This window comes from Hydrocarboniphaga daqingensis, assembly GCF_900129825.1.
Taxonomy (GTDB): domain Bacteria; phylum Pseudomonadota; class Gammaproteobacteria; order Nevskiales; family Nevskiaceae; genus Hydrocarboniphaga; species Hydrocarboniphaga daqingensis.
In genome coordinates, this window is sequence record NZ_FQWZ01000006.1 from 83,674 (window position 1) to 141,177 (window position 57,504).

The following is a 57,504-nucleotide window of genomic DNA, read 5'->3' on the forward strand; positions in this document are numbered from 1 at the left end:
TCGCCGAAATCGAGCACACCCGAACCCGAAAGGCACTCACCCCCGAGCAATTTGAACCGCGCACACCGCGTCGTCACAGCGCACCCATCACATCACCGCGAAAGCCGATGACGATGCGATCGCCAGCCAGCGCGACCAACTGCACCTCGCGACTCTGACCGGGTTCGAAGCGGATTGCGGTGCCGGCGGGGATATCCAGGCGAAAGCCGCGCGCGGCGGCGCGGTCGAACGCAAGGCCCGGATTGACCTCGGCGAAGTGGTAATGGCTGCCGACCTGCACCGGGCGATCGCCGGTGTTGGCGACCGTGAGGCGCAGTGTGGGGCGATCGGCGTTGAGCACGATGTCGCCATCCTGCGTGATGACCTGGCCTGGAATCATGTCGTGGCGCCTCTGCCGTCAGCGGATCGGTTCATGCACGGTCACCAGCTTGGTGCCGTCGGGAAACGTGGCTTCGACCTGGATCTCGTGAATCATCTCGGCGATGCCGTCCATCACTTGTGCGCGTGTCAGCACCAGCGCACCGGCCTGCATCAGATCGGCGACGCTGCGACCGTCACGCGCGCCTTCGACGACAGCGTCGGTGATCAGCGCGATCGCTTCTGGATAGTTCAGCTTGACGCCGCGCTCCAGCCGACGTCGCGCGACGTTGGCCGCCATCGCGACCAGCAGCTTGTCTTTCTCTCGTGGTGTCAGGTTCAAGAATCGCCACTCCGTTGACAGTCAATCCATTCACCGGGCTGCGTCAGCAGTCCCAGACCTTGGGCAAGCGCACCGGCAAGCCGCCCGCCATCGCGCGCAATGCGCCAGCCGCGATGCGCACTGCCGCGCGCATCGCCGGCGCATCGTCGGCCAGCACGCGCACGATCAGCACGCGCTCGATGCAGGTCGCCGCAACGCCACCACCCAATACGGCCAAGCGTTCGCGCAGCGGCGCCAGCAACGCCGACGCATCGGCGCCCACGTACACCAGCGTTGCGCAGGCATGCGCCGTGCCGAAGCCGAACGGCTGCGCCCGCGCCGCAGCGACATCACCGCCGAGCCGCAGCGTGTCCGCCCACATCAGGCGTCCGTCGCAACGGATGCGCCAAGCGTCGTGCAGCGTGCCGCTGTCATAACGCTCGCCCATTGCCGTGCGTCCGAACACCAGACTTTCGACCGCCAGCAAGCGGCCGCTGCCGGCGACGTCGGCGCTCAAGCTGCGCCGCAATTGCGAGCGATCGAACAGGATCGTCTCCTGCGCCAGCCATTCGGCCCAGGCGCCGTCGCCGACGCGCAGGCCGATGTCGATCCGCGTCGGCGCATCACCCGGCAGCGCACGATAGAGCTTCTCGGCCGCTTGCGTGGTCGCGGTCAGCGTGCAGCCGGCACCGGCTTCGATCTGCAGCGACAGACGATCGCCGCCGGTCAAACCGCCGCTGGTGGTCAGCATCACCGCTTGCGGCGGCTGGCCGGCGTCGACATCGGGAAACAGCACACGGCACGGCGCGCGCTGATACAGGTCGGCCAAGCGCGTGCGCCCGTCCGCGTCGCCGCGATAGACCAGGCGTGCTGCGCCGTCGACGCGCTGGTGCGGCACCGCGCGCAGCGGTGATGACGACAGCTCCGGCGGCAGCATCGGCAAGCTCATGGTGAGGATCATCGCATCCTCGTGGCGCGACCCCTCTACGTCAAACGCCCCATACCGACGCCGCAACCACGTCCGTAGCCTGCGGATCAGCCAGATACCGCGCCTTGAACAGCGACGGCACGGCAGAAACCGCGATCGGTCGCCCAGCGCGCCGAGCTCTGCGGCAGGGGCATCAACGGGGCACAACAACAGGGACTCATCATGAAGGAACGATCCATGCGTCTGCGGTCCGGCATTCAACTCGGCGGCATCGCCACCACTTTGCTGCTGTCAGCTGCGCCGGCACTGGCCGTCGACCTGAAGCTGCCCGATACGACGCTCGGCGGCGGCATTCGCAGCAGCTTCGTCAACACCAGCGTCGATGGCGCCGACCAGGACAGCAACGACTACGGCATCAACACCGCGCGCTTGTACATCGGCGGTTCGGTCACCGAGCAGGTCAAGTTCACGTTCAATACCGAATACGACCGTACGCCAACGTCCGGCGGCGTGCGTGAGTTCGAAGTGATGGACGCGATCGCACGCTTCGAGTTTTCACCGCAGTTCAACATCTGGGCCGGCCGCTTCCTGCCGCCGAGCGACCGCGCCAACTTGAACGGTCCGTACTATTCCAACGAATGGGGCTTCGCCACCGACGGCATCCAGGACGGCTTTCCGTTCATCGTCGCCGGCCGCAACGACGGCGTTGCGTACTGGGGTGACTTCGGCCGTCTGGCCGTGTCGGCTGGCGTGTTCGACGTGCCTGCCGTCACCGGCGGCGCCAATGCCGAAGACGTGATCACGGCCGCACGCCTGCAGTACAGCTTCTGGGACATCGAGTCGGGCTACTACCGCAACGGCACCTACTACGGTGCCAAGGACGTGCTGACGTTCGGCGTGGCCGTGCAGAGCGTGCCCGACGGTGAAGCAATCACGGTCGACGGCATCATGGAAAAGAAGCTCGGCAACGGTGGCGTGTTCACGATCAGCGGCGAATACGCCAGCTACGACGGCTTCGGTGGCTACGGTGTGCCCGCCGCATTCGACGAAAGCAGCGGTGGTTTCGGCCTGGTGTCGTACTTGTTCCCCGAGCCGGTCGGCATCGGCAAGATCCAGCTGCTCGGCAAGTACGCAACGGCGACCTACAACACCGTCGGCGGCGACACCGACCGCAATACGTCCGAGTTCAACCTGAACTACGTGATCAAGGACTTCAACGCCAAGCTGTCGCTGTTCTACATCGACACCACGTTCGACGGTCCGGCCGGCACCGACTTCACGCAGATCGGCCTCGGCGTCCAGCTGCAGATCTGAGCGGCGCCATCGCACCGTTTCGTCACTCCCCATACGCAACAGGATAAAACATGAAACAGATCGGTTTGCTCAAGCATTTGAGCCTGACGGCGACCGCCGTCGCGATGATGGCCTTCGGTGCCGCCGCGCAAGCGGCCGACACGATCAAGGTCGGTGTGCTGCATTCGCTGTCGGGCACGATGGCGATCTCGGAGACCACGCTGAAGGACACCGTCCTGATGATGATCGACGAGCAGAACAAGAAGGGCGGCCTGCTCGGCAAGAAGCTCGAACCCGTCGTCGTCGACCCGGCCTCGAACTGGCCGCTGTTCGCCGAAAAGGCGCGCGAGCTGCTGGCCAAGGACAAGGTCGACGTGACCTTCGGCTGCTGGACCAGCGTGTCGCGCAAGAGCGTGCTGCCGGTGTTTGAAGAACTCAACGGCCTGCTGTTCTACCCGGTGCAGTACGAAGGCGAAGAATCGTCGAAGAACGTGTTCTACACCGGCGCGGCGCCGAACCAGCAAGCCATCCCCGCCGTCGATTACCTGATGAACGACGTCAAGGTGAAGCGCTGGGTACTGGCCGGCACCGACTACGTCTATCCGCGTACGACCAACAAGATCCTCGAGGCGTATCTGAAGTCCAAGGGCGTCAAGGCCGAAGACATCATGATCAACTACACGCCGTTTGGTCATAGCGACTGGCAGTCGATCGTCAGCGACATCAAGAAGTTCGGCAGCGCCGGCAAGAAGACGGCCGTTGTCTCGACGATCAACGGCGACGCCAACGTGCCGTTCTACAAAGAGCTGGGCAACCAGAAGATTTCGGCTGAAGACATTCCGGTGGTGGCGTTCTCGGTCGGCGAAGAAGAACTGGCCGGCCTGGACACCAAGCCGCTGGTGGGCCATCTGGCTGCTTGGAACTACTTCATGAGCATCGACAAGCCGGTCAACAAGTCCGCGATCGGCAGCTGGCATCAGTTCATCAAGAACAACAAGCGCACGTTCAATGACCCGATGGAAGCGACGGTGATCGGCTTCAACCTGTGGGTGAAGGCGGTCGAGAAGGCCAAGACCACCGACGTCGCCAAGGTGTCCGACGCGATCATCGGTCTGGAAACGCCGAATCTGACCGGTGGCACCGCCAAGATGCTGCCGAACCACCATCTGACCAAGCCGGTGTTCATCGGCGAGATCCGTGAAGACGGTCAGCTCGACGTGGTATGGCAGACCAAGGGCGAAGTGGCCGGCGATGCCTGGTCGGACTTCCTGCCGGGTTCCAAGGACATCGAAGCCGACTGGGTCACGCTCAAGTGCGGCAACTACAACACCAAGACCAAGAAGTGCTCCGGACAAAATTTCTAATCGCTGCCGTGTTGAACACGAGCATCGGTCTGATCCGTCTCCCATGGTGATGTGAGCCAATGCCCCGGGCCGTCAAACGCCCGGGGCGATTTTTGGTCTTGCCCTTGCAAGCGATAACCTCGTGAACCTTCTCTCCAAGCGTCACCCCCTGATCATCGCGATGCTGCTGACGCTATCCGCCAGCGGCATCGCCTATCCCAGCTTCGCGCAGGACGCCGGCACAGAAGCCGTCAGCGTCGCCGATGCGCCCGCTGACGCCGCGTTGAGCTTCGACGCTGCGCTCAGTGCGCTGCCCGAAGCCAGCTACAGCGACAAGGAATCGCTGCTGCAGCAGATCGCCGTCAGCGGCCATCCGCAAGCGGGCGCCGTGATCCGCGCGCTGCTCGACGGCCGGCTGTTGGCGACGGCCGACGGTGCCATCGTGATCGCCGCCGTCGATACCGACGCGGCCACCGCTGACACCGCTGCCGCGCCAACGCTGAGCGTCGCGGCAACCGGCGCTGCGGCACCTGCCGCACCCGCCGACAGCCTGAAGAAAATCGGCACCAACAACCGGCTGCGCAAGACGCTGAAAGGCTTGGTGGCTCAACTAAGCCTCGCCGATCCCGATGCGGCCGTGCGCCTCGCCGCCGTCAAGGAGATGGTGCGCACGCTCGACGACACCACGGTCGCGGCACTGCGCGCACACCGCGATACGGAAGCCGATGCCAAGGTGCAAGCAGCCATCGATACCGGGCTGGCACTGGCCGACTTGAGCAGCAGCGACGCCGATACGCGGCTGGCCGCGGTGCAGCACGTCGCCGACGACATCGGCGCCGAGGTCTACAACGGCTTGCTGCCACTGACGCAGCAGAACGACGACGGCAGCTTTGCCGAGCCCGATGCGCGCGTGCGCAGCGCAGCAGCGATCGCGCTGCGTCACATCGAAAGCCGGCGCAAGCTCTACGGCGGCGTCGAAACGCTGTTCTTCGGCTTGTCGCTGGGATCGGTGCTGGTGCTGGCGGCGATCGGGCTGGCGATCACGTTCGGCGTGATGGGCGTGATCAACATGGCCCACGGCGAGCTGATCATGCTCGGCGCCTACACCGCGTATGTGATGCAGCAACTGATGCCGCAGCAGATCGCGATGGCGACGATGCTGTCGATACCGGCCGCATTCGTCGTCAGTGGGCTGATGGGCGTCGCCATTGAACGCGGCATCGTGCGCTTCCTGTACGGACGTCCGCTGGAAACCTTGCTGGCGACGTTCGGCTTGTCGCTGGTGCTGCAGCAGCTGGTGCGCAGCATCTTCTCGCCGCTGAACCGCTCGGTGCAGACCCCGGCGTTCATGAGCGGCTCGCTGACGATCAACGATGCGCTGTCGCTGACCTACAACCGGCTGTACATCGTCGTGTTCATGTTCATCGTATTCGCCGCGCTGCTGGCGCTGCTGAAGCGCACGTCGCTGGGTCTCAAGGTCCGCGCCGTGTCGCAGAACCGCGCGATGGCCCGCGCAATGGGCGTGCGCACCGAATGGGTCGATGCCGCCACCTTCGGCCTGGGCTCCGGCATTGCCGGCGTCGCGGGCGTCGCGCTGTCGCAGCTGACCAATGTCGGCCCAAACCTCGGCCAGGCCTACATCATCGATTCGTTCATGGTCGTCGTCTTCGGCGGCGTCGGCAGCCTGTGGGGCACGCTGATCAGCGGCATGTCGCTGGGCGTGGTCAACAAGCTGCTGGAACCGTACGCCGGCGCCGTGATGGCCAAGATTCTCGTCCTGGTGTTCCTGATCATGTTCATCCAGAAGCGCCCGCGCGGCTTGTTCCCGCAGAAGGGCCGAGCGGCCGAGGGTTGAGCATGAGCCCCAATATCAACCCGTTGTTCCCTTCTCCCTCCGGGAGAAGGTGTCCCGTAGGGACGGATGAGGGCGTTGGAGATCGCGCGTACTCAGAGTCCCTCACCTCTTCCTCTCAGCAACAGGGAGAGGGATTTGCAGCGCGCGTTCTTGTGAAGTTCTCGGCTGAACCATCGCGTCTGTTCCCTTCTCCCTCCGGGAGAAGGTGTCCCGCAGGGACGGATGAGGGCGTTGCAGATCGCGCGCACCCGGACGCCCTCACCCCTGCCGGCTTCGCCCCCCTCGCTTCGCTCTCCCCGGAGGGAGAGGGGTTAGCGGCGCGCGTTCTGGTGAAGCGCTCAGCTGAACCATCGCGTCTGATGCCTTCTCCCTCCGGGAGAAGGTGTCCCGCAGGGACGGATGAGGGCGTTGGAGCTGGCGCGTACCCGGACGCCCTCACCCCTGCCGGCTTCGCCCCCCTCGCTTCGCTCTCCCCGGAGGGAGAGGGGTTAGCAGCGCGCGTTCTGGTGAAGCGCTCAGTTGAACCATCGCACTTGTTCCCTTCTCCCTCCGGGAGAAGGTGTCCCGTAGGGACGGATGAGGGCGTCGCCGATCGCGCGTACTCAACGGCCCTCACCGCTACCCCGTTCCCATACGGAGAGCCGATGCGAGTCGGAGCCCGATCATGATCGTCCGCAAACTGTTGCTCAGCGATCGAGGATCGCAGCTGTTCTTTGCCGTGCTGCTGGCGACGACGGTGCTGGTGCCGCTGCTGAATGCCGTGGTGCCCGACGGCTCGATGCTGCATCTGCCGAACTACTCGGTGGCACTGATCGGCAAGTACATGACCTATGCGCTGATGGCGATCTCGGTCGACTTGATCTGGGGCTACTGCGGCATCCTGAGCCTCGGTCACACCGCGTTCTTCGCGCTCGGCGGCTATGCGATGGGCATGTATCTGATGCGTCAGATCGGCACGCGCGGTGTCTACGGCGACCCGGTGCTGCCCGACTTCATGGTGTTCTTGAACTGGAAAGAACTGCCGTGGTTCTGGCAGGGCATGGATCACTTCGGCTTTGCGATGTTGATGGTCGTCGTCGCGCCCGGCTTGCTGGCCTGGCTGTTCGGCTGGTTTGCATTCCGCTCGCGCGTCACCGGCGTCTATCTGTCGATCATCACGCAGGCCTTGACCTACGCGCTGCTGCTGGCGTTCTTCCGCAACGAAATGGGTTTTGGCGGCAACAACGGCCTGACCGATTTCAAAGACCTGCTCGGCTTCGACCTGCAGGCCCAGCACACGCGCATCGGTCTGTTCCTAGCCACCGCCATCGCACTGGCGCTGTCGTATGCCGCGTGCCGCTACATCATCGGTTCACGTCTCGGCCGCGTCGTCGAAGCGGTGCGGGACGCCGAAAGCCGCACGCGGTTCATTGGCTACAAGGTCGAGAACGTCAAGCTGTGGCTGTGGACGTTCTCGGCGGTGATCGCCGGCATTGCCGGCGCGCTGTACGTGCCGCAGGTCGGCATCATCAATCCAGGCGAGTTCGCGCCGATCAATTCGATCGAAGTCGTCGTTTGGGTTGCCGTCGGCGGACGCGGCACGCTGTACGGCGCGGCACTCGGCGCGCTGCTGGTCAACTACGCCAAGACGTACTTCACTGCGGCGCTACCCGAGGTCTGGCTGTACGCGCTCGGGGCGCTGTTTGTCGGCGTCACGCTGTTTCTACCGCAGGGCATCGTCGGCTTGATCACCAAGCTGGCGCGCAACAGGACGACGTCATGATCGGCGGCCGCTTTCTCGGACAGAACCGGCGCTCGGCCGCGCCGCGTCTCGATCTGTCGCACAACATCATTCTGTATCTGGAAGGCATCAGCGTCAGCTTCGACGGCTTCAAGGCGCTGAACGATCTGAACCTGTACATCGAAGCCGGCGAACTGCGCTGCATCATCGGCCCCAACGGCGCCGGCAAGACGACGATGATGGACGTGATCACCGGCAAGACGCGGCCCGATACCGGCAGTGCCTGGTTCGGCCAGACGGTCGATCTGCTGTCGCTCAGCGAACCCGAGATCGCGACGGCCGGCATCGGTCGCAAGTTCCAGAAGCCGACGATTTTCCCGAACCACACGACGTTCGAGAATCTGGAGCTGGCGATGGCCGGCGACAAGGCAGTGTGGAAGGTGTTGTTTGCGCGCATCAGCAGCGAGCAGGCCGATCGCATCGACAGCGTGCTGCGCACGATCGGTCTCAGCGACAAGCGCAATGTATTGGCCGGCAGCCTCAGTCACGGCCAGAAGCAGTGGCTGGAGATCGGCATGTTGCTGATGCAGTCGCCCGAGCTGTTGCTGGTCGACGAGCCGGTCGCGGGCATGACGCCGCAGGAAACCGAACGCACGGCGGAACTGCTGGTATCGCTGTCGGGCACGCATTCGGTGGTCGTCGTCGAACACGACATGGCCTTCGTCCGATCGATCGCGCGCACCGTCACCGTGCTGCATCAAGGGTCGGTGCTGGCCGAAGGCTCGATGGACCAAGTGCAGAACGATCCGAAAGTGATCGAAGTTTATCTAGGCGATTAGGCGGCGATACGACGATGCTTTCGATCAAGGGCTTGAATCAGTTCTATGGCGGCAGTCACACGCTGTGGGACATCGACATGGACATCCCCACCGGCAGCCGCACCTGCCTGATGGGCCGCAACGGCATGGGCAAGACCACGCTGCTGCGCTGCGTGATGGGCTTGGTATCGGCCAGCTCCGGATCGATCCAGTTCGGCAGCGACGACGACGCCGCGCGGCTGGACCTGCGCAAGCTCAGCGCCGACGCCCGCGCCAGCCACGGCATCGGCTACGTGCCGCAGGGGCGTGAAATCTTCAGCCAGCTCAGCGTCGAAGAAAACCTGCGCATGGGGCTGATCGCCAAACGCGAGCGGCCCGCCGATGCGCTGGAACGCGTCTACACTCAGTTCCCGGTACTCAAGCAGATGCTGCGACGTCGTGGCGGCGATCTGTCTGGCGGCCAGCAACAGCAGCTGGCGATCGGCCGCGCGCTGCTGCTGCAACCTCGGCTGCTGATACTCGACGAGCCTTGCGAGGGCATTCAGCCGAACATCGTCCACGAGATCGGCGACCTGCTGATTCGGCTCAATGCCGAAACCGGGCTGACCGTGCTGATCGTCGAGCAGAAGCTGCCGTTCGCGCGCCGCGTCGCCAGCGACTTCCGGATTCTCGACAAGGGTCGTGCGGTCGCCGCTGGGCCGATTGCCGACCTCAGCGACGAGATGGTCCGGCATCACTTGACGGTCTGACGACTCGGCGGCGTTTGCAACCGCCGCCCCTGCTCGCAGCAGTCGGCGCTAGGCCGACAGCAAGTCGACCAGCATCGCCGTGACGGTGGCGGTGGCGCGACGCAAGTCGTCGAGCTGCAGGCATTCGTCGGCCGCATGGCCGTGTGCTTCGGCCAGCGTGCGCGGGCCAGCGCCGTACAACACGGTCGGGATGCCGGCCGCTGCATAGTGGCGCGCGTCGGTGTATAGCGGCACCCCGTGTTCGCCGATCGCCCCGCCGAAGTACTGCTCGCCATGACGCTGCAAGGCCTCGGTGAGGCGCTCGGCGCCGGGCAGCTTGACCAGCGGCATCGCAAACAGCAGCCGGCGGATATCAACCGTGATCCCCGGCTCGCAGGCGGCACCCGCGGCCAGAATCAGCGAACGCAGCGCGATCTCGACCGCTTGCGGATCTTCTTCGGGGATCATCCGCCGGTCGAGCCGAAAGCGGACGCGATCGGGCACGACATTGGTGTTGATCCCACCCTCGATCAGGCCGATGTTCAAGGTCGGATGACCGATGCCGCTGACCGAGGAGCGCGTCTGCTGCATCGCGGCGCGCGATGCATACAGCGCCTGCATCACCTGCGTTGCCGCGGCCAGCGCGTCGACGCCGCTTTCCGGCATCGCGGCATGCCCCTGGCGACCGCGCACCGTGACTTCCAGATGCAGGCAGCCGTTGTGCGCCGTCGTCACCGCGTACGAGAAGCCGGCGCTGACCGCATAGTCGGGCTTGCTCAAGCCCTGCTCCAGCAGCCAGCGGGGGCCGATATCGCCACCGACTTCTTCGTCGTAAGTGAAATGCAGCTCCACGTTGCCGTCGAGCGTCACGGCACCGTCGGCGACCAACTGCTGCAGGCAGCGCAGCGCGAACGTGTACGTCGCAAAGTCGGATTTGCTGACGGCGACACCACGGCCGTACATCGCGCCGTCGACGATAGCGGCGCCGTAAGGGTCCTGAGTCCAGCCCAAGCCGGGCGGCACCACGTCGCCATGCGCGTTGAGCGCGATCGTCGGGCCGCGTCCGCTACCGAAGCGCTGGCGGACGATCAGGTTCGTTGCCGAGATCATGCCCGCCGCGCGCACCGTGGCGATCGGCACCGTATGCGCTTCGACTTTGTGCCCGAGCGCGGTCAGCAGTTCGAGCGTGCGCTGCGCATGCGGCGCGCAGTCACCGGGCGGATTGTCGGTCGGCACGCGCACCAGGTTCGCCAAAAACGCGCAACTGGCGTCGAAGCCAGCATCGACCTGTTGGGCAATCGCGGAATACAGCTCGGCAGTGACTCGGCTCATCGTGGACAGATCTCAACTCGTAATCGCCGGCATGGCACCGTCGCCATCCGGCAAATGCAATAGAAAATCGGCAAACACACACGCCGCGATATCGGCATCGTCGGCGCTCAGCGTTTCGGCCGGATGATGACTGATGCCACCGTTACCGCAGCGAACGAACAGCATGCCGACCTCGGTGACGCGCGCCATCATCATCGCATCGTGCCCGGCGCCGCTGGGCAGATGCCGGCTCGGCGCGGGGCTCGCGGTGACGCGCTGGATACTGGCATCAAGCGCCGCCTGCAAGGCCGGCGCGCACGGCGTGGCATCGGCGCGCAGCACGCGCTCGATCTGCACGTCGACGCGGCGGCGCCGCGCGATCTCGTCGAGCCGTGCGCGAACATCGGCGACGGCCGCATCGCGCAGTTGATCGTCAGGGGCACGGATATCCAGCGACAGCTCGCAGCGACCCGGAATCACGTTGATCGCGCCATTGGGCACCGCAAGCTGGCCGACGGTGCCGACCAAGCCCGGCGCCTGAGAGCAGCGCTGCTCGACGTACAGCACCAGCTCGGCTGCAGCGGCCGCGGCATCGCGGCGCAAGTGCATCGGCACCGTGCCGCTATGCCCGGCCAGGCCGGTGATCGTGATCCGGTAGCGCTCGCTGCCGTTGATGGCGGTGACCACGCCGAGCGCGCGCTGTTCTTCCAGCAACACCGGACCTTGTTCGATATGCACCTCGACATAGCCGAGCAAGCCAGCCGTGTCGCGCGTCAGCGTGCCGATCGCCGACGGATCATGCCCCGCATTGATCAACGCCTGTCGCAGGCTGATGCCGTCGGCATCAGCGCGATCGAGCAGCTCGACGTTGAACGTGCCGGCCAAGGCGCTGCTACCGAGGAACGTGCTCTTGAAGCGCACGCCTTCTTCATCGCCGAAGCCGATCACCTCAAGGTCGTACGGCAGGCTCATGCCGCGCCGCTGCAATCGGTCAGCGACCACGATCGGCAACAGGATGCCGAGCCGGCCATCGTAGCGACCGCCGTCGATCACGGTGTCGTAGTGCGAACCGGTCAACAGCGTGCGCGCACCGGGCCGCTGGCAGCGCCAGCGGCCGACGACGTTGCCGATCGCATCGATCTGTGCATCAAGCCCGGCCATCAGCATCCAGTCGCGCAGCTGCGCAGCGACGGCGCGATGGGCCGGCGTCATAAACGTGCAGGTCAGCGCACCCGCCTGCTCGGTATGCGTTGCCAGCTGGTCGGCCATCGCCAGCAGCAGCGAGCCGGCCGGCTCGTCGACGCGCTCGGCCAGCCGGAAGGCAGCGATCCGGTCGATCTCCCGCAACGCGGTCTGCAACTCGGTGTCGGCATCGTTACCCAGGCGTCGCTCGAACTCGCGCAGGATCGACTCACGGTCGTGGCCTTTGACCGACAGTACGAATGGAAAGCCGAAGCGCGCGTTGTAGGCGTCGTTCATCGACTGCAGTTGCTCGTACTGCTGCGGCGTGCAGTGCGACAGACCGGCGCCGGCCTGTTCGTGCGTCGACTCGGCAGTCAGATCACCACGGATCGCCGCACGCCCGGCCAGCTCTGGATGCGCGCGTACCAAGGCCAGCTGCTGTGCAGCCGGCGCACGGCGCACGACCGCGCACATCGCGGCATGCAGATGCAGACGGCTCGCGAACGGCCGCTGATCGCAGACCTGCTCGGCCACCCAGGGCGAGTGCTCGAAGATCGTCGACAGCGCGGCAATGAATTCCGCAGACGCTGCGGCATTCAATGAGGCCAGATCGATACGGCTCATGCGCGATCCTCTTGCGGTGGCGGCTGCGTCGCCTGCCAGTGCCGTGCGATGTCGATGCGCCGGCACACCCAGACCTGATCGTGCGCGGCGACGTGATCCAGAAAGCGCATCAAGGCTGCGATCCGCGCCGGCCGACCGACCAGCCGCGAATGCAGGCCGATCGACAGCATCTTCGGCCGATCCAGGCCCGCAGGATCGCCTTCGGCGTACAGCACGTCGAATGCGTCGCGCAGATAATCGAAGAACTGCGTGCCGCTGTTGAAGCCCTGCATCGCGGCAAAGCGCATGTCGTTGGTGTCGAGCGTGTACGGCACCACCAGATGCGAGCGCCGGCCGTCGGCCGTGTCCACTGGCGTCCAGTACGGCAGGTCGTCGGCATACGAATCCGCGTCATAGACCAGGCCAGGGATTTCTTCGACGACCAGACGCCGCGTATTCGGGCTGTCGCGGCCGGTGTACCAGCCCAGCGGCGCACTGCCGGTGATCGCCGTGTGGATCGCCGCCGCCTGCCGGATATGCGCGCGCTCGGTGGCCTCGTCGACGCCTTGATAGCTGATCCAGCGCAGACCGTGGCAGGCGATCTCATGACCTAGCGCGATGCAGGCCGCCGCGGCGTCGGGGTTGCGCTGCAGTGCTTCGGCGACAGCGAACACCGTCAGCGGCAGGCCGCGCGACTCGAACAAGCGCAGCAGCCGCCAGAAGCCGGCGCGCGAGCCATATTCGTAGATCGACTCCATGCTCATATGTCGCATCGGGAACGCGCTGGCGCCGATGATTTCAGACAGGAACGTCTCCGACGCCGGGTCGCCGTGCAGCACGTTGTTCTCGGCGCCTTCTTCGACATTGAGCACGAACTGCACGGCGATGCGCGCGCCGCCCGGCCAGGCCGCATGCGGCGGCGTTCGGCCGTAGCCGACCAAGTCGCGTGGATAAGCGGCGGCGCTGCCGACCGTTGCTTGCGTGCTCATCGGCTCAGCTCCGTTGTTCGCCACCGAGCACGGCGCGCAAGTCGACGCCGCGCGGCCGCTGTACGTCCAACTGCAGGCCGTCGAGCACATGCTGCAAGTGATGCAGCATCAGCGACGCCGCCTCGGGTGCGCGCTTCTCCAGCGCGGTGACCAGCTCCTGATGCTCGTCCGGCGGGCAAGTCTGCGTGCCGGGCGACTGGTACAGGCAGACGATCAGCGACGAACGCGATACCAGCTCGCGCATCAGTTCCAGCAGCGTGGCGTTGCCGGCGACCTCGGCGATGATCAGATGAAACTCGCCCGACAGCCGGATCATCGCGCGGCGGTCATTGCTGCGCCACGCGGCTTTTTCCTGTGCGAGGTGATCACGGATGCGCTGCATGTCGGCGCGCCGCGCCACCTGGAGAAACTTCTCGACGATGCCCGGCTCCAGCAGCCGGCGTGCCTCGAAGATATCGAGGGCATCCTGCGGCGAAGGCTTGCTGACTTCGGCGCCGCGATTGGGCAGCAGCGTCACCAGACGCTCGTTGGCCAGACGCTGCAGCACCTGACGTACGCGCGTGCGACCCAGCCCGAAGATTTCGCACAAGCGGTGTTCGATCAGCCGCGTGCCGGGCGGCAGCGTGTGATCCATGATCGTCGAGCAGATGCGCTCGTAGGCCAACTGCACGCTGCCGGCGGCAGCAGATGACGCACCCGCATCGGCCGTGTTCACAGAGCTGCCGGCCGAGGGCATGTCGCGGCTGTCGAGTTCGGCATCCGCCGCAACCGTGACGGTGCGACGGCTGCGGGGCTTGGCGGGGACCGCAGTATCGGATGGGCTCATGTTCGGTCTTCGGTCGAACGGCGGTGCTGAGTCGGATCGGACCGTCGATGCCGCGACAGTGGGCTTGCCGTCATGGCAGCACCGCTTGGCCGAGAATATAGGTCTGGGCGACGAGGCGATCGTCGCCGAGCATCATCAGCGCCAGCAGCTTTTCATCGAGCCGCTGCGTCGCGGCAATACGTCGCTGCATCAGCGGCGTCGTGCTCCAGTCGAGCACGATGAAGTCCGCCTCGTTGCCGACGCGGAAACTGCCGATGCGGTCCTGCAGATGCAGCGCGCGCGCGCCGCCCAGCGTCGCCAGATAGAACGCGCGCAGCGCCGGCAGCCGCTGGCCCTGCATCTGCGCCACCTTGTAGGCCTCGGCCATGGTCCGCAGCTGGCTGAAGCTGGTACCACCGCCGACATCGGTGGCCAGCGCGTAGCGCAGGCCGGCCGCGTCGCTGGCATCGAAGTCGAACAGGCCGCTGCCCAGGTACAGGTTCGATGTCGGCGAACAAGCAGCGCAGGCGCCGCTGGCGCCGAGGCGGCGGCGCTCGTCGGCGCTCAAGTGCAGGCAATGCGCATAGGTCGCGCGCTCGCGCAGCAAGCCGTAGCGCTCGTAGACGTCCAGATAGCCCGCGCTCCACGGAAACAGCTGGCGCACCCAGGCGATCTCGCCGTGGTTCTCGGCCAGATGGCTGTGGATGTAGACGTCGGGATGATCGCGCGCGATGCGGCCGGCACTGTCGAGTTGGGCCTCGGTCGATGTCGGTGCAAAGCGCGGCGTGATCGCGTAGGCCAGCCGGTCGACACCATGCCAGCGCTCGATCAGCGCGCGCGTATCGCGCTCACCACTTTCGGCCGTGTCGCGCACGCTGTCGGGGCAGTTGCGGTCCATCAGCACCTTGCCGGCAATCATCCGCAGACCGCGCTCACGCACCACGCCGAAGAAGCCGTCGACCGACGCTGCGTGCACGCTGCAGAACACCTGCGCCGTGGTCGTGCCGTTGCGCATCAGCTCGTCGACAAAGAACGACGCGACATCGCGTGCATGCGCCAGATCGGCAAAGCGCGCTTCGACCGGGAACGTGTAGTCGTTTAGCCAGTCCAGCAGTTGCCGACCGCCCGAGGCGATCATGTCGGTCTGCGGGAAATGGATATGCGTATCGATGAAGCCCGGCATCAACAGCCGCTGCGCACCGTGCTGCGTCACCGCCAGATCGCGCGGCAACGTCGGCAGTAGCGCCGCAGCCGGACCGCAGGCCGCGATGCGGCCGTCGGCGATCAGCAGCAAACCGTCTTCCAGATACTGATAAGCCGTAGCGTCATCGTCCGGGCCCGGATCGCCGCTGAAGTGCAGCAGCGCGCCACGATGCGCGCTCAGCGACGGCAGGCCGGCGACGGCGCTCATCAGTGCGGCGCTCCAGCGTCGATCCACGCAATCACGGCGGCACGTTCGTCGTCGGTCATCTGCGTCAGATTGCCGATCGGCATCGCGCGGCTGACCAGCTGGGCGCGTATCGACGCGGTCTGCGCGAGGATGCGCTCCGCCGTGTCGAACATCTGACCCTTGGGCGCCGTGACGAAGCCAGCCTGGGCCGGATGCTCGGCATGGCAGCTGACGCAGCGCGCCTGGATGATCGTCTGGACGCGTTCGAACGGCAGCACGCTAGCGGCTGCCGTCGCCGCGGGCGGCGCCGGACGCAGCGCGACGATCACCGCTGCGATCAGCCCGATGCCGATGATCAGCGCCAGCGGCGATGTGCGCCCGCCCCGCTCATGGGCCTTGTGCCGCTCGACGAACCAGACACGAATCGCAGCACCCGCCAGACACAGCGCGATCAGCACCAACCAGTTGTGATGCGGCGCACCGTAGGTGAACGCATAGTGATTGCTGATCATCATCAGCAGCACCGGTAGCGTGAAATAGGTGTTGTGCACCGAGCGCTGCTTGGCGCGCACCGCGTTGCGGGGATCAGGCGCTTCGCCGCGCGCTGCCGCCGCGACCATCGCCCGCTGGCCGGGAATGATCACGAAGAACACGTTGCCGACCATCATCGTGCCGAGCATCGCGCCAAAGTGCAGAAACGCACCACGCCCGCTGAACACCGAACACAGCCCATAAGCGGCCGCCGCCAGCAGCAGCGCCAGCACGATCGCCAAACGATTCAGATCACGCCCCAGCGGCGAGCGGCATAGCGCGTCGTAGACCAGCCAACCGCCGACCAGCGTCGCCACGCCGATCGCAACCGCCTGCAACGGCGACAGCGCCGCCACGGCCGGGTCAATCAAGTACAGCGTCGGCGCGCCGTAGTACATCAGGCACAGCAGCGCAAAGCCGGACAACCAGGTGCTGTACGCCTCCCAATAGAACCAGTGCAGCTGCGGCGGAATCTGCGCCGGTGCAAGCCGATACTTCTGCGGGTTGTAGAACCCGCCACCATGCACCGCCCACAACTCCCCGCCGACACCCTTGGCCTGCAGATCGGCATCAGTCGGCGCCACCAGATGATTGTCGAGCCAGACGAAGTAAAACGACGCCCCGATCCACGCGATGCCGACGATCAAATGCGTCCACCGCAGCAGCAAGTTCACCCACTCAAGCAGATAAGCATCCATCAGCGTTGGCTCATCCAATCAATGGCATCGCGTTCACAGTCCGCAGCAAACGGCTGTATCGAGATCATCGCGGTTGCGCGCGCCAGCGCCGCACCCCCGCACCCGCCGTCAACCGCTCCATCGAACACACCGTCGAACACGCCATCAGCCCGACCAGCGCACCCGCCGTTGGGCCCCTTGAGAAGCGCCGCGGGCAAGGCCGCGCGCAGCGGGTCGACTGCCCATGGATGGGCAGTCGAGGGATTACGCGACAGGACGTCGCGTAGTCCCGACCCCGAGCACGGTCTTGCCCGCGGGGACCGGCGCCAGCCGGCGCTTCTCCAGGGTGTGCTTTCTTTTGGTGACTTTTCTTTGCACAAGCAAAGAAAAGTTACCCCCCGCCGGGCAGGCGAAACCTCACCGCCCGCGCGATCTCCAATTCGCAACAAATGCGGTCCAAGCAAACCGCTAGCTCCAAGCGCAGCAAGCCTACGCATCGGGATGAAACCCCTTCCCCAGCGACGCCGGCTGATTCAACAGAATCGTCTTCGGATCACGACAGATGATCACCAGCACCACGATCGTCGCCGCATACGGCAGCATCGACAGAAACTCCGACGGCACCGTCAAACCAAAACCCTGCGCATACAACTGCAGCACCGTCACACCACCAAACAGATACGCACCGAGCAACACCCGCAGCGGCTTCCAAGTGGCAAACACCACCAGCGCCAATGCGATCCAGCCCCGTCCGCTGCTCATGCCTTCGACCCACATCGGCGTCAGCGCCGTCGACAGATAAGCGCCGGCAATGCCGCTGCAGGCGCCGCCGAACATCACGGCCCGATAGCGCGTCTTCTGCACCGGGTGGCCGATCGCGTGCGAAACCGACGGCGCCTCGCCGATCGCGCGCAAGCGCAGCCCGGCGTGGCTGCGCGACAAAAACCATTGCACCGCGAAGAACAGCGCAATCGAGCCATAGACCAGCGCGTTGAACTGAAACAGCAGCGCGCCGACCACCGGCAGGTCACTCAGCAACGGAATGTGCAGCGCGTCGGCGCCGTCGATCGGCTGGCCGGCATAGCTCCGGCCGACGAAGGCCGACAGCCCGGCACCGAACAAGGTCAGCGCCAGGCCCGTGGCGACCTGATTGGCTTGCAGCGTGATCGTCAGCACGCCGAACACCAGTGACATCAGCACGCCGGCCAGCATTGCCGCCAGATAGCCGAGCACCAGGCTGCCGCTATTGACGCCGACGATGAAGCCGACGACGGCGCCGACCAGCATCATGCCCTCGACGCCCAGGTTCAGAACGCCGGCCTTCTCGGTGACCAGCTCGCCCAGTGCGGCGTAGATCAGCGGCGTGGCGGCGACCACGGTGCTGACGAAGATCGCGATCCAGGTATCGAGGCTCATCGTGCAGACCCGGTGATGCGGAAGTTGACCAGCAGATCGGCCGCGAGCAGAAAGAACAGCAGCAAGCCCTGGAACAGCCCGGTGATCGCCGACGGCAAGGCCAGCTCGATCTGCGCCTGCTCGCCGCCCAGGTACAGCAGCGACATCAGCAGCGAGCCGAGCAGAATGCCGAGCGGATGCAGTCGCCCCACGAAGGCGACGATGATCGCGGCGAAGCCGTAGCCCGGCGACACTTGCGGCTGCAACTGTCCGATCGGCCCGGCGACTTCGGCGATGCCGGCAAGGCCGGCCGTCGCCCCGCTGATCAGCAGCGCCAGCCAGATGTTGCGGCGCTCGCTGAAGCCGGCGTACGCGGCCGCGGCCGGCGCCAGACCGGCGACCTGCATCCGGTAGCCGGCATAGGTCTTGGCTGTGAACAGCCACGACAGCGCGGCCAGCAGCAGCGCGATCAGGAACGCGATGTTGGTGCGCACGCCGTCCCACAACAGCGGCAGCAGCTCCCAGTCGTTGAACAAACGCGACTGCGGAAAGTTGTAGCCGTCCGGATCGCGCCAGGGGCCGTGCACCAGATAGCCGAGCAGCAGCTGCGCGATATAGACCAGCATCAGGCTGACCAGGATTTCGCTGGTGTTGAAACGCGTGCGCAGCAGCGCCGGTATCGCCGCCCACAGCATGCCGCCGATGACGCCGGCGATCAGCATCGCCGGCAGCAGCCACGACGATTCGGTGTCGCCGAAGGCCAGCGCAACGCCGGCACCGCAGATGCCGCCGATCGTCAGCTGGCCTTCGGCGCCGATGTTCCAGACGTTGGAACGAAAGCCGATCGCCAAGCCCAAGCCGCACAACAGCAGCGGTGTGGTCTTCAGCAGCAGCTCGCCGATGCCGTAGACGCTGGCCAGCGGCTTGATGAAGAACACACGGAACGCATCGCCCGGCGCCTTGCCGAGCAGCACCAGAATCAGCATGCCGGTGACCAGCATCAGCAGCGTTGCCATCAGCGGCGCCGCCCAGCGCATCGCGGCCGACGGCGCCGCGCGCTTCTCAAGCCGCAGCCGCATCACGCACCTCCTGCTTGGCATCGGCCGCCGCAATAAAGCCGCCGGACATCCAGCTGCCGATTTCTTCGACGCTGGTCTGCGCCGGTGTGCGCGACGGCGACAGCCGGCCCTGCGCGATGACGACGAGGCGGTCGCAGATCGCGAACAACTCGTCGAGCTCTTCGGATACGACCAGCACGGCCACGTCGCGATTGCGCAGCTCGATCAGCGCCTGGCGGATCATTTGCGAGGCACCGACGTCGACGCCCCAGGTCGGCTGCGCAGCGACCATCACTTGCGGGTCGAGCCGCACCTCGCGGCCAACGATGAACTTCTGCAGATTGCCTCCAGACAGGCTGCTGGCGATGCTGGATTCACCGCCGCATTTGACGTTGAACGCGGCGATCACGCCGGTCGCGAAGTCACGCGCGGCGCGGCGGCTGACCAGCCCATGGCGGAGCATCGCCGGCGCGGTCGCCGCACCGGTCAGCAGCGCGTTGTCCGACAGGCTCATCGCCGGCACCGCGCCACGACCGAGCCGCTCTTCGGGTACGAATCCCAGTCCAAGCCGGCGTCGCGCCGCCGGGCCGAGACGGCCCACCGGCTGCCCGCCGATGCGCACCGCGCCGACATCCGGGCTCAGACATTCGCCGGACAGCGCCGCCATCAGCTCCTTTTGGCCATTGCCGGATACACCGGCAATGCCGACGATCTCGCCGCGGCGCACGCGCAGATCGACGCGTTGCAGATGCGTGCCGAACGGATCGCTCGACGGCAGATTCAGATTGGTCAGCTCCAGCATGATCTCGCCGGGCTGCTTCGGCGGCAGCTGGCACGGCGACAGCTCGCTGCCGATCATCAGCCGCGCCAGCCCCGCATCGTCTTCGAGTCGCGGTGTCGCCGTGCCCGCGAGCCGGCCGCCACGGAGCACGGTGGCGGTATCGCACAGCTGACGGATCTCATCGAGCTTGTGGCTGATGTACAGAATGCTGACGCCTTCGGACGCGAGCCGGCGCAGCGTGCCGAACAGCGTCTGCACCGCTTGCGGCGTCAGCACCGACGTCGGCTCGTCCATGATCAGTAGCTGGGGCGCTTGCAGCAGGCAGCGCACGATCTCGACGCGCTGGCGCTCACCGACCGACATGCTGTGCACCAGCCGCTTCGGGTCCACCGGCAGGCCGTAGCGCTCGCTGACCTCATTGATGCGGGCATCCAGCGTCGACGGTGCTGCGCGATGGTCCAGCGCCAGCGCGATGTTCTCGGCGACGGTCAGCGTTTCGAACAGCGAAAAATGCTGGAACACCATGCCGATGCCGAGCGCGCGCGCCTTGGCCGGGCTGTCGATCGTCACCGGCTCGCCTTGCCAGTGGATCGTGCCGGCGTCGGGCCGCGTGACGCCGTAGACGATCTTCATCAGCGTGCTTTTGCCAGCACCGTTTTCACCCATCAGCGCGTGGATCTCGCCGGGCTGCACGGTCAGATCGACCGCGTCGTTGGCGACGACGCTGGGGTAGCGCTTGCTGATGCCGCGCAGCGCCAAGCGCGGTGCGGATCCGGGCGTGGCGGCGGACGTGGTCGGTGGGAAGGAATCGGTCATCGGCAGGTGTTGCATCCGGTGGCACTGCAATCGTCAAGCGGCGGCGTCGGCATCGGTGTCGGCGCTGCAGCGTCGGCCATCGTCAGCGTCTGCAGCAATTGTGCAGCGACGGCGACGGCGATCGCAGCCGGCCATTTGCTGGCGATGCCGGCGACACCGATCGGGCAGGTCAGCCGCGCAATCGTCGCGTCGTCGTAGCCGTCTTCGCGCGCGAGCCGCGAGCGGAAGCGCGCTGCCTTGCTGGCCGAGCCGATCAAACCAATGAAGGCGAGGTCGCGGCGGCGCAGCAGCGCGCGACACAGCGCGTAGTCCTGGGCATGGTCGTGCGTCAGCACCAGCACGCGTGCACCCGGCGGTATCTGCGCCACGGTGGCCGCAGGGTCGGCGGCACAGCGCAGGTCGATATCGTCGACGCCGCGCTGCGGAAACGCATCCGTACGCGAGTCGATCCACGTCAGCCGCAGCGGCAGATCGGCGATCACGCGTGCGATGGCCTGACCAACATGGCCGGCGCCATACAACCAGACCGGCGTGCGCGTGTCGCTGATCGACTCGGTCAGCGTGTAACCGCCGTCGGCGCTCGCTAGCAGACCCACGTCCGCCTGCATCGGAGAACGGCGCTGGCGCTCGACATGACCGTCGGCACGCAGCCGGCTGTGCAGCGTGCCGCCGTACTCGGCAATATCACTGAGCCACGCGAGGTCGCGCGTGTCGTAGCGGTCCAGCCACAGATCGACGACGCCGCCGCAGCACTGCGCCAGCTCGCGACCGAGTACGAAGCGCTGCACGCGCGCAGAGCCTGCGCGGCCCGGCACGGCGCCCGTCAGCAGTTCGCGCGCGGCGGCAACCGCCTGCCATTCCAGATGACCGCCGCCGATGCTGCCCTGGATGCCGTGAGTATCGACCAGCATCACCGCGCCGGCATCGCGCGGTGCCGAGCCGCGTACCGCGGCCACCAGCACGCGAACGACGGCGCCGTCGCGCTGCACGCTGCGCAGCGCCGCGCGCGGCCAATGCGGCAATGCGCGCAACCAGCCGGCGTCGCCATCGGCGGCCAGTGCCGATGGTGAGGCAGGCAATGCGTCAAAGCGCAGCGCCGCGCTCACGGCGCCGTCTCGACCGCACGCAGTTGTTCGATCGCCGCCAGCACCGCTTCGGCGGTCGCCGGCGCTTGCAAGGGCACGTTGCGACCGGGCGCGGCGCAAGCGGCAACCGCATCGCGGATCGCATGGAACACCGACATCGCCAGCATCAGTGGCGGCTCACCGACGGCCTTGGACCGGTAGATCGTGTCTTCGCCGTTGGGCTGCTGCTGCAGCAGATGCACATGCGCCTCGCGCGGCCAGTCATACGCGGTCGGAATCTTGTACGTGGCCGGCGCATGGGTCTTGAGCTCGCCGCGCGCGTTCCACCACAGCTCTTCGGTCGTCAGCCAGCCAGCGCCCTGCAGGAAGCCGCCTTCGATCTGGCCGATGTCGAGCGCCGGGTTCAGTGAGCGCCCGACGTCGTGCAGGATGTCGACGCGCTGCAGCTGGCTTTCGCCGGTCAAGGTATCGACAGCGACTTCGGATACCGCCGCACCGTAGGCGTAGTAGAAGAACGGCCGGCCGCGCAACGCGGTGCCGTCCCAGTGAATCGCCGGCGTGCGGTAGTAGCCGGTGGCCGACAGCGAGATGCGCGCCATGTAGGCCTGCGCGACCAGCTTGGCGAACGGCAGCGCTCGCTCACCGAGCCAGACGACACCGTTGTCGAATCGGATTGCACCGGCGGGGACATCGAAGGCGGTGGCCGCCCATTCCACCAGCCGCAAGCGCAGCGTCTGTGCGGCCGCTTGCGCCGCCTTGCCGTTGAGGTCGGACCCGCTCGATGCGGCGGTCGCCGACGTGTTCGGCACCTTGCTGGTGTCGGCGGCGGTGACGCGGATCGCCGACAAAGGCAGGCCAAGCTCGGTGGCGACCACTTGCGCCACCTTGGTGTACAGGCCCTGCCCCATCTCGGTGCCGCCGTGATTCAGCATCACGGTGCCGTCGTTGTAGATGTGGATCAGCGCGCCCGCCTGGTTGTAGTGCGTGGCGTTGAACGAGATGCCGAACTTGACCGGCGTCAGCGCGATGCCGCGCTTGATCGTCGCGCTGCCAGCGTTCCATTGCGCGATCGCAGCACGCCGCTCGCGATAGCCGCTGCTGCTGAGCAGCCGCTCGCTGAGCGTGTCGAGCACATTGCCGTCGACGGACTGACCGTAGGGCGTGATGTTGCGCGGCGCCGCGCCGTAGAAATTGGCGCGGCGCACGTCGAGCGGGTCGCGCTGCAAGCGGCGCGCAATGTCGTCGATCACCGCTTCGATCACCATCATGCCCTGCGGCCCGCCGAAGCCGCGGAACGCGGTGTTGGACACCGTATGGGTTTTGCAGCGGTGCGAGACGATCTCGACGTGTTCCAGAAAATACGCGTTGTCGACGTGGCAGATCGCGCGGTCGTTGACCGGCCCGGACAGATCGGCCGAGTAGCCGCAGCGCGCAGCCAGCATCACGCTCAGTGCGCAGATGCGGCCGTCATCGTCGTAGCCGACGTCGTAGTCGGCGATCATGTCGTGGCGCTTGCCAGTGGCCAGCATGTCGACGTCGCGGTCCAGGCGCAGCTTCACCGGACGCCCGGTCTTGCGCGCCAGCACGGCTGCAGCGGCGGCGATCAGCGCGGGCTGGCTTTCCTTGCCGCCGAAGCCGCCGCCCATGCGGCGGCACTGCACGATCACATCGTGTGCGCGCAGCTTCAGTGCAGCGGCCACGATGTGCTGCACTTCGGTCGGATGCTGGGTCGAGCTGTGAATCAGCATCGCCCCGTCTTCCTGCGGGATCGCGACGGCGATCTGGCCTTCGAGATAGAAATGATCCTGGCCGCCGATCGACAGCGTGCCCTGCATCCGGCGCGGCGCACGCACAAGCGCAGCTTGCGGATCACCGCGCCGCAGCGTCTTGCTTGGAATCACGAAGCTCTGCGCCGCCAGTGCGCTGCGCACGTCGAGAATCGCCGGCAGCTCGTCGTAATCGACGCGCGCCAGCACGGCGGCGCGACGCGCCTGCAGATGCGTGTTCGCGGCGACCGCGAACATCGGCTGGCCGGCGAACTGCACCAGCGTGTCGGTGAAGATCGGGTCGTCGTGAACGACGCTGCCGTAGTTGTTCTCGCCGGGGATATCCGACGGCAGACCGACCGCGACGACGCCGGGCGCCGCGAGCACCGCACTCAGATCGAGCTGGCGGATGCGCGCATGCGCGACGCGGCTCAGGCCAAAGGCCGCATGCAGCGTACCGGCCGGCAACGGGATGTCGTCGGCGTACTGAGCACGGCCGGTCACATGCAGGTGTGCACTTTCGTGGCGCAGCGCCCGCCCGGCCAGCTCGGCGGTCGGCAGCGCGTCGGCCTCGCGGATCACGCTCATGCCGGGGCGTCCAGGCTGCCGGCATCCAGCGCATGCGTGCGCAGCGGTGTCGCCGCCTGGGTTTGTTCGAGCGCGAAGCGGCGCAGCAAGTTGCCGGCGGCACGCAGGCGATAGGCGCTGCTGGCGCGCAGATCACTCAGCGGCTGGAAGTCGGTTGCGAGTGCGGCAGCGGCAGCATCGAAGCTCGCCACCGACAGCGTCTGGCCGATCAGCTGCGCTTCGGTGGCGATGGCGCGCTGCGGCGTCGCGGCCATGCCGCCGAACGCGATCCGCGCATCGACGATGACGGCATCGGCATCGAGGGTGAGGTTGATGCCGACACAGACGGCGGAGATATCCTGCTCGATGCGCTTGGACAGCTTGTAGCTGGCAATGCGCTGCGCCGGCTGCGGCGCCGGCACGTAGACCGCCGCGACGAATTCGCCCGGTGCGAGGTCTTTTTGCTGATAGCCCAGGTAGAACGCGTCCAGCGGCAGGCATCGCGTTGTACCGCTGTGATGATGCAGTTCGATCGTCGCGCCGAGTGCGATCAGCGCCGGCATCGCATCGCCGATCGGCGAGCCATTGGCCAGGTTGCCGCACAGCGTGCCGGCGTTGCGTACCGGCGGTGACGCGAACCGCTGCGCCAGCTCGTCGAGCATCGGATACCGCGCCACGATCGCCGCCCAGGCATCGGTGTGCGATACCGCGGCGCCGATCCGCAAGCGGCCGTCGGCGTCGGTGTCGATCGTGCGCAGTTCGGCGACGTCACCCAGATAGACCATCGGCGGCAGATCGCGCAGCAGCTTGGTGACCCACAGGCCGATATCGGTGCCGCCGGCCAGCAGCAGCGCCTGCGGCTGCGCGGCCAGCGCCTCGCACAACTGCTTCAGTGTGCGCGGCGCCTGGAAGCCCGGCAGGCTCAAGCCCTGGTCGCGGCGCAGCGCCAGCAGCGCTTGCACGCGCTCGGCGCGATCGGCGTCGGCAGCGCTCCAGCGCGCCGGTGTCGGGTATTGGTGCATCCGGCAGCCGGCATCGATCAGCGGACGATAGCCAGTGCAGCGACACAGGTTGCCGGCCAGCGCGGCGATCACGCGCTCGCGCGTCGGCGCGGCATCCGGCGTCGCCAGATAGAGCGCCAGCAGCGACATCACGAAGCCCGGCGTGCAGAAACCGCACTGCGAGCCGTGGGCGTCGACGATCGCTTGCTGTACCGGATGCAGCGTATCGCCGTCGCGCAGGCTTTCGACGGTGACCAGCTCGCGGCCGTCGATCGTCGGCAAGAAGCGAATGCAGCTGTTGACCGCGCGGTAGTCGACGGCGCTGCCGTCGGGCGACAGTTCGCCGAGCACGACGGTGCAAGCACCACAATCGCCTTCAGCGCAGCCTTCCTTGGTGCCACGGCGGCCAGCGTGCTCGCGCAGGTAGTCGAGCAGCGTCATCGTCGGCGCGACGTCGGCGACCGTCACGGTCTGGCCGTCGAGCACGAAGCGGATCGCGTCGCTCATCGCCGGAAGCTCCGCTGCGTCAGCTGCCGCGATACGTGGAGTAGCTCCACGGCGACACCAGCAGCGGCACATGGTAGTTGGCGGCGGCATCGGCGATGCCGAAGCACAGTACGACGCGGTCGAAGAACGGCGGCTCCGGCAGCGTAACGCCCCGCGCGCGGAAGTAGTCGGCGACGTCGAACACCAGATCATAGGCACCGGCCTGCAGCGCCTCGCCGTGCAGCAGCGGGGCATCGGTGCGTCCGTCGGCATTGGTCTGCGTCTGCACCAGCGGCTGCGTGCGGTCGCCGGCGCGATACAGCGTCACGCCGACACCGGCCGCCGGACAACCGTGCGCGGTATCGAGAACGTGCGTCGACAACTTGCCCATCACGACGACTCCTGGCAGCGGCGGCTTGGCGGATTGATCAACGATCCGCCTCCACATTGCATACAAAACGATGTGGCTGGCAAGGCAAGGCGCGTGCCACGGACACCGGCCGCAACGCAGCGATCCGCGCTGAGGGCCGCCGTTCTGCCCGTCGCAATCGTTGTCGGCACAGGCCATGCTTGGCGAATCCGCGCGATGAAGCGACGCCATGGCACGACCATTGCCTGTGCGTTACATCGCATTTTGTATGCAATCCGGAGCGGCAGGTTCCGGTATTGCGCCCCTTCTTTAGGCCGCCAACCCTCCATGAAGCCACTTGCCTCCGTCGAACCCAAGCCCAGCCACGGCATCTCGCGCTGGCGGGTCGGCCTGCTCGCACTGGGTTTGTCGCTTGGACTGGCATCGGCCAGCGCTGCCGCACCGTTGAAAGTCGCGTTCGTCTATGTCGGCCCGGTCGGTGATGCCGGCTGGAGCTACGCGCACGACCAGGGCCGGCTGGCGCTGGAGAAAGAACTCGGCGCGCAGGTCAAGACCACTTATGTCGAAAGCGTGCCCGAAGGCGCGGACGCCGAGCGCGTGATCCGCCAGCTGGCCGTCGATGGCAACCAGCTGATCTTCACCACGTCGTTCGGCTACATGGAAGCCACGGTCAAAGTGGCGCGGATGTTCCCGAAGGTCGTGTTCGAGCACGCCACCGGGTTCAAGAAGACCAAGAACCTCGGCGTCTACGAAACACGCTTCTACGAAGGCGCTTATCTGCTCGGCGTGCTCGCCGGCGGCACCACCAAAAGCAACACGCTGGGCTTCGTCGGCTCGTTCCCGATTCCCGAAGTGATCCGCAACATCGACGCCTTCACGCTCGGCGCACAAAGCGTCAATCCCAAGATCAAGACCAAGGTGATCTGGGTCAACACCTGGTACGACCCCGGCAAGGAGCGTCAGGCCGCCGAGACGCTGATCGCCCAGGGCGCCGACGTGATGTGCCAGAACACCGATTCGCCGGCCACGCTGCAGGTCGCGCAGGAAAAAGGCGTCTATGCCTGCGGCTGGGACTCGGACATGTCGCGCTTCGCGCCCAAGGCGCAGATCAGCGCCAACATCAATAACTGGGGTCCTTACTACGTCAAGGTGGCGCGCGACGTGATCGCCGGCACCTGGAAACCAAGCGACACCAAGCTCGGCATCGCCGACGGCGGCGTCAAGCTCGCACCGGTGTTGCCGAGCGTGCCGGCCGCTGCGGTGAAAGCGTTCGAAGATAAGAAGGCGGCGATCGCCGCCGGCACGTTTGCGCCATTTCAAGGCCCGATCAAAGACCAGAGCGGCACCGTGAGGGTGCCGGCCGGATCGGTGATGTCGGTGCCCGACATGATGGCAATCAATTGGTATGTCGCGGGTGTCGAGGGGTCGATCCCGAAATAGTGCGGCCGCGCCGTGGCGCGGCATCGCCGGGTTGAAGCGGGCGCGAGGCAGGCCTCGCGGGGATTGGGATGCGGTGGTTCATTTTTGGCTCAACGTGGTTATCTGGGGGAATTCATGAAGCGTGTACGTCGGTCCCGTGACAAGCGGGCGTTGGTGGTGATGACCCTGGTCGGCGGCGCCGCGCTGCCGGGCGTGGCGATCGCCGAGATCGCCAGTGGCACCGAAGTGGCCCAAGCGGAAGTCGCGGCTGCCGATACGGCGTCCGAAGGCATCGAAGAGGTCATCGTCAATTCGCGCGTCAACAAGGAAGTGAACATCCTGCCGCGCGAGCCGGTGGATTCGGTGTTCGGCTTCGAAAAGAGCATCACCGAAACGCCGCGTTCGCTGACCTCGATCAGCAACGAGACGCTGAACAAGCTCAACATCAACGAGATCGATGACCTGGTAGCGCTGAGCCCGGGCTCGTTCACGCAGTCGTTCTTCGGCGTCGCCGGTTCTCTGGACGTGCGCGGCACGCCGGGTGAAACCTACTTCCGCGGCATCCGCCGCATCGACAACCCGGGCAACTATCCGACGCCGATCGGCGCCAGCGACCGCATCGACATCGTCCGCGGTCCGGCCTCGCCGATCTATGGCCCGTCGAAGATCGGCGGTTATCTGAACTTCGTGCCCAAGTCGGCGCGCGCCAAAGATGGCCAGTACTCGAAGGACGCGCTCGGCGAGCTGGGCGTGACGCGCGGCAGCTGGGACAAGAACGTGCTGCACGCCGAAGTCGGCGGTCCGGGCAAGGTTGCCGGCAAGGAGTTCGGCTACTACCTGTACGCCGAAAGCGAAGACTCCGGCTCGTACTACCAGAACACCGAAACCAACCAGTCGCTGTATCAAGCGTCGTTGGACATGCAGCTCAGCGACAAGACGCGCATCGAGTTCGGCGGCTTGTACCAGAACTTCGACGGCAACCAGGTCGCCGGCTGGAACCGCCTGACGCAGGACTTGATCGACAACGGCACCTACATCACCGGCAGCCCGGTGTCGCTCGACACCAACGGCGACGGCCTGATGTCGGCGGCCGAAGCCGCCGCCGCGCCGGGCAAGGGCCTGGGCCTGTTCTATCCGTTCGGCAGCGCCGGCTTCCCCGGCATTCCGTTCGGCGACGTCAGCCAGCAGTCGGCGGCGACCGTCAACCAGGACCTCGACGAGCGCCCCGGTATGGCGCTGGTCAATCCGGGCACCGCCAAGATCAACGGCAGCCAGGTACTGGTGCAGGAAGACGACACGCTTGAGAGCAAGGTCGCCACGCTGTACTTCGACTTCATTCATGAGTTCGAAGGCGGCTTGAAGATGACCAACAAGTCGTTCTACGAGTCCTTGGACAACATCAACGAGAATGCCTACGGCTTCTCGCAGTACGCCAACACCTACGCGTTCGAAAACCAGCTGAACTTCTCGTTCAAGCAGGACTACGGCAAGTACGTCAGCGCTGCCTACCAGTTCGGCCCGTCGATCCGTTATCAGGACTTCGAACACGGCGACAACTTCGCCTACGAATACTTCGACCGCCGAGACATCACCAAGCCGGGCTCGCCGATCGACCGCCGCACGCTGTCGACGCGCGATGGCTCGACGATCGAACCGTTCTCGACGCACACCGTCGGTCACTACACCGACCTCGGTGCCGCATTCCTGGCCGACGTGTCGGTGATCGAAGACATCAACCTGCTGGTCGGCGCGCGTTACGACAGCATCGACATCACGTCGACCTGCCTCGAAGACACGCTCGACTGCACCGGCTTTGCCGGCGTCAAGCAGACTGACAAGGAAGATGCGTTCTCGTGGACCGGCAGCTTGTCGTACAAGATTCCGGGCACCGGCCTGATTCCGTACGCCACGCGCGCCAAGCAGACGACGCTGGTCGTTGGCCAGGGCGGTGAAGTGCCGACCGAAAGCGTGCTCAGCGGTAACTCGGTGGCCGACTCGACGCTCGATGAAATCGGCTTGAAGGGCAACTTCTGGAAGGACCGTCTGTACGCAGCCGTCGCCTACTACAAGCAGAAGCGTGTCGACTTCAGCGCGCAGAACACGGTGACCAACAACACCACGGAATCCGAAGGTATCGAGTTCGAGTTCCGCGGCGCGATCACCAACAACCTGGCGTTGAGCGGTGCGTTCACGACGATCGAAGTCACCAACCTGACGGCGCGCGAAAATGGCCTGCAGTTCGGCTTCGCCGGTGCTGGCGATCTGCCGGCTGGCGTCGATCCGTCGAAGATGTTCGGCGGTGTCGTCAACGGTCTGACGGTCGACCCGGATGGCCGCAAGGCCGGCGTGCCCGAGAAGATCTACAGCGTCTACCTGATCTACAACTTCGATCAGGGCGTGCTCGAAGGCCTGACGACGACGGTTGGCGTGACGCATGTCGAGTCGACGTTCTCCGGCTTCTCCAAGGCGGTGCTGCTGCCGTCTTACACGCTGCTCAACGCCGGCCTGAACTACGAGACCAAGCACTGGAAGCTCGGCCTGCAGGGCAAGAACCTGACCGACGAGCGTTACTTCCGCTCGAACTTCCCCGACCTGTTCGGTTCCTCGGTCGTGCTGCCCGAGTTGCCGCGCAACTACCTGGCTTCGATCACCTACAAGTTCTGATCGCGGCCAGCCGTCACGCCACCGGACGGGCCGCAAGCCCGCTCCGGCACGCGGTATCAGCGCCGGCCGGGATTTCCCGGCCGGCGTTTTTTGTTGAACCGGACACTGCAATGGAGATGCGACGATGAAACACGCCGCGATGCGCCTGATCACTGCCCTGTGGCTGACGCTGCTGGGCCACATCGGCATGGCCGGCGCCGCTGCGCCGGCGATCGAACGCCTCGAACCGAAAGCCGCACCGCGCGCGACGATCGCGCTGGTCGGCGGCACCTTCATCAACGACGCCCTGCTGAAGCGTCGCGACATTCTGAAGCGCGCATTTACGATCAAAACGGCGGCGGGCCTGTCGCCGACGATCTGGTACGCCGAAACCGATGGCGTGCCGTTCTATTACGTCCACATGCACGGCGACGGCCGCTACGTCGAAACCTGGGCGGCGCTACGCCTGCTCGGCGTGCGCAACGCAATCGGCGGTGCGACGGCCGGCGGCATCAATCCGGCGATGAAGCTGTACGACTACGTCGTGCCGCATGACTTCATCGACCTGAACATCACCCGTCCGCTGGCGATGCCGGCCGACACCTACGAAGACCCGAACGCGATTCCGATCCCGCGCTATACGCCGGCGATGGACCCGCTGCTGCAGCAGATCCTGATCGAGCAGACACGCCGGGCGATCCGCGCCGATGCGCAGTACGGCGACATCAACCTGCATGAGCGCGGCGTCGTGATCCAGTCGCGCGGCGGTCGCTTCGAGACGGCCAGCGAAGTGCGGATGATGGCGTCCTGGGGCGCCGATCTGGTGACGATGAGCATCGGCACCGAAATGACCTATGCGCGGATGATGGGCATCCATTACGCGGCGCTGGTGTCGATATCGAACCCGGCCGAAGGCGTTGGTGAATGGACTTGGGACACGCTCAAGCAGGTCTATCCGCGGATCAATCCGCTGAGCCTGCGCATCGTGCTGGCCGCGATCCCGAAGATCGCCGCGATCGACCCGAACACACCGCGCGTTGGCGATGCACTGCGCTTCCATCCCGAAATGACCAGCGAGCCGTCGGCGCCGTGAAGCCGCGGCGCGACACGCTGCACGTTCTCCACACAAGGACCACGCAATGACCTCTTTGACGATGCACTACGGCCGCACGCTGGCCTGCGCCAGCCTGCTGCTCGCCGCTTGCGGCAAGACGCCGCCCGCGCCGCCGGCCGCCCCGACAACGGCGGCGACCACCGCCGCTACAACCGCTGCGACGGCGCCGATCGAGATCAAGGTCGTCGTCGTGACGATGTTCGAGATCGGCCAGGACAGCGGCGATGTCGCCGGCGAATTCCAGCTGTGGCACGAACGGCAGAAGCTGACGCAGCGGCTGCCGTTTGCGCATCACCACGACCTGTATCTGAACCCCGACACCGGCGTGCTCGGCATGGTCACCGGCATGGGCTCGGTCAACTCGGCGACCGCCGTGATGGCGCTGGGCCTGGACCCGCGCTTCGATCTGTCGCATGCGTACTGGCTGGTGGCCGGCATCGCTGGCTTCGATCCGGCCGATGCCTCGCTCGGCTCGGCCGCCTGGGCCGAATACTTGGTCGACGCCGACCTCGCACACGAAATCGACCCGCGCGAGATGCCGAAGGATTGGCCGACCGGCTACTTCGCGCGCGGCACCAAGGGCCCGTATGCGCAGCCGCATCCGGCCTCGCAGGGCGAGGTGTTCCAGCTCAACGGCGCGCTGGCGAACTGGGCGTTCGAACTGACGCGCAACATGACGCTGGCCGACAGCGAAGCGCTGCAGAAGCGCCGCGCCTTGTACCAGGGCTACCCCAATGCGCAGAAGCCGCCGTTCGTGCTCAAGGGCGACAATCTCGCCGGCATGACCTACTGGCACGGCAAGCTGCTGAACGACTGGGCCAACGAATGGACGCGCTACTGGACCGACGGCAAGGGTGAGTTCGTGTCGTCGGCGATGGAAGACACCGGCAGCTTCCAGTCCCTGGTGTATCTGAGCCCAACCGGCAAGGTCGATCAGAACCGGATGATGGTGCTGCGCACGGCCAGCAATTACAGCATGCAGCCGCCCGGCGTCAGCGCCGCCGACAGCCTGCTGGGCGAACACGGCGAAGAAGGCTATTCGGGTCTGACCGCATCGGTCGAAGCGGCCTATCAGGTCGGCAGCAAGGTCGTCGACGAGATCGTCACCCACTGGGACCGCTACCGCGACCGCCTGCCGTAGCGGCGCAGTGCGGCGCCGCCGTCGTCGATCAGCGCGGCGGCAGCGCCCGCAACACGCGGCCCGAGTTCAGGTGCCAGCCCAGGCTCAGCGTGCGCGCCAGCAGCGCGCCGGTGCCGGGAATACGCGCGTCGAAGCCGATCCGGTAATCGACCAATGTGCGCTTGCCGTCGTCGCGGAAACGGATCTGGCCCAGATGGTTCTTCAGCGGGCCGCCGCGGCTGATGCGGTAGTCGATCGCGCGATCGCGCTCGAAGGCGATCACGGTCTCGTCGAACGACAGCGGTCCGGCCAGCAGCCGTCGCACCGAACCCACGCCATGCGGCTCATCACGGCCGGTGGCGACGACGCGGCACGGCATGCCGAACAACCAGCTGAAGCGGCGGTGGTCGGCAAACAGCTCGAAGACGGCCGCCAGCGGCGCGTCGACCTGGGCGGTGAAATGCAGTTGATGCTGCGGCATGAACGGGTCCAGTGAAGATCGGTAACGAGGTCAGGGCTTGAGCGGAATCGGACGGTCGACCGCCACCGCCGTCACCGCATTCTGCGGCGAGCCTTCGATCACGCGGTCGGAATAGGTCAGATACACCAGCGCGTTGCGGCGCGCGTCGACCATGCGCACGATCCGCAGCTTCTTGAAGATGATCGACAGGCGTTCGTTGAACACCTCTTCCTGCGCCGGCAGCGGCCCGGTGAACGAGATCGCGCTGATCTGGCGGCAGGCGATCGAGGCCTCCGACTTGTCTTCGGCCAAACCGAAGGCGCCTTTGATGCCGCCCGTCTTGGCGCGCGATACATAGCAGGTGACGCCCTGCACTTTCGGATCGTCATAGGCTTCGACGACGATCTTGTGATCGGGACCGATCAGCTTGAACACCGTGTCGACGGCGCCGATCTCCTCGGCGGACGATCGACTGCAGCCGATCGTCATCAGCAGCAACAGCAGCAGCGGCCGTTGCCAGCGAGGGCGGACAAAGGGGGCGGTCATCGTATTCTCCGGTCGGCGGCTGGGCGCGAGGGGCACGCCATGATGCACCAGCAGCGAACACGGCCGGCGGATCGACCTGCCGCTAGGCCGTCGCGGCCGTGGTGGCACGCATCACCGGAGCCGGCGTGCCCGACAGCACCTGACCGGCGCGCGCAAACGCCAGCGTGAACACGCCGGCCGGCGCGGTCATCACGGCGCCGAAGAACGCGTCGTACAACGGAAAGAACTGAGCGTAGGCCCACCAGGTCGCCAGCAGCGCGAACGGGCACAGGCAGGCGGCCTGCCATTGCAGGCGCCAGATCGTCGCCGACGGCGCATGGCCACGCCATTCGCAGCGTAGCCAGCCTGCTGCCATCACCAGCGTGACCAGCAATGCGCTGCCGAGCAGCACGCTGTGATGGCCGCTGAACGCGCCGACCCAATGTTGATAGCTGAGCGCACACAACGCGGCGCCGACGACGCCAGCAACGGCCCAAGGCGCCGATGACCACGCGCGCGACCAAAGGCCGGGCGGCGCGGCGCCTCGCGGCAGCGGTGCGGCCGCCAGCCGCGTCGCCCAGAACCCGATCGGCACCAGCAGCACGCCGAGCGTGATCGCCGCCGCGTAATTGGTGTCGAGCTGGGTCAGCGTCGGATTGGCCTGGTAATAGGCGATCCACAGCAGCCGCAGCATCGGTGCCGACAGCAGCAGCGTGAAGTTCATCGTCATCCAGCGGCGGTGCTGCGCCAGCTCGCCGCGCAGCACCGCGCGTACCGCGAGCAGCGAACTCGACAACGTGCCCGCCGCCAGGAACCACAGCTGCATGTAGAACGCCGGGCCGTTGTAGGTCGCCGCAGGCCCGGTGTTGAGCAGGTACAGCATCGCCGTGACCATGCCGGTGACGACCAAGCTGACTTGTACCCGCCCGATCAGCTTGTGCAAGCGCCGGTATCGAGTGCGCACCGCGTCCGAAAACTGCAGGCAGGCCAGCAGGATCACGACGCCGCCGACCGCGGTGTGCACCCACATTTCAGTGTGGCTGCGCTGGTACGGCTGCTGCTGCATCTGCTCGACCGATCCAGTGCCCAGCGCATGGCCGTTGTCGGTCAGCGTCGCAAACATCCGCACCCACAACGAGGATTCCGCGCCGTAGGCACCATGCGAAAAGTAGTCGATCGCCATCGGCGCATAGATCAGACAGAACAGCACCGTCGCGGCCCAGGCCAAGGCGTTGATCGGTCGTATGCGGCGGGCCTTGGCGGCCGATTCCGTTGCGTTCATTGCGGCATTCCCCTCGCTCTTGTCGCCCGATGCTCGTGTCGGGCCCAGGCCACTGCCGGTCATGCTGCGCCTGCTTCCATTCATTTGACGCCACCCGCGCTTGATCCCGATCAGCCCTGGCTCGGCCCATGCGGACTACAGTGGCTTGCCGGCCCTTCGGCCCGATCAGGACGCCCCGATGGACAGCCCGCACGACCCGATGGACACGGGCGGCTCTTCCCGCACCGGTCTTAGCACCGCCGAAGCCGCCGCGCTGCTGACATCCGACGGCTACAACGAGTTGCCTGCCGCCCAACGCCGAAGCGCGATCCGGATCGCCGCCGAAGTGCTGCGACAGCCGATGTTTGCGCTGCTGATGGCCGGCGGGCTCGTCTATCTCTTGATCGGTGATCGCGCCGAGGCCGTGATGCTGATCGCGTTCGCCGGTCTGTCGGTCAGCATCACGGTCGTGCAGGAACTGCGGAGCGAACGCGTGCTCGACGCGCTGCGTCAACTCGCCAGCCCGCGAGCACGCGTGATCCGGGACGGCCAGCCGGTAACCATCGCGGGCCGCAACGTCGTTCGCGACGACCTGCTGATGGTCGGCGAAGGCGACCGAGTGGCTGCCGACGCACGGCTGCTGTCGGCCGAAGAGTTGATGGTCGACGAATCACTGCTCAGCGGTGAATCGGTACCGGTGCGCAAAGTCGCGCTCGACGGTTCGCACGCGACGCGACCCGTCGATGGCGACGAGAGCAGCCTGCTCTACGCCGGCTCGCTGATCCTTCGCGGCAGCGGCACGGCCCGTGTCGTCGCCACGGGACTGCGCAGCGAGATCGGCAAGATCGGCCGCACACTCGGCGACATCGAGACCGAGCAACCGCACTTGAAGCGGCAGATCCACTGGCTGGTACGCGACTTCGCCATCGGCGGCGCGCTGGTCGGCTTGCTGACGGTGCTGCTGTACGGCTGGCTGCGCGGCAGCTGGCTGGAGGCAACGCTGGGCGGTATCGCCGTCGGCATGTCGATGCTGCCGGAAGAGTTTGCGTTGGTGATGGCGGTCTTTATGGCGATGGGGGCCTGGCGTATCTCGCAGGTCCGTGTGCTGACGCGGCGCGCATCCGCAATCGAAGCGCTCGGCGCCGCAACCGTGTTGTGTACCGACAAGACCGGCACGCTGACCGAAAACCGGATGAGCGTGATCGATCTGCAAGCGCGTGACGCTCGATGGAGCGCCGACGGCGCCGCCACCGAGTCCGCCATTGCGGCTGATGACGGACTACGACGCGCGCTGGTCGCGGCGCTGTACGCCTGCCCGCAACAGCCTCGCGATCCGATGGATCTGGCGATTCACGCACTGGCCGCGGATCACATTCCCGAGCAGGCACAGGCTTACGCTAACCGTCGCGTGGAGCGCGCCTACGGGCTGCGTCCCGATTTTTTTGCGGTCGCCAACGTACTGCGCGAAGCCAGCGGCACCGGTGCGTACGCCAAGGGCGCGGTCGAAGCCATCGCCACGCTGTGCCGGATGACGCCACAGCAGCGCGCTCACGTGCAGGCGCTTGCGGAGCAACAAGCGCAGCGAGGCGTCCGCATGCTCGCGATCGCCTGCTGCACCGACACCGGCGCAATCAACGACGCCGCGTCGCTGGCGACGTTTGCGGATCGGCTTCCGGACGGCGCCGGCTTTGTGTTCTGCGGACTGATCGGTTTTGCCGACCCGCTGCGTCACAACGTGCCCGACGCCGTGGCCCAATGCCGCAGCGCCGGCATCCGCGTGATCATGATCACCGGCGACTATCCCGCCACCGCATCGGCGATTGCCGCGCAGGCCGGACTACCCGCCAGTGCGGCACTCAGCGGGGATCAGGTGGATGCGCTCGACGATCGACAGCTCGCCGAGCAATTGAAGACCGTCTCGGTGTTCGCGCGGATTCGACCGGCGCAAAAACTGCGCATCGTGCAAAACCTGAAAGCCAACGGCGAGATCGTCGCGATGACCGGTGACGGCGTCAACGATGCTCCGGCGATCAAGGCAGCGCACATCGGCATCGCCATGGGCGGTCGCGGCACCGATGTGGCGCGCGAAGCCTCCGCGATCGTGCTGCTCGACGATGACTTCGGCTCGATCGTCACGACGATCCGCCTGGGTCGCCGGATCTATGACAACCTCGGCAAGGCAATCGAGTACATCGTGGCCGTCCATATTCCGATCGCGGGTATGGCACTGCTGCCGCTGATCCTTGGGCTGCCGCTGATCCTGACGCCGATCCTGATCGCATTCCTGGAAATGGTGATCGATCCGGCCTGCTCGGTTGTCTTCGAGGCCGAAGCCGAGGAGGCCGATGTGATGCAGCGTCCGCCGCGCGATCCGACCGCGTCGCTGCTGCAGCCCAGGCGCATCGCTTGGGCCGTGCTGCAAGGCGTGGTCGCGCTGTCGATCATGGCTGCGACGCTGATCGGTGCGGCGCGTCTGTCGATGCCGGAGACCGAGCTGCGGGCGCTGGCATTTACCGCGCTGGTGTTGATCAACGTCGGGCTGATCCTGGTAAACCTGTCGCGTTCGGCGTCCTTGCGGCAGCTGCTGCGGCGACCCAACCGGCCGCTGTGGATCTTGATCGTGGCGGTCAGCGCGATGCTCGCTGCGGCGCTGTACTGGCCACCAGCGAGCCGGCTGCTGCACTTTGGCCGCCTGCACGCCGACGATCTGGGCCACAGCGCGCTGATCGGCCTGATCAGCTTGCTGGCACTGGAATGGATCAAGTCACGCTGGTTCAGCGGGCAGCGCCGCAGCCGCTGAAGCACACGCGCGTTCAACACCACCACGCCACGCTCGACGCCGGCGCGCGCGGTGATAACGTGGCGGCTGATCCTCGACGACAGACTGCGATGACGACGACCTCTTTCGAATCCATCGGCACACCCGGTCAGGCCTGGGGGCCGAACGAAGTGGCGATCTGGCGCGCGCGGCAACGACGGCAGCGGCGCTATGCCGACGATGTCGTGGCCGTGATCGATACGCTGCGGCCGCGCTACACCGTTAGCGAATACGGCCGTCTCGACGCGGTGGCGGACGGTTATCCAGCCGAAGGCTACGCGCTGTACGCGCTGAGCAGTCCCGGCTGGCAGGCCCACCGGCCGAGCGTGCTGATCACCGGCGGCGTACACGGCTATGAAACCAGTGGCGTCCACGGCGCGCTGCGTTTTGCGCAGACGGCGGCGGGTGATTATCTGGGCCGCGTCAATCTGCTGATCGCGCCCTGCGTCAGCCCCTGGGCCTACGAGACCATTCAACGCTGGAATCCGCAGGCACTCGATCCAAATCGCTCGTTCAGCGGCGCGGGCGGCACGCCGGAATCGGCGGCGCTGATGCGCTGGGTGGCGTCGTCGTCGGCGTCGTGGCAGATGCATATCGACCTGCACGAAACCACCGACACCGACGAGAGCGAGTTCCGGCCGGCGCTGGCCGCGCGCGACGGCGTCGAGCATGACCCCGGCGAGATTCCGGACGGCTTCTATCTGGTCGACGACAGCGAACAGCCGCAGCCGGCGTTTCAGCAGGCGATCATCGACGCGGTGTCGCGGGTCACGCATATCGCACCGGCCGACGCACGCGGCCAGATCATCGGCTCACCGGTGGTGTCGCCCGGCGTGATTCACTACCCGCTCGCACGCCTCGGGCTGTGTGCCGGCATGACGAACGCGCGCTACCGGACCACGACCGAGGTCTATCCCGATAGCGCGCGGGCCACGCCGGAGCAGTGCATCGCGGCGCAGGTCGCCGCGATCTGCGCCGCGATCGACCATGTGTTGACGCATACCGGGGACTGATTCCCCGGCATGCCGACAGCGGGGCGCTACAGCGTGCGCGCGATCAACTCCTTCATAATCTCGTTGGTGCCGCCGTAGATGCGCTGCACGCGCGAATCGGCCCAGGCACGCGCGATCGGATACTCGGCCATGTAGCCGTAGCCGCCGTGCAACTGCAGGCATTCGTCGATGACCTTGCACTGCAGGTCCGATGTCCAGTATTTGGCAGTGGCCGCATCGTCGACGCCGAGCTTCTTCTTCAGCTGCATTTCGATGCAGCGATCGACATAGACGCGGGCGATCGCGATCTGCGCCTTGATCTCGGCCAGCTTGAAGCGCGTGTTCTGGTAGTGGGCAACCGGCTTGCCGAATACCTTGCGGTTGCGCACGTAGTCCAGCGTGTGCTTCAGCGCATATTCGGCGCCGGCAACCGAGGTGATCGCGATGATCAACCGCTCCCAAGCCAGCTCCTGCATCAGCATGATGAAGCCCATGCCTTCGGCGCCGAGCCGGTTGGCCTTAGGCACGCGCACGTTGTCGAAGAACAGCTCGCAGGTGTCCTGCGCGTGCATACCGACTTTCTTCAGCGGCCGGCCCTTGGTGAAGCCGGGACGATCGGCTTCGACGACGACCAGCGACAGGTCCTTGGCGCCTTCGCCGGTGTTGCCGGTGCGCACGACGACGATCGCGATGTCGCACAGGTAGCCGTTGGTGATGAAGATCTTCGAGCCATTGATGATGTAGTCATCACCGTCGGACACGGCCGTGGTCTTGACCGCCTGCAAGTCCGAGCCGGTGCCGGGCTCGGTCATCGCGATCGCAGCGACGAGCTCGCCGCTGGCCATCTTCGGCAGCCAGCGCGCCTTCTGCTCGCGCGATCCCATGTTGTTGATGTACGGCGCGACGATGTCGCTGTGCAGCGCAAAGCCCACACCGGAATCGCCGGCATGCGCCTGCTCTTCCATCAGGATCACGCTGTACAGGATGTCGGTGCCGGCGCCGCCGAATTCTTCGGGCATCGTCGTGCACAGCAAGCCCAGCTCACCGGCGCGGTTCCAGACCGGGCGGTCGATGTGCTGCTGCGCTTCCCAACGTTCGCGATGCGGCACGATCTCGTCGGCAAAGAAGCGCGCGACGGTCTTGCGGAAATCGTGATGCTCGGCAGAAAACAGCGTTCTCGGAATCATCGTGCAGCGCTCCTCTTATGACGGTTGTCGATGTGTGAATCGTGTTCGAGCGCAGCGCTCAGGCCGCGCGCGTGACTTGCGTCAGCACTTGGCGGTAGCTCGGTGGCGCGTCGACCACGCCGCGCTCGCGCAGCAGTGCATGCAGCTGCGGCAGCCGGTAGTACGGCACCGACGCCAGCGCGTGGTGTTCGATATGAAAGTTGACGCGCACGGGCGCCCACAGCAGCCGTTCGACGAGGTTGGCGTGCGTGGTGCGCGTGTTGCGGAACACGTCCGGGCCGCCTTCGAGCGCGCCGTGTTCGGCGATCGAGCGGATGCGCATCAGCAGCGGGAACGGCGTGATGTACGCGCCGACCCACAGCAGATACAGCCAGGCATGGCTGGTGGCGGCCAGCAGCGCCAGCAACACGGCGTTGGTCAGCCACATGCCGGACGATTCGCGCACGAAGCTCGCGGCGTAATGCCACCAACGGCGGCCATCGCGAGGCAGCTTCTCAACGTTGTTGGCGACGGTCCACTTGATGACGCCGGCGTCCATCAGCACCAAGCCGAAGATCAGCTTCAAGCCGGTCAGGCCGCTGATGTCGCGCAGCATCTTGCGGCGCAGCGACGCACGCGACACCGGAAAGCCGGCGTGCAGCGACAGATCGGGATCGTCGGCGGTGCCGGTGCGCGTGTGATGCACCAGATGGTGGGCGCGATACTTGGCCACGTGCTGCCAGACCGGACGCGCACACAGCCAGTCGGCGAGCACTTCGTTCATCCAGCGCGTCTTGAACAGCGTGCCGTGCGCTGCCTCGTGCTGCAGAATGCCGAACGCCAGCTGGCGGCCGGCGATCAGCAGCAGCGCCACGACGATCGTCAGCGGGTTGGGCCAGATCGCCACCAGCGCCATCGCAGCCGCGACGATCGCCCAGGTCGAGACGATCGCCCACAAGCCGCGCGCGTCAGAGCGCTGCGTCAGCGCGGTGATTTCGGAAGCCGTCAGCAGGCCTTTCAGCGGCCGGCGCGGATCGGTGGATCGGTTCGGGGTCATCGTCACACTCCAGCGTTGATCGGGCACATCGTCAGTGCATCGGCAGCGGCGACACCGCTGCGGTCGCCGTGCGGTCGGGTATCGGCTGCAGCACCATCTGTCGCCACAGGCCGTGGCCGGCTTGGTCGAAGCGCAGCACCGTCTGCGTGAACGCGGCGCGGCGCGCGGTATCGACCAGCGGGTCCGGCAGCAGCGGATCGAACACCAGCTGGCGAATCGCCTTGTCGCCGAGCAGATAGCATTCGCGCGCTGCCGTTTCCCGCTCCAGCCCGGCGTAACGCGCCAGCCAGTCGTCGAGTTGCGCGCGGGTCTTGTCGTAGGCGCGGTTCAGCGTCTTGCCGTCCCAGAGGCCGCGGGCGCGGCGTTCGCGCTCATCGTCCAGGCCAGACGCGACATAGACCGCCGCATCACGCTCCAGCCCCAGCGAATACAGGCGCTCGCGCACGCCGTCGACGCCACCGACCAAGTTGTCCGGGCGCAGATACAGGCCGCGCTCCAGCTCGCGCATGCCGAGCAGCGTCAGCGCGCGGTCGCGCACGCGCAGTGCCGCGCGGTCGCGCCGGCCCAGCGTCGCCGTGTGCGCGACGACCCAGTGGCCGGTCCACGGCCGCACGCGCGCTTCGGCACTGCGCCACTGCGTGATCTCGGCGGCCAACTCAGCCGACTCGGGGCCGAGCTGGTACGCACCGCGCGCGGTCGCCGCGATCATGCCGGCGCCCGACAGCCGCACCAGCGCGACGCGGACATGGTTCTCCGACAAGCCGAACAGCGCGCAAGCGGCGATCGCATCGCGCGTGGACAGCGCTTGACCGTCGGCGGCCATCAGCAGCTTGAGGATGATTTCCTTGGGCTGGATACCCGCTTTACTACTGGTTCGGCTGGATTGCGTCATGGATCGTAACGTTACATATCACGGCGCATTGTGTCCATATGTGTTCTATCGGCGCGGCGATCGCGGGCGATCGACCGGTGGCTCGATCGCCTGACTTTATTGTGCGACGCACAATGATTGAGTCTGCCTATTCCGCTTCGACAGAAATGCAATTTCTCAGTGTCATCAAGGGCGCCTAGCATCTGCCCGGTCGATGGGAGGACAAGGATGCCCTCGTCTCGGTAAGTCCATGTTTTCAAACAACAGGCAAAGACGATGAACAAAAAACCAATGCAGTTGCTGGCCGCGTTTGCGGTCGCCACCCTTCCCTTGCTGCCGCTGACACCGGCATTTGCCGAGGTTGAGCCGCGGTCCAACCAGTTCTGGTGGCCCGAACAGCTGAACCTGGCCCCGCTGCGCCAGCACGGCGCCGAATCCAACCCGCTGGACCCGAATTTCGACTACGCCAAGGCGTTTGCGGCGCTGGACCTGAAGGCCGTCAAGCAAGACATCGCCACCCAGATGAAGACCTCGCAGGACTGGTGGCCGGCTGACTACGGCACCTATGCCCCGTTCTTCATCCGCATGGCCTGGCACAGCGCCGGCACCTATCGCGTGGCCGACGGCCGCGGTGGCGCCGGTGGCGGCCAGCAGCGCTTCGAGCCGCTGAACAGCTGGCCCGACAACACCAACCTCGACAAGGCCCGGCGCCTGCTGTGGCCGGTCAAGCAGAAGTACGGCGCCGCGCTGTCTTGGGCCGACCTGATGGTGCTGGCCGGCAACGTCGCGCTGGAATCGATGGGCTTCAAGACCTTCGGCTTCGCCGGCGGCCGTCCCGATGACTGGGAAGCCGACCTGGTCTACTGGGGTCCCGAAAAGAAGTTCCTCGCCGACGAGCGCTACAGCGGCGATCGCAAGCTCGCCAATCCGCTGGCCGCCGTACAGATGGGCCTGATCTACGTCAATCCGGAAGGCCCCAACGGCAATCCCGATCCGCTGGCCGCCGCGCGCGACATCCGCGAAACCTTCGGCCGCATGGCGATGAACGATGAAGAAACCGTCGCGCTGATCGCCGGTGGCCACACGTTCGGCAAGGCCCACGGCGCGCGCAGTCCCGAGAAGTGCGTCGGCCCCGAGCCGGCAGCGGCCGGCGTCGAGCAGCAGGGCTTCGGCTGGGAAAACAAGTGCGGCACCGGCAAGGGCGCCGACACGATCACCAGCGGCCTGGAAGGCGCCTGGTCGGCGACGCCGACGAACTGGAGCACGCAGTACCTCGACAATCTGTTCGCGTTCGACTGGGTGCAGACCAAGAGCCCGGCCGGTGCGATCCAGTGGATTCCGGCCAACAACCAGGCCGCCTCGCTGGTGCCCGATGCGCACGACAAGACCAAGCGTCACGCGCCGATCATGTTCACGACGGACCTCGCGCTGAAGTTCGACCCGAGCTATCAGAAGATCGCCAAGCGCTTCCAGCAGAACCCGGCCGAGTACCAGCTGGCGTTCGCCAAGGCCTGGTTCAAGCTGACGCACCGTGACCTGGGCCCGCGTGCCCGCTACGTCGGCGCCGAAGTCCCGGCCGAGTCGTTGATCTGGCAGGACGTGGTGCCGGCGGTCGATCACCCGCTGATCGACGCGGCCGACATCGCCAGCCTGAAGTCGAAGATCCTGGCCACGGGCCTGACCGGTCCGCAGTTGGTTCGCACGGCCTGGGCCTCGGCGGCCACGTTCCGCGGCACCGACATGCGCGGTGGCGCCAACGGGGCCCGCATCCGTCTGGCCCCGCAGAAGGACTGGGCGGTCAACAACCCGCGTGAACTGGCCGAGGTGCTCAAGCGCTTGGAGCGCGTCCAGAAGGACTTCAACAAGTCCGCCAGCGGTGGCAAGAAGGTGTCGATGGCCGACCTGATCGTGCTCGGTGGTTCGGCTGCGATCGAGCAGGCCGCGCAGAAGGCCGGCATGACGCTGGAAGTGCCGTTCACGCCGGGTCGCACTGACGCCACGCAGCAGCAGACCGACGTCATGTCGTTCGCGTTTCTGGAGCCCAAGGCGGACGGCTTCCGCAACTACTTCGGCAGCGACGACCTGGGTCGTTCGCCGGCCGAAGCGCTGGTCGACCGCGCCAACCTGCTGACGCTGACGGTGCCCGAGATGACCGTGCTGGTTGGTGGCCTGCGCGCGCTCAACGCCAACGTCGATGGTCAGGCGCATGGCGTGTTCACCGACAAGCCCGGCGCGCTGAGCAACGACTACTTCGTCAACCTGCTCGACATGTCGACGCGCTGGTCCAAGGCCGAGAAGGCCGAGGGCGTCTATGAAGGCCGCGACCGCAGCAGCGGCAAGCTGAAGTGGACTGCAACGCCGGTGGACTTGGTGTTCGGCTCCAACTCGGAGCTGCGTGCGGTGGCTGAGGTCTACGCCGAAGCCGGCGCCGACCAGAAGTTCGCCAAGGACTTCGTCGCCGCCTGGACCAAGGTGATGAACCTGGACCGCTTCGACCTGCGCTGACACGCGGCAGCAGCAGGCCAGGCGGCCTGCGCATCATGGGTCGTCATCACGGCGGCGCCTCAGGGCGCCGCCGTTTTTTTGGGCTTGATGTAAAGCGGCCTAAAGCCGCCCGTTTCATCGTCGCCCGCGCGACTTGTGGCCGCGACGGCTACGCGGCTTTGGGCGCTAGCCGCTGATTGATCAAACTCTCGGCCGGGATGTTGAAGCGCTGGTTCAGCGCTTGGATCATCCGGATCGTCAGCGGCCGTCGGCCAGCCAACACCTCGTAAACGCGGTTTTTCCTGCCGATTGCAGGCACAAGGTCGTCGACCGTAAGGCCTTGCTGTTCCATCCTGAACTTGATCGCAGCGACCGCGTCCGGGAGGTCCATCGGAAAGTGATTCCGCTCATAGGCTTCGACCAAGGTCGTCAGTACGTCGAGGCGGTCACCCGCTTCGGTGCCCGCCTCGGCCGACATGATCATCTCGATCTCGCGCAGCGTCGCACGGTAGTCGGCTTCGGTCTTGATGGGTCGGATATTCATGTGCGCTCCTCAAATGGTCTGCGCGTCGATCTGGTCGTACTGCCGATGAGTGCCGATGAAGCGGATGTACACAACGCGATACGGATAATTGATCCAAACGACGAGGCGGTACTTGTTTCCGGCAATGTTGAAAACGACGCGCCCGTCCTTCTGGACGCTGGCATTGCCGAACGGCTGCTTCACGTCGCTGGGCGTGGACCAATCGGCTTTCACCGCTTCGCGATACCAAGCCATCGTCGCTTCTTCGGCGTCCTGATATTCGGACTTGCCGGACCAGAACAACTTCAGGGTCGACACCGCGATGATTCTCATAGCCGACGCTAGTCCCAGACTGGGACTCACGCAAGAATCGCAACGCGACGCCACCGCAGTAGACGGTGCATGGCGCGCGGCTTGACCCACCATGGGATGCGCATCAGCCTAGCAACGCGGCAACGTGCAACCACGCTCGGTTGCCACTGAATGCCGCCACCCAACGCCAAGGAACCGGCCGATGATCCAAGCCACCGAACTCGACCTCGTCATCACCCGGACGCTGCGCGTGCCACCGGCTGCGATCTGGAAGGCGTGGTCGGACCCGGCGCATTTGCAGCACTGGTGGTGCCCCAAGCCGTGGACCACCGAGGTGCTCGCGTACGACCTGCGGCCCGGCGGCGCGTTTCATACGCGGATGAGCGGCCCCGACGGCGAGGTCAGCGACAATCCGGGATCGTTTCTGGTCGTCGAGCCCGGCGCGCGGCTGGTGTTCACCAGCGCGCTGGCGGCGGACTGGCGTCCGGCCGTCGACAGCTGGATGCCGATGACGGCCTGCATCGACATCGCACCCGACGGCGCCGGCGGCACGCGCTATACCGCCACCGTGCTGCACCGCGACCTCGCCGGCCGCGAGCAACACGAGCAGATGGGCTTCTACGACGGCTGGGGCGTCTGCATCGACCAGCTCGAAGCCTATGCTGCCGGGCTCAGGTAGACGTCACCAACGACGACAACCGGCCTACTGGCGCGGCAGGCACAGCTGGTAGCGCTTGCAGGTGAACGAGTAGCTGACCGGCTGCACGTCCTTGATCGCGGCCATGCCCTGCTTCTGGAACTGCGCCGCATAACGCGCGATCCGCGCGTCGTACTCGGCCAGCAGCCGCTGTTTGACCGGCGCCTGGACGAAGCTGTGGATCAGCGAATTGCGACCGAGCTGCACAATCTCTTCCCAGCTCAGATTGAACTCGCGAACAGCGACGAAGAACTCGTCGGTCATGTTGGAATCCCACATGCCGCGGTCGTCGGTCGATAGCGCCACCGGGATACCGGTGCGCAGGTATTCCGGGAACGGGTGCTGGCGATAGTCGCGCACGTATTCGAGCAGCAGATTGCTGATCAGATTGATCTCGACCAGATACGGACCGTGCTGCATCCGCAGCATTGTGTCGGGATCGCTGATCAGGTTGACGCCATGGCCGATGCGCGTGGCGCCGAGCAGCAGCGTGTCGCGGATATGGGTGTTGGGCTCATCGACTTCGCCGGCGTGGATCGACAGCGCGATATCCGGATAGCGCAGCCGCAACTCGCGCAGCGTCGGCAGGAAACGCAGCGGATGACCTTTGTCGTCATCTTCGCGGCCGACCATGTTGACGCCGACATACAGCTCGCGATGCGCGTCGGTGAACGCATACAGATGACGCAGATCGTCTTCGGCGTTGGGCAAAAAGCGCAGGATCGAACTCTGGAAACGCACAGTGACGCCAGTGGCCTTGGCGTCGGGCGCCGCGATGCGGCGCGAGTACATCGCCACGACTTCATCTTCGCTGTATTCGCTGCCGTCGGCCTTCAGCGTGTGATCGGCACCTTCCTGGGTTTCGAGATACAGCAGATTTTCATGGCCGAACGCCTGCATGTTGCGGTACAGGATCTCGGCGACGATGTGCGGATTGCGCGCGATGTCGTTGAGCCGCTCCCAGTGGCGGCCGAAGAACTCGTTGCGGCCCTCATAGGGCTTGTCGAGCCGGATGCTGTCGAGCCAGGCCTGGCGTTCGGTCGAATCCAGGTCCTGCAGTCGCTTGTATTCGCCCTTCTCGCAGTCGCTCAGGCCGGCGTACGTCGAGCCCTGAATGTTGCGGAACAAAATCAAATACGGCGCGAAGCTGTATTCGTTGGTGCCGTAGGCCGCGCAATTGTTGATCCGCACCTTGGTGTAGTAGGTGTAGCCATTGCGCTGCTGTGCAATGGCTTCGTCCCACCACCATTCGGCGAGCCCCGCGCCGGTCAGATGGTGGTGCAGGTCGCCGCCTTTGGGCATCGCATACAGGAACTGGTACAGCTGCTGCGGGCTGGCCTCGGCCTTGAACTTTTCAAACCAGGGCTCGGCCGCTTGCCCGGTCAGACTGGCCGCCAGCAAGCCCAGCGCCGCAACGCAGCGGCGCAGCGTGAAGGTGTTGATCCGCATGATGCTCATCCGCATGGGTAGGTTCGACAGATATACGACGCTTACAGGTATTTGAGCAGATGCAGGCTGAAATACGCTGCCTGCCGCGCCGCGATCGGGCCGAGTCGCAGATAGTCGTCGTTCGGCGCCTCCTGCGCGACGTTGCTGCCAGCGCGGACGATCAAGTAAGGCACGCCGAGCGCTTCGCAGACATGGCCCAGCGGGGCCGACTCCATCTCCATGATGTCGGTATGGAAGCGGCTGCGTAGCAGGTCGATGCGCGCCTGGGTCACGCCGAACAAGTCGGATGACGACACGACGCCGCGCCGCACCTTGATCGTGTACGTGTCACCGTTGGCGCTGACTTGCGGCGCGCGATAGCTGGCGATCGCTTGATCGGCGAGCTTGAGCAGCGACGACGGCGGCGCGAATGCGTTCTCCACTTCGCTGCCGTCGGCCGGACTGTTCATCGGCCGGTACACCATGTCGTTGCGCGTCAAGCTGCCGTAGTCGTGCTCGTGCGTGACGGTGGCGACGATCACATCACCGGTGCGCAGCTGCGGCTCGATGCGCGCGCCGGTACCGCTCATCAACACCAGGCGCGGCTTGAACTCGGTGATGAACAGCGTCGTCGTCATCGCCGTGTAGGTCTTGCCGATGCCGGTGATCGCAACGACCACCGGCTTGCCGTCGATGTGCCCCTGCCAGTACGGAATGCCTTGCAACGAGCGCTTCTGCGCATCCTTCATCGCGTCGACGAACGGCGGAATCTCTTGCGGCACGGCGCCGAGAATCACGATCGTGTCGCTGGGCGAATAGTGCAGCGGCGTCGCGGGCGCCTCGGCCGCGTTGACGGCAAAGCTGGCGCACAGCGCGGCGATCGGCCACCACGACAGGATTTTGGTTCTCATGCGGACAAGTCTCAGTGCTGCAACCGACGCGGCTCGTGCCGGCGCCAAGGATGATGTGCCGCCATCACGCTGCGATCAGGGCGATGGCGCTGCCGATGGCACCTGGTCGCGGTAGCGATCCCAGCCGGTGATCAGTTGCTGCACGACGATATTGCCGACCTGATAAGCCGCCTCGATCGCAGGGCGGCCCTTCTCCGGATATTCCGCGGTCGTGCTCCACGCGGCGTCCTTGCCCGGCGGCTGCGCGCTGAAGTTGCTGGCAGTGCGCAGCACCATCACCCGGCTCATGTCGATGCGCTGCGCGCGCGACAGCCGCCGCAGCGCGGTCAAGGTGCCGCTGTCTTCCATCGCCGACATCATGAAGTTGGCATTGCTGCCGGCCTGCAGCTTCATCCAGTCGTTGGCCCAGCGCGTCATCAAATCGCCGTGAAAATACGTGCTCGACGACATCGTGTCGCCGATCGTCACGAACGGCGGCTTGATTGCATTCGGATACCCGGCGAACTGCTGGCGGAACGCCGCGATGCCAGCGCTGTCGGCAACCGGATGGTCGCGCGTCAGTCCATAAGCCCAATCCACCAGCGCCGTATTCAGCGGAAAATGAATCGTGTCGACGGTCCAGCCGTCGGCCTTGTCGTTGGGCTTCTTGGCGCCCAGCGGCAGCAGGCCATACGGCCATTCGGCGGGAATCTCGCGCGCGTCGATCTCGTACAGCAGGTCGCCGTCGACAACATGTCGCGCCCAGGCTGCAGTGCCCAGCGACACGTCGGCGGGATCGCCGCCAGCAATGCCGGTGATCAGCCAGTAGGCCTTGCTCAAGTCGAAGCGAGGATCGGCGCCCAGCGCCATGATCGAGGTTGCCGCGTTGGTGATGCCGCCGCCGGTGCAGATCGCCAGCAGGCCGGCGTCGTTCATCCGCAGCTCGTACTCGCCCATCGCGAACGGGAATGCCGTGTCGAGCTTCTGTCGCTCGATCCAGTATTGGAATTCGCCGGGCTCGTCGCCGGTGATCTGGCCGGTCTCGAACATGCTGACGACAACGACCTTGACCGGGATCGGCGCCGGCGTCGCGCCGGGCTTGGAACAAGCAGCGACTGCGATCAGCACCGCCGCAACAACCAGATGACGCAATGACATGGGAGGTCCCGTAGTACGTGGATGGAGCCGGCACGCGGCCCGCACGATGGCGGCGCGCGGTACGGCGCCGATGATCTAGCCGAGCAAGCTCAGGTAATGCTCGCGGCGCGGCGCCGGCAACCAGCTGACGTCGAACGCGTTGCGCAGCAGCTGGCGAATCTCGGCTTCGGTAAAGCCCGCGTCATCGACCAGTGCCGCGAGGTTTTCGTTGAGGTAGGCGCGAAAGTAGGCCGGATCGTCGGAGTTGACGGTGGCCTTCATACCGAGCGCGAGCATGCGGCGAATCTCGTCGCCGGTCAGGTTCTGCACGACGAAGCGATTCGATACCGGGCAGATCGTCAGGCCTAGGCCACGACGCGCGATCTCGGCACAGATCGCCGAATCTTCCAGCGAGTTGATGCCGTGGTCGATGCGGTCCACGCCGATGACGTCGAGCACCTGGCGGATATGCACCAGCGTGTCGAGCTGGTTGACGTCGCAGTGCATTGTCAGCTTGTAGCCTTCGGTGCGTGCGCGTGCGAACACCTCGGCAAACTTGATCGGCGGATTGTGCTTTTCGTCGGAGTCGAGCCCGACGCCGATGATCCAGCTCTTGTACGGCAGCGAGGCGAGCAGCGTCTGCATCGCCGAATCCGCGCTCATGTCGCGCAGGAAGCACATCACCAGCTGCGACTCGATGCCCAGCTCGTCGGCAGCCTGCAGCTGAGCGCGGCGGATGCCGCGAATCACCGTGTCAAACGCCACTCCGCGGCTGGTGTGCGCCTGCGGGTCAAAGAACATCTCGCAGTACAGCACGTTCTGCGAGCGCGCCTTGGTCAGATACGCATAGGTCATCTCGTAGAAGTCGGCCTCGTGCACCAGCACTTCCATCGCCTTGTAGTAGATCGCCAGGAACGACGGCAGATCGTGGAAGTCATACGCGGCCACCAAGGCTTCGGGCGTGTCGTGCGCGAGCTTGACGCCGTTGCGCGTGGCCAGCGCGAAGCTCAGCTCGGGTTCGAGCGTGCCTTCGAGATGGACGTGCAGCTCGGCTTTCGGCAGGTTCTGGATGAAGTCGTGCATGCGGACGGTCTCTTCGGCGATCACGGTCGGGGGATTCAAGGGCGGGCGCGGGTCAGCAGGTCGAGCGTCAGCTGCTCGAACGCGGGCACATCGACGTCTTGCACGACGATCGCGTCGCGCTCGCCAAGGCCAGGGCCACCACCGACCGGCCAGCTCAGCGTGCCGCCGTAGCCGGCGGTGAAGCTGGTGTCGATGTCGACCAACATGCGTTGACTGCGCGTGACCAGCGACGGGCGCAGCCAGACGGCGACTGCCAGCTCGTCCCACATCGGGAACGACTGGCCGTAGTCGGCCAGATAGCGTGTGAAAGGCGCCTTGCCGGTGGCCGCGATGTGATCGATGAATTCGCGCTTGAAGAAGGTGCGCGTCGTCGGGTCGACCGGCACGGCGGTGATCTGCTTCCACGGCTCGCGCAGCACCAGCGACGCGGCTTCGGCGTCCCAGCGCATGTTGAATTCACGGCGCGGCGAGTGCACGAACTCTTTGGCGAAGTCGTTATCGGCCGGCTGCGGATTGAAGCTGGCGCCCATGAACACCAGTTGCTCGGCGGTGGCCGCAAAGCTCGGGTCGAGCCGGGCCGCCAGCGCAACGGTGGTCATCGGCCCGGCCGTCAGGATCGTCACCTGACCGGGAAATTCGTGCACCTTGCGCACCATGAACGCAGCGCCATGCTCGGCCTGCGGCTTGATTCGCGGCGCGCCAATCGGCGACGGCGGTACCAGGAACGGGTCGGCGTGGTACGGCGTGCGCCGCACCGCACCCTGGTCGGGCCAGGTCTCGGTCCATGCGCCTTTGTAGTACAGCGCGCCGTGCAGACGCTCCCAAACCTGAGTGCGCGCCTGGCTATTGACCAGCGGGTACACCGCGCCGCCGTAGACCGGAATCTCGGTGCGGCCGGCGATTTCGAGCAAGCGCAGCGTGTTGGCGACTTCTTCGTCGCGCCAACCGTCACCGCTGGTGCAGACGATGCCGAGCACCTCGGCCTCGCGCGCCTGCAGCAGCATCAAAATCGCCTGCATGTTCGAGCCGGCGGGGCCGAACGCATCCTGGTCGATGATGACTTTGCGCCGTGGTGCATCGGCCGCCTGCGCCGCCGTCGTCAGCAGCGAGGCAGGGACCAGCAGCGCCGCGACAAGCAAGGTGAGACGGATCAAGCGGGGCATGGCCGAGGGACCGTGTGGATGATGCTGGCGTCGATATTGCGTACAGTCCAATGCAAGAATTGCGCACAACTTTGGCGATGACGACTCCCGACTCCCCTCTCGCCGCCTGGCTGCGCGGCTTGCCCAAGGCCGAACTGCATCTGCACATCGAAGGCACGCTGGAGCCGGAGATGGTGTTTGCGCTGGCGGACAAACACCGCGTGCCGCTGGCCTACGCGTCGGTCGACGCGCTGCGCCGCGCGTACGACTTCGACGACCTGCAGTCGTTTCTCGACCTGTACTACGCCGGCGCCGACGTGCTGCGCGACGAGGTCGACTTTCACGCGATGACCGCGGCATATCTGCGCCGCGCAGCGGCCGACGGCGTGGTGCACGTCGAAATCTTTTTCGACCCGCAGACGCATACCGCGCGCGGCATCGACATCGGCACCGTGATCGGCGGCATCCACCGCGCGCTGGTCGAAGGCGAGCGCGAGCTCGGCATCAGCCACCGGCTGATCCTGTGCTTCTTGCGGCATTTGAGCGAAGCCGAGGCCGAAGCGACGCTGGACGCGGCGCTGCCGTATCGCACGCTGATCGCGGGCGTCGGGCTGGATTCGTCCGAGCGCGGGCATCCGCCGCAGAAGTTCGCCCGCGTATTCGCACGTGCGGCCTCACTGGGCTTCAAGCGCGTCGCACACGCTGGCGAAGAAGGCCCGGCCGCCTACATCCGCGACGCGATCGACGTGCTCGACGTCTGCCGCATCGACCATGGCGTGCGCTGCGATGAAGACCCGGCGCTGGTCGCGCAGTTGGCCGCAACGCGGATGCCGCTGACCGTGTGCCCGCTGTCGAACACCAAGCTCAAGGTCTACGCGCAGATGCAGCAGCACAACATCGGCCGACTGCTGCGCGCCGGCCTCTGCGTCACCGTCAACTCGGACGACCCGGCCTATTTCGGTGGCTACGTCGTCGACAACTACCTGGCGATTGCCGACGCGCTGTCGCTGAGCCGCGCCGAACTGGCGCAACTGGCGCGGCAGTCGTTCGAAGCCAGCTGGCTCGATGACGCCGTGCGCCAACAATGGATCGCGCGCATCGACGCCTACGTCGCCGCAACGTGAGCACCGCTGCCGACCTGATGCGGGACCCGCAGCACGACTGGCACCCGGTCGGTGCCAGCGCGGCGCTGGCCGCAGGCGCCACGCAAGCCGCCTCCCTGCTCGGCCGCGAGCTGGTGCTGTGGCGCGACGCCGAGGGCCGCTGCCACGCCTGGGACGAACGCTGCCCGCATCGTGGCGCGCGGCTCAGCCTGGGCCGCGTCGATGGCGCGAACCTGGTGTGTCGCTACCACGCCTGGGCGTTCGACGGCCGTAGCGCTGCATGCGTGCAGGTGCCCGCGCAGCCGGACTCGCCGCTGCCGGCCGCCGCAGCGCGTGCCTACGCGGTGTGCGAGGCCTATGGCTTGATCTGGGCCTGCATTGGCCGCCCGCAGCACACAGCGCCGCCGCCGTTCCCCGAGTACGCCAACGAGCATTTGCGCAAGCATGTCTGCGGACCTTACGTGCTCAACGCCAGCGGGCCGCGCATCGTCGAGAACTTCGTCGACATGGCGCACTTCGGCACCGTGCACGACGGCATTCTCGGCAGCGCAGCGCAGCTTCAGGTGTGCCGCTACGACGTCGGTGACTTCGATGTCGGCGACGGCAGCCAGGGGCTGATCGCCACGCGCTGCATGGCCTGGCAGCCGCAACCCAACAGCGTTGCCGCGCAAGGCAGCGAGGTGGAGTACACCTATCGCATCGTGCGCCCGTTTAGCGCGATGCTGACCAAACTGCCGCAGCAACAAAGTGGCTTCATCGAGGCCATTGCGCTGTTCGTGCAGCCGCTGGGCGAGGAGCGCAGCCAAGTGTGGCTGGTGCTGGCTGTCACTGACTTTGCACAGACCGACGAGGAGCTGAGCGCGTTTCAGGACCGGATCTTCGAGCAAGACATCGGCATCCTCGAAAACCAGCTGCCGAAGCGGCTGCCGCTGCATCCGCGCGCCGAAGTCTCGGTCGCCTGCGACCGGATGTCGCTGGCGTATCGCGACTATCTGCGACGGCTCGACTGGCGCTATGGCGTGTTGCCGGCATCGGTCGCGCCGGACGCCGACACCGCATCGTGAGCGCGCACGTGCCGGGCGCAGCCGGCTGCGATTCCTACAAACGATCCACCGAGTACCCCCGATGAAGCTGTTGCTGACCCATGCCGACGTGCTGGCCACGCAGGACGACGCCGGCACCGAAATCGCCGACGGCGCGGTGTTCATCCGCGACCAATGGATCGAACGCGTCGGCAGCAGCGCCGACCTGGACGCGTGGATAGCCGCCGACCGCAGCAGCCGCGCGCCGGATCGCATCGTCGACCTGCGCGGCTGCGTGCTGATTCCAGGGCTGATCAACGGCCATCACCACCTGTACCAGACGCTGACGCGCAGCGTGGGCACGTCGCGCGGTCTGGCGCTGTTCGACTGGCTCAAGACGCTGTATCCGATCTGGGGACGGATGGACGCCGAGGCGGTCTACGTCAGCGCCAAAGTCGGGCTCGCCGAGTTGCTGCTCAGTGGAGCGACGACCGTCGCCGATCACTTGTACATGTTCCCCAACGGCGCGCGCCTCGACGACGAGATCGCGGCCGCGGTCGAACTGGGCGTGCGCTTCCATCCGACGCGCGGCTCGATGAGCGTCGGCGAGAGTGCCGGCGGCCTGCCGCCCGATCATCTGGTCGAGCCCGAAGCCGACATCCTCGACGACAGCCTGCGCGTGATCCAGCAATGGCATGACCCGGCGCCGGGTTCGATGATCCGCGTGGGCTTGGCACCGTGTTCGCCGTTCAGCGTCAGCGCCGAGTTGATGCGCCAGAGCGCGCGGATGGCGCGCAGCCATCGCCACGTCGGCCTGCACACGCATTTGGCCGAAACGCTCGACGAAGACCGCTATTGCCTGCAGACCTTCGGCATGCGGCCGCTGGATTACGCCGAGTCTCTCGAATGGCTCGGGCCGGATGTGTGGTTTGCGCACATGGTGCATCCGAGTGCGCCCGACATCGCCAAGCTCGCGCACAGCTGCAGCGGCGTCTGCACCTGCGCCAGCAGCAACATGATTCTGGCCAGCGGCATCCCGCCCGTGCGCGCGATGGTCGACGCCGGCGTGCGCGTCGGCTTGGGCGTGGACGGATCGGCCAGTAACGACGGCAACCACATGCTCGGCGAAGCGCGTCAGGCGATGCTGCTGCAACGCGTCGGCTGGCCGGGCTTTGAATCACGCGCCGATCGGATGTCGGCGCGCGAAGCCTTGCGCATCGCCACGCGTGGCGGCGCCGCAATGCTGGCGCGCGACGACATCGGCAGCATCGAGCCCGGCAAGGCGGCCGACGTCGTGGCGTTCCGCATCGACGGGCTGGAACACGCTGGCGCGCAGAGCGACAAGCTGGCCGCGCTGCTGACGTGCGCGCCGACGCGCGCCTGGCTGTCGGTGATCAATGGCCGCATCACCGTCGACGGCGGGCAGATTCCGGGCTTGGACCTCGCACCGCTGCTGCGCCGACACAACGCGATCAGCGCGCGGATGCTGCAAGCCTAGTCGCGTCGGGCGGGCGCGCAGGTGCGGCTGCGCACGCGGCTGCACTACCATCGCGCACCACGCCAAAACAGCTTCACAGGAGACGCGGCCATGACCCGCGAAGAGCGCAAGGTAATCGTGGCCTCGTCCCTCGGCACCTTGTTCGAGTGGTACGACTTTTTTCTGTACGGCGCGCTGGCCGCGATCACCAGTCGGCATTTCTTTTCAGCGGTCAACGACACCGCGGCGTTCATCTTTGCGCTGCTGACGTTCTCGGTCGGCTTTGCGGCGCGGCCGTTCGGCGCACTGGTGTTCGGCCGTCTCGGCGATCGCTCCGGACGCAAGCGCACGTTCCTGATCACGATCCTGGCGATGGGCCTGTCGACGGTGCTGGTCGGCTGTCTGCCGTCGTACGCGAGCATCGGCATCGCAGCACCGATCCTGTTGATCGGCTTGCGGCTGCTGCAAGGCCTGGCCTTGGGCGGCGAGTACGGCGGTGCGGCGATCTACGTGGCCGAACACGCACCGCCGGGCCGGCGCGGCTACTACACGAGCTGGATCCAGACGATGGCCGCGCTGGGCTTGCTGCTGTCGCTGGGCGTGATCGCCGCCGTGCGCGCGCTGCTGGGCGAAGCCGCCTTCGCCGACTGGGGCTGGCGCATTCCGTTCCTGCTCTCCGCAGCGCTGCTCGGCGTATCGGTCTGGGTGCGGCTGTCGCTGGACGAGTCGCCGGTATTCCAGAAGATGAAGGACGAAGGCCGTCTGTCGAAGTCACCGCTGCGCGAAGCGTATGGCCAGTGGCGCTATTTGAAGCGCGCGTTCGCCGCGCTGTTCGGCATCATCGCCGGGCAGGCGACGCTATGGTACGCAAGCCAGTTCTACTCGCTGTATTTCCTGACGCAGACGCTGAAGGTCGACGGCCTGACCGCCAACCTGCTACTCGGCATCGCGGTTGCGCTGGCGGCGCCGCTGAATCTGCTGTTCGGCGCGCTGTCGGACCGCGTCGGTCGCAAGCCGCTGATCGTCGGCGGCTGCGCGTTGGCGGCGCTGTTGTATTTCCCGATCTTCCAAGGGCTGACGCATTACGCCAATCCGACGCTGGAAGCGGCGCAGCAGCGCGCGCCGGTGCAAGTGATCGCCGACGCGCAGCAGTGCTCGTTCCAGTTCAACCCGGTCGGCGCCGCCGCGTTTCGAAGCTCCTGCGATATCGCCAAGGCGGTGCTCGCGCGTCACAGCGTCAGCTACGACAACCTCGACGCCGCGCCTGGCAGCACCGCGCGCGTGCGCATCGGTGCGGTCGAGATCAACAGCTTCGAAGGCAGCGCGATCGATGAAGCCACATTCAAGCAGCGCAGCGCGGCGTTCGACGCCGAGTTGGTAGCGGCGATCCGCGCGGCGGGTTATCCGACCCAAGCCGATCCGGCGCAGATCAACCACGTGATGATCGTGCTGCTGTTGCTGGCGCTCGGCACACTGTCGGCGATGACCTATGCGCCGGTGGCCGCAACGATGGTCGAGCTATTTCCATCGCGGATCCGGTACACCGCGATGTCGATCCCGTATCACGCCGGCAATGGCTGGATCGGCGGCCTGCTGCCGCCGATGGCATTCGCACTGGTTGCCGCCAGCGGCAGCGGTTACGCCGGGCTGTGGTATCCGCTGACGTTTGCGATCGTCACCGTCGTCGTCGGCGCGCTGATGCTGCCCGAGACATATCGCGTCGACATCGCCGCCGACTAATCCGGCGCGGGCGCGGCGCCGAGCTGGCGCTGATGCCAGACCAGATACAAGCGCAGGTCGAACTCGATCTGGTGATAGTCCGGCAGCATGTGGCAGCACAGCGAGTAAAACGCCTTGCCGTGATCGAACTCGCGCAAGTGCGCCAATTCGTGGACGACGACCATCTCCAGGAATTCAGGCGGCGCATCCTTGAAGAACGAGGCGATGCGGATTTCGCGGCTGGCCTTGAGCCGTCCGCCTTGCACGCGCGATATCGCGGTGTTCAAGCCCAGGATGGTGCGCGCCGCATCGAGCCGATTCTGGAACACCACCTTGTTCGGTGACGGCGCCGACCGCAGGTACTGCTGCTTGATCGCCATCGCGTAGTCGTACAGCGCCTTGTCGCTGCGGATTTGATGGCGGCCGGGATAACGCTGCTGCAGATAGCCGTCGAGCCGCTGGCCATCAATCAGCTCGCGCACTTGCTGCTGCAAGCCCGGCGGATACGCAGCGAAATAGCGCAAAGGGTCCATCGCGCGATTATGCCGCGCGCATCGTCGGCCGATGATGCGTGTCGTGACGCACTGCCGTCACGGCCCCACCGTCGGGCACAAAAAAACGGCGGCCTAAACGGCCGCCGTTACTGACTGCATCAGCGCGGCGTTGCCGCCGCGCTGCGTGTTGCGATTACAGCTTGCCTTCCAGCTCCGGCACCGCCGTGAACAGATCGGCGACGAGGCCGAAGTCGGCCACTTCGAAGATCGGCGCTTCGGCGTCCTTGTTGATCGCCACGATCGTGCGCGCGTCCTTGATACCGGCCAAGTGCTGGATCGCACCGGAGATACCGGCGGCGACGTACAGCTC

The 57,504-nt window shown here is 66.0% G+C and carries 49 protein-coding genes (1 of these 49 only partly in view); 18 read left to right on the forward strand and 31 right to left on the reverse strand.

All coding sequences use genetic code 11. From position 1 onward, the window contains the following. Positions 1-73: 73 nt before the first annotated feature. From BUB09_RS12595 to BUB09_RS12605, 3 genes are read right to left on the reverse strand one after another with little or no spacing between them, the layout of a single operon-like run. Entirely contained in the window at positions 74-379 is a 306-nt protein-coding gene (locus BUB09_RS12595; RefSeq protein ID WP_072898096.1) for an urease subunit beta, read from the reverse strand. An 18-nt stretch (positions 380-397) separates the two neighbouring features. After that, the gene (locus tag BUB09_RS12600) at positions 398-700 is read right to left on the reverse strand and encodes an urease subunit gamma (RefSeq protein ID WP_072898097.1); all 303 of its coding nucleotides are present in this window, start codon (positions 698-700) and stop codon (positions 398-400) included. A gap of 43 nt (positions 701-743) precedes the next feature. Then, positions 744-1,640, reverse strand: coding sequence for an urease accessory protein UreD (locus BUB09_RS12605; RefSeq protein WP_072898098.1), 897 nt, complete (start codon positions 1,638-1,640; stop codon positions 744-746). A gap of 204 nt (positions 1,641-1,844) precedes the next feature. Between BUB09_RS12605 and BUB09_RS12610 the strand changes: the two genes are divergently transcribed. The 6 genes from BUB09_RS12610 to urtE all read left to right on the forward strand — a co-directional run bounded on the left by BUB09_RS12610 (position 1,845) and on the right by urtE (position 9,385). Beyond that, on the forward strand, positions 1,845-2,921 hold the full coding sequence (locus BUB09_RS12610) for a porin (protein ID WP_175550197.1): 1,077 nt from the start codon (positions 1,845-1,847) through the stop codon (positions 2,919-2,921). A 104-nt stretch (positions 2,922-3,025) separates the two neighbouring features. Further along, complete coding sequence (gene urtA, locus BUB09_RS12615; protein ID WP_366486456.1) at positions 3,026-4,264, forward strand: urea ABC transporter substrate-binding protein; 1,239 nt, start codon at positions 3,026-3,028, stop codon at positions 4,262-4,264. 121 nt (positions 4,265-4,385) lie between these two features. Continuing rightward, positions 4,386-6,098, forward strand: coding sequence for an urea ABC transporter permease subunit UrtB (gene urtB / locus BUB09_RS12620; protein WP_245793280.1), 1,713 nt, complete (start codon positions 4,386-4,388; stop codon positions 6,096-6,098). 664 nt (positions 6,099-6,762) lie between these two features. Beyond that, positions 6,763-7,860, forward strand: coding sequence for an urea ABC transporter permease subunit UrtC (gene urtC, locus BUB09_RS12625; protein ID WP_072898102.1), 1,098 nt, complete (start codon positions 6,763-6,765; stop codon positions 7,858-7,860). Then, positions 7,857-8,657 carry an urea ABC transporter ATP-binding protein UrtD gene (urtD, locus tag BUB09_RS12630; RefSeq protein WP_072898103.1) on the forward strand — a complete coding sequence of 267 codons (801 nt, stop codon included), beginning with the start codon at positions 7,857-7,859 and terminating at the stop codon, positions 8,655-8,657. Before urtC ends, urtD begins: the two co-directional genes overlap by 4 nt. A gap of 14 nt (positions 8,658-8,671) precedes the next feature. After that, positions 8,672-9,385, forward strand: coding sequence for an urea ABC transporter ATP-binding subunit UrtE (gene urtE, locus BUB09_RS12635; protein WP_072898104.1), 714 nt, complete (start codon positions 8,672-8,674; stop codon positions 9,383-9,385). 48 nt (positions 9,386-9,433) lie between these two features. On the opposite strand, the gene BUB09_RS12640 is transcribed toward urtE, so the two are convergent. From BUB09_RS12640 to uraH, 13 genes are all read right to left on the reverse strand, one after another. After that, positions 9,434-10,696: a M20/M25/M40 family metallo-hydrolase gene (locus BUB09_RS12640; protein WP_072898105.1), complete on the reverse strand. Its 1,263-nt coding sequence runs from the start codon at positions 10,694-10,696 to the stop codon at positions 9,434-9,436. A gap of 12 nt (positions 10,697-10,708) precedes the next feature. Beyond that, a complete protein-coding gene (locus tag BUB09_RS12645) occupies positions 10,709-12,481 on the reverse strand; it encodes an allantoate amidohydrolase (protein ID WP_072898106.1) in 1,773 nt (590 codons plus the stop codon). Beyond that, positions 12,478-13,449, reverse strand: coding sequence for an allantoinase PuuE (puuE, locus tag BUB09_RS12650; RefSeq protein ID WP_072898107.1), 972 nt, complete (start codon positions 13,447-13,449; stop codon positions 12,478-12,480). The genes BUB09_RS12645 and puuE overlap by 4 nt, the downstream gene beginning before the upstream one ends. A 4-nt stretch (positions 13,450-13,453) precedes the next feature. After that, positions 13,454-14,275: a GntR family transcriptional regulator gene (locus tag BUB09_RS12655; RefSeq protein WP_084083409.1), complete on the reverse strand. Its 822-nt coding sequence runs from the start codon at positions 14,273-14,275 to the stop codon at positions 13,454-13,456. Between the two features lie 70 nt (positions 14,276-14,345). Further along, entirely contained in the window at positions 14,346-15,665 is a 1,320-nt protein-coding gene (gene guaD, locus BUB09_RS12660) for a guanine deaminase (RefSeq protein WP_072898108.1), read from the reverse strand. Continuing rightward, positions 15,665-16,873 (reverse strand): urate hydroxylase PuuD, encoded by a 1,209-nt coding sequence (locus tag BUB09_RS12665; protein ID WP_072898109.1) that lies wholly within the window; start codon positions 16,871-16,873, stop codon positions 15,665-15,667. The genes guaD and BUB09_RS12665 overlap by 1 nt, the downstream gene beginning before the upstream one ends. A 468-nt stretch (positions 16,874-17,341) precedes the next feature. Further along, positions 17,342-18,268, reverse strand: a complete 927-nt coding sequence (locus BUB09_RS12675; RefSeq protein WP_072898111.1) for an ABC transporter permease — start codon at positions 18,266-18,268, stop codon at positions 17,342-17,344. Continuing rightward, positions 18,265-19,326, reverse strand: coding sequence for an ABC transporter permease (locus BUB09_RS12680; RefSeq protein WP_072898112.1), 1,062 nt, complete (start codon positions 19,324-19,326; stop codon positions 18,265-18,267). The genes BUB09_RS12675 and BUB09_RS12680 overlap by 4 nt, the downstream gene beginning before the upstream one ends. Continuing rightward, the gene (locus BUB09_RS12685) at positions 19,310-20,902 is read right to left on the reverse strand and encodes an ABC transporter ATP-binding protein (RefSeq protein WP_072898299.1); all 1,593 of its coding nucleotides are present in this window, start codon (positions 20,900-20,902) and stop codon (positions 19,310-19,312) included. Before BUB09_RS12685 ends, BUB09_RS12680 begins: the two co-directional genes overlap by 17 nt. Further along, a complete protein-coding gene (gene xdhC / locus BUB09_RS12690; RefSeq protein WP_072898113.1) occupies positions 20,899-22,008 on the reverse strand; it encodes a xanthine dehydrogenase accessory protein XdhC in 1,110 nt (369 codons plus the stop codon). Before xdhC ends, BUB09_RS12685 begins: the two co-directional genes overlap by 4 nt. After that, entirely contained in the window at positions 22,005-24,341 is a 2,337-nt protein-coding gene (gene xdhB, locus BUB09_RS12695) for a xanthine dehydrogenase molybdopterin binding subunit (protein WP_072898114.1), read from the reverse strand. Before xdhB ends, xdhC begins: the two co-directional genes overlap by 4 nt. Beyond that, positions 24,338-25,828, reverse strand: coding sequence for a xanthine dehydrogenase small subunit (gene xdhA / locus BUB09_RS12700; RefSeq protein WP_072898115.1), 1,491 nt, complete (start codon positions 25,826-25,828; stop codon positions 24,338-24,340). The genes xdhB and xdhA overlap by 4 nt, the downstream gene beginning before the upstream one ends. A gap of 19 nt (positions 25,829-25,847) precedes the next feature. Further along, a complete protein-coding gene (gene uraH / locus BUB09_RS12705) occupies positions 25,848-26,198 on the reverse strand; it encodes a hydroxyisourate hydrolase (protein WP_072898116.1) in 351 nt (116 codons plus the stop codon). A gap of 306 nt (positions 26,199-26,504) precedes the next feature. Between uraH and BUB09_RS12710 the strand changes: the two genes are divergently transcribed. The 4 genes from BUB09_RS12710 to BUB09_RS12725 all read left to right on the forward strand — a co-directional run bounded on the left by BUB09_RS12710 (position 26,505) and on the right by BUB09_RS12725 (position 32,494). Beyond that, positions 26,505-27,617, forward strand: coding sequence for a BMP family ABC transporter substrate-binding protein (locus tag BUB09_RS12710; protein ID WP_084083411.1), 1,113 nt, complete (start codon positions 26,505-26,507; stop codon positions 27,615-27,617). A 159-nt stretch (positions 27,618-27,776) separates the two neighbouring features. Then, a complete protein-coding gene (locus tag BUB09_RS12715) occupies positions 27,777-30,260 on the forward strand; it encodes a TonB-dependent siderophore receptor (protein WP_072898301.1) in 2,484 nt (827 codons plus the stop codon). Positions 30,261-30,384: 124 nt separating this feature from the next. Next, the gene (locus BUB09_RS12720) at positions 30,385-31,332 is read left to right on the forward strand and encodes a phosphorylase family protein (RefSeq protein WP_175550198.1); all 948 of its coding nucleotides are present in this window, start codon (positions 30,385-30,387) and stop codon (positions 31,330-31,332) included. A 46-nt stretch (positions 31,333-31,378) separates the two neighbouring features. Further along, entirely contained in the window at positions 31,379-32,494 is a 1,116-nt protein-coding gene (locus BUB09_RS12725) for a purine nucleoside permease (RefSeq protein ID WP_217650299.1), read from the forward strand. Between the two features lie 28 nt (positions 32,495-32,522). Here BUB09_RS12725 and BUB09_RS12730 read toward each other — a convergent pair whose 3' ends face one another. From BUB09_RS12730 to BUB09_RS12740, 3 genes are all read right to left on the reverse strand, one after another. After that, complete coding sequence (locus BUB09_RS12730) at positions 32,523-32,954, reverse strand: SRPBCC family protein (protein WP_072898118.1); 432 nt, start codon at positions 32,952-32,954, stop codon at positions 32,523-32,525. A gap of 30 nt (positions 32,955-32,984) precedes the next feature. Continuing rightward, positions 32,985-33,422, reverse strand: a complete 438-nt coding sequence (locus BUB09_RS12735; RefSeq protein WP_072898303.1) for a CreA family protein — start codon at positions 33,420-33,422, stop codon at positions 32,985-32,987. 139 nt (positions 33,423-33,561) lie between these two features. Further along, complete coding sequence (locus tag BUB09_RS12740; RefSeq protein WP_072898119.1) at positions 33,562-34,740, reverse strand: DUF2306 domain-containing protein; 1,179 nt, start codon at positions 34,738-34,740, stop codon at positions 33,562-33,564. 178 nt (positions 34,741-34,918) lie between these two features. Between BUB09_RS12740 and BUB09_RS12745 the strand changes: the two genes are divergently transcribed. Both BUB09_RS12745 and BUB09_RS12750 read left to right on the forward strand, forming a co-directional pair. Further along, on the forward strand, positions 34,919-37,519 hold the full coding sequence (locus tag BUB09_RS12745; RefSeq protein ID WP_217650300.1) for a cation-translocating P-type ATPase: 2,601 nt from the start codon (positions 34,919-34,921) through the stop codon (positions 37,517-37,519). An 89-nt stretch (positions 37,520-37,608) separates the two neighbouring features. Further along, complete coding sequence (locus tag BUB09_RS12750) at positions 37,609-38,550, forward strand: M14 family metallopeptidase (protein ID WP_072898305.1); 942 nt, start codon at positions 37,609-37,611, stop codon at positions 38,548-38,550. Positions 38,551-38,576: 26 nt separating this feature from the next. Here the strand turns inward: BUB09_RS12750 and BUB09_RS12755 are convergent, their stop codons facing one another. The 3 genes from BUB09_RS12755 to BUB09_RS12765 are packed head-to-tail and all read right to left on the reverse strand — an operon-like array spanning position 38,577 to position 41,644. Next, positions 38,577-39,716, reverse strand: a complete 1,140-nt coding sequence (locus tag BUB09_RS12755; RefSeq protein WP_072898120.1) for an acyl-CoA dehydrogenase family protein — start codon at positions 39,714-39,716, stop codon at positions 38,577-38,579. A 58-nt stretch (positions 39,717-39,774) separates the two neighbouring features. Further along, the gene (locus tag BUB09_RS12760; protein ID WP_072898121.1) at positions 39,775-40,752 is read right to left on the reverse strand and encodes a fatty acid desaturase family protein; all 978 of its coding nucleotides are present in this window, start codon (positions 40,750-40,752) and stop codon (positions 39,775-39,777) included. Between the two features lie 31 nt (positions 40,753-40,783). Then, the gene (locus BUB09_RS12765; protein ID WP_072898122.1) at positions 40,784-41,644 is read right to left on the reverse strand and encodes a PaaX family transcriptional regulator C-terminal domain-containing protein; all 861 of its coding nucleotides are present in this window, start codon (positions 41,642-41,644) and stop codon (positions 40,784-40,786) included. 255 nt (positions 41,645-41,899) lie between these two features. Here BUB09_RS12765 and katG point away from each other — a divergent pair, with 255 nt between their 5' ends. Then, positions 41,900-44,128 carry a catalase/peroxidase HPI gene (gene katG, locus BUB09_RS12770; protein ID WP_072898123.1) on the forward strand — a complete coding sequence of 743 codons (2,229 nt, stop codon included), beginning with the start codon at positions 41,900-41,902 and terminating at the stop codon, positions 44,126-44,128. A 148-nt stretch (positions 44,129-44,276) separates the two neighbouring features. Here katG and BUB09_RS12775 read toward each other — a convergent pair whose 3' ends face one another. Then, complete coding sequence (locus BUB09_RS12775; RefSeq protein ID WP_072898124.1) at positions 44,277-44,651, reverse strand: helix-turn-helix domain-containing protein; 375 nt, start codon at positions 44,649-44,651, stop codon at positions 44,277-44,279. Positions 44,652-44,660: 9 nt separating this feature from the next. Next, positions 44,661-44,963 (reverse strand): type II toxin-antitoxin system HigB family toxin, encoded by a 303-nt coding sequence (locus BUB09_RS12780; protein ID WP_072898125.1) that lies wholly within the window; start codon positions 44,961-44,963, stop codon positions 44,661-44,663. Positions 44,964-45,144: 181 nt separating this feature from the next. On the opposite strand from BUB09_RS12780, the gene BUB09_RS12785 reads away from it, so the two are divergent. After that, complete coding sequence (locus tag BUB09_RS12785; RefSeq protein WP_072898126.1) at positions 45,145-45,621, forward strand: SRPBCC family protein; 477 nt, start codon at positions 45,145-45,147, stop codon at positions 45,619-45,621. Between the two features lie 24 nt (positions 45,622-45,645). Here the strand turns inward: BUB09_RS12785 and BUB09_RS12790 are convergent, their stop codons facing one another. The 5 genes from BUB09_RS12790 to BUB09_RS12810 form a co-directional block, all read right to left on the reverse strand. After that, positions 45,646-47,088: an adenosine deaminase family protein gene (locus tag BUB09_RS12790; protein ID WP_072898306.1), complete on the reverse strand. Its 1,443-nt coding sequence runs from the start codon at positions 47,086-47,088 to the stop codon at positions 45,646-45,648. A 41-nt stretch (positions 47,089-47,129) separates the two neighbouring features. Further along, entirely contained in the window at positions 47,130-47,978 is an 849-nt protein-coding gene (gene mtnN / locus BUB09_RS12795; RefSeq protein ID WP_072898127.1) for a 5'-methylthioadenosine/S-adenosylhomocysteine nucleosidase, read from the reverse strand. Positions 47,979-48,053: 75 nt separating this feature from the next. Further along, positions 48,054-49,115, reverse strand: coding sequence for a purine-nucleoside phosphorylase (locus tag BUB09_RS12800; protein WP_072898128.1), 1,062 nt, complete (start codon positions 49,113-49,115; stop codon positions 48,054-48,056). Positions 49,116-49,190: 75 nt separating this feature from the next. Beyond that, positions 49,191-50,177 (reverse strand): adenosine deaminase, encoded by a 987-nt coding sequence (add, locus tag BUB09_RS12805; RefSeq protein ID WP_072898307.1) that lies wholly within the window; start codon positions 50,175-50,177, stop codon positions 49,191-49,193. A gap of 35 nt (positions 50,178-50,212) precedes the next feature. Then, positions 50,213-51,340, reverse strand: coding sequence for a nucleoside hydrolase (locus BUB09_RS12810; RefSeq protein WP_084083415.1), 1,128 nt, complete (start codon positions 51,338-51,340; stop codon positions 50,213-50,215). 77 nt (positions 51,341-51,417) lie between these two features. On the opposite strand from BUB09_RS12810, the gene BUB09_RS12815 reads away from it, so the two are divergent. The 4 genes from BUB09_RS12815 (at position 51,418) to BUB09_RS12830 (ending at position 56,661) form a co-directional block, all read left to right on the forward strand. After that, positions 51,418-52,443 carry an adenosine deaminase gene (locus BUB09_RS12815; RefSeq protein ID WP_072898309.1) on the forward strand — a complete coding sequence of 342 codons (1,026 nt, stop codon included), beginning with the start codon at positions 51,418-51,420 and terminating at the stop codon, positions 52,441-52,443. Further along, positions 52,440-53,486 (forward strand): Rieske 2Fe-2S domain-containing protein, encoded by a 1,047-nt coding sequence (locus tag BUB09_RS12820; protein ID WP_217650301.1) that lies wholly within the window; start codon positions 52,440-52,442, stop codon positions 53,484-53,486. Before BUB09_RS12815 ends, BUB09_RS12820 begins: the two co-directional genes overlap by 4 nt. A gap of 61 nt (positions 53,487-53,547) precedes the next feature. Continuing rightward, a complete protein-coding gene (locus tag BUB09_RS12825) occupies positions 53,548-54,942 on the forward strand; it encodes an 8-oxoguanine deaminase (protein ID WP_072898129.1) in 1,395 nt (464 codons plus the stop codon). Between the two features lie 90 nt (positions 54,943-55,032). After that, positions 55,033-56,661 (forward strand): MFS transporter, encoded by a 1,629-nt coding sequence (locus BUB09_RS12830; RefSeq protein ID WP_072898130.1) that lies wholly within the window; start codon positions 55,033-55,035, stop codon positions 56,659-56,661. Here the strand turns inward: BUB09_RS12830 and BUB09_RS12835 are convergent. Together BUB09_RS12835 and BUB09_RS12840 are read right to left on the reverse strand one after the other, a co-directional pair. After that, positions 56,658-57,173, reverse strand: coding sequence for a M48 metallopeptidase family protein (locus BUB09_RS12835; RefSeq protein WP_072898131.1), 516 nt, complete (start codon positions 57,171-57,173; stop codon positions 56,658-56,660). The two genes, BUB09_RS12830 and BUB09_RS12835, sit on opposite strands and share 4 nt — an antisense overlap. Positions 57,174-57,327: 154 nt before the next feature. Further along, on the reverse strand, positions 57,328-57,504 hold the end of the coding sequence (locus BUB09_RS12840) for an electron transfer flavoprotein subunit alpha/FixB family protein (protein ID WP_072898132.1). Its footprint extends 759 nt past the window's final position; only the last 177 of its 936 coding nucleotides appear in the window; its start codon lies beyond the right edge, outside the window; its stop codon occupies positions 57,328-57,330.

Excerpts from the sequence above, each read along its gene's own strand:
- BUB09_RS12595 (WP_072898096.1), bottom strand. The coding sequence starts at position 379 with ATGATTCCAGGCCAGGTCATCACGCAGGATGGCGACATCGTGCTCAAC.
- BUB09_RS12605 (WP_072898098.1), bottom strand. The coding sequence starts at position 1,640 with ATGATCCTCACCATGAGCTTGCCGATGCTGCCGCCGGAGCTGTCGTCA.
- BUB09_RS12610 (WP_175550197.1), top strand. The coding sequence starts at position 1,845 with ATGCGTCTGCGGTCCGGCATTCAACTCGGCGGCATCGCCACCACTTTG.
- urtA (WP_366486456.1), top strand. The coding sequence starts at position 3,026 with ATGATGGCCTTCGGTGCCGCCGCGCAAGCGGCCGACACGATCAAGGTC.
- urtC (WP_072898102.1), top strand. The coding sequence starts at position 6,763 with ATGATCGTCCGCAAACTGTTGCTCAGCGATCGAGGATCGCAGCTGTTC.
- urtD (WP_072898103.1), top strand. The coding sequence starts at position 7,857 with ATGATCGGCGGCCGCTTTCTCGGACAGAACCGGCGCTCGGCCGCGCCG.
- urtE (WP_072898104.1), top strand. The coding sequence starts at position 8,672 with ATGCTTTCGATCAAGGGCTTGAATCAGTTCTATGGCGGCAGTCACACG.
- BUB09_RS12640 (WP_072898105.1), bottom strand. The coding sequence starts at position 10,696 with ATGAGCCGAGTCACTGCCGAGCTGTATTCCGCGATTGCCCAACAGGTC.
- BUB09_RS12645 (WP_072898106.1), bottom strand. The coding sequence starts at position 12,481 with ATGAGCCGTATCGATCTGGCCTCATTGAATGCCGCAGCGTCTGCGGAA.
- puuE (WP_072898107.1), bottom strand. The coding sequence starts at position 13,449 with ATGAGCACGCAAGCAACGGTCGGCAGCGCCGCCGCTTATCCACGCGAC.
- BUB09_RS12655 (WP_084083409.1), bottom strand. The coding sequence starts at position 14,275 with ATGAGCCCATCCGATACTGCGGTCCCCGCCAAGCCCCGCAGCCGTCGC.
- guaD (WP_072898108.1), bottom strand. The coding sequence starts at position 15,665 with ATGAGCGCCGTCGCCGGCCTGCCGTCGCTGAGCGCGCATCGTGGCGCG.
- BUB09_RS12665 (WP_072898109.1), bottom strand. The coding sequence starts at position 16,873 with ATGGATGCTTATCTGCTTGAGTGGGTGAACTTGCTGCTGCGGTGGACG.
- BUB09_RS12675 (WP_072898111.1), bottom strand. The coding sequence starts at position 18,268 with ATGAGCCTCGATACCTGGATCGCGATCTTCGTCAGCACCGTGGTCGCC.
- BUB09_RS12680 (WP_072898112.1), bottom strand. The coding sequence starts at position 19,326 with ATGCGGCTGCGGCTTGAGAAGCGCGCGGCGCCGTCGGCCGCGATGCGC.
- BUB09_RS12685 (WP_072898299.1), bottom strand. The coding sequence starts at position 20,902 with ATGACCGATTCCTTCCCACCGACCACGTCCGCCGCCACGCCCGGATCC.
- xdhB (WP_072898114.1), bottom strand. The coding sequence starts at position 24,341 with ATGAGCGTGATCCGCGAGGCCGACGCGCTGCCGACCGCCGAGCTGGCC.
- xdhA (WP_072898115.1), bottom strand. The coding sequence starts at position 25,828 with ATGAGCGACGCGATCCGCTTCGTGCTCGACGGCCAGACCGTGACGGTC.
- uraH (WP_072898116.1), bottom strand. The coding sequence starts at position 26,198 with ATGGGCAAGTTGTCGACGCACGTTCTCGATACCGCGCACGGTTGTCCG.
- BUB09_RS12710 (WP_084083411.1), top strand. The coding sequence starts at position 26,505 with ATGAAGCCACTTGCCTCCGTCGAACCCAAGCCCAGCCACGGCATCTCG.
- BUB09_RS12715 (WP_072898301.1), top strand. The coding sequence starts at position 27,777 with ATGACCCTGGTCGGCGGCGCCGCGCTGCCGGGCGTGGCGATCGCCGAG.
- BUB09_RS12720 (WP_175550198.1), top strand. The coding sequence starts at position 30,385 with ATGAAACACGCCGCGATGCGCCTGATCACTGCCCTGTGGCTGACGCTG.
- BUB09_RS12725 (WP_217650299.1), top strand. The coding sequence starts at position 31,379 with ATGACCTCTTTGACGATGCACTACGGCCGCACGCTGGCCTGCGCCAGC.
- BUB09_RS12730 (WP_072898118.1), bottom strand. The coding sequence starts at position 32,954 with ATGCCGCAGCATCAACTGCATTTCACCGCCCAGGTCGACGCGCCGCTG.
- BUB09_RS12735 (WP_072898303.1), bottom strand. The coding sequence starts at position 33,422 with ATGACGATCGGCTGCAGTCGATCGTCCGCCGAGGAGATCGGCGCCGTC.
- BUB09_RS12740 (WP_072898119.1), bottom strand. The coding sequence starts at position 34,740 with ATGAACGCAACGGAATCGGCCGCCAAGGCCCGCCGCATACGACCGATC.
- BUB09_RS12745 (WP_217650300.1), top strand. The coding sequence starts at position 34,919 with ATGGACAGCCCGCACGACCCGATGGACACGGGCGGCTCTTCCCGCACC.
- BUB09_RS12750 (WP_072898305.1), top strand. The coding sequence starts at position 37,609 with ATGACGACGACCTCTTTCGAATCCATCGGCACACCCGGTCAGGCCTGG.
- BUB09_RS12755 (WP_072898120.1), bottom strand. The coding sequence starts at position 39,716 with ATGATTCCGAGAACGCTGTTTTCTGCCGAGCATCACGATTTCCGCAAG.
- BUB09_RS12760 (WP_072898121.1), bottom strand. The coding sequence starts at position 40,752 with ATGACCCCGAACCGATCCACCGATCCGCGCCGGCCGCTGAAAGGCCTG.
- BUB09_RS12765 (WP_072898122.1), bottom strand. The coding sequence starts at position 41,644 with ATGACGCAATCCAGCCGAACCAGTAGTAAAGCGGGTATCCAGCCCAAG.
- katG (WP_072898123.1), top strand. The coding sequence starts at position 41,900 with ATGAACAAAAAACCAATGCAGTTGCTGGCCGCGTTTGCGGTCGCCACC.
- BUB09_RS12775 (WP_072898124.1), bottom strand. The coding sequence starts at position 44,651 with ATGAATATCCGACCCATCAAGACCGAAGCCGACTACCGTGCGACGCTG.
- BUB09_RS12780 (WP_072898125.1), bottom strand. The coding sequence starts at position 44,963 with ATGAGAATCATCGCGGTGTCGACCCTGAAGTTGTTCTGGTCCGGCAAG.
- BUB09_RS12785 (WP_072898126.1), top strand. The coding sequence starts at position 45,145 with ATGATCCAAGCCACCGAACTCGACCTCGTCATCACCCGGACGCTGCGC.
- BUB09_RS12790 (WP_072898306.1), bottom strand. The coding sequence starts at position 47,088 with ATGCGGATCAACACCTTCACGCTGCGCCGCTGCGTTGCGGCGCTGGGC.
- mtnN (WP_072898127.1), bottom strand. The coding sequence starts at position 47,978 with ATGAGAACCAAAATCCTGTCGTGGTGGCCGATCGCCGCGCTGTGCGCC.
- BUB09_RS12800 (WP_072898128.1), bottom strand. The coding sequence starts at position 49,115 with ATGTCATTGCGTCATCTGGTTGTTGCGGCGGTGCTGATCGCAGTCGCT.
- add (WP_072898307.1), bottom strand. The coding sequence starts at position 50,177 with ATGCACGACTTCATCCAGAACCTGCCGAAAGCCGAGCTGCACGTCCAT.
- BUB09_RS12810 (WP_084083415.1), bottom strand. The coding sequence starts at position 51,340 with ATGCCCCGCTTGATCCGTCTCACCTTGCTTGTCGCGGCGCTGCTGGTC.
- BUB09_RS12815 (WP_072898309.1), top strand. The coding sequence starts at position 51,418 with ATGACGACTCCCGACTCCCCTCTCGCCGCCTGGCTGCGCGGCTTGCCC.
- BUB09_RS12825 (WP_072898129.1), top strand. The coding sequence starts at position 53,548 with ATGAAGCTGTTGCTGACCCATGCCGACGTGCTGGCCACGCAGGACGAC.
- BUB09_RS12830 (WP_072898130.1), top strand. The coding sequence starts at position 55,033 with ATGACCCGCGAAGAGCGCAAGGTAATCGTGGCCTCGTCCCTCGGCACC.
- BUB09_RS12835 (WP_072898131.1), bottom strand. The coding sequence starts at position 57,173 with ATGGACCCTTTGCGCTATTTCGCTGCGTATCCGCCGGGCTTGCAGCAG.